The sequence below is a fragment of the Micromonospora sp. GCM10011542 genome, from assembly GCF_042650685.1.
Classification (GTDB): domain Bacteria; phylum Actinomycetota; class Actinomycetes; order Mycobacteriales; family Micromonosporaceae; genus Micromonospora.
The window spans coordinates 1-55,186 of sequence record NZ_JBHSBO010000025.1; the positions used below are offsets into that span (position 1 = coordinate 1).

The window sequence follows — 55,186 nt, forward strand, 5'->3', positions numbered from 1 at the left end:
GGCTACCCCCACGTCTACGCCCGCCAAGTCCAAGCCCACGGCCGAGAAGGCGACATCCTCCTCCTCCTCACCACCAGCGGCACCAGCACCAACCTCCTCACCGCCGCCCACACCGCCCACCACACCGGCCTCACCACCTGGGCCCTCACCGGACCCACACCCAACCCCCTCGCCGACACCTGCCACGACACCCTCGCCATCGACTCCCCCGACCCCCAGGTCGTCCAGGAACTCCACCTCGTCACCAGCCACCTGCTCTGCGAATACGTCGAACAGGCACTGCCCGCCGCGGTGGCCGCGGCGGCCGGTGCGGCGCCGGCCGGCGACCTCCGCCCGCAACCGGTGCGCGCCGGGGTCGAGGTGGTGCTCGATGGTGGGACCGCGGCGCAGGTCGACGCCGGACGATGAGGAGGGAAGCGTGACGGGACCCGTGGTGGTCGTCGGTGACATCCTGCTCGACCGGGACGTGGAAGGGGTGGTGAGCCGGCTCTGTCCGGACTCACCGGTGCCGGTGCTTGACGAGACCGAATCCACCGACCGTCCGGGCGGAGCCGGCCTGGCCGCGGTCTTCGCCGCCGCGCAGGGCGCCGAGGTGGTCCTGGTGACCGCGCTCGCCGACGACGCCGGCGGCGCACGGCTCAGCGCGCTGCTCGCCGCCGCCGGCGTGCAGGTGTACGCCCTCGGCATGTCCGGGGCGACGCCGGAGAAGATCCGGCTGCGGGCCCGGGGCCGGGTGCTGCTGCGCCACGACCGGGGTGGCGTCCCCGCCGCGCCCGGCCAACCCTCCGACGAGGTGCTGCGGGTGATCGCCCGGGCGTCCGCCGTGCTGGTCAGCGACTACGGCCGGGGGGTGGCCCGGCTGCCGGCACTGCGCGCCGCGCTGGCCGCCACCCGCGCGCCGGTGGTGTGGGACCCGCACCCGCGCGGCCCGGCCGCGGTGCCCGGGGTGCACCTGGCCACGCCGAACGAGTCCGAGGTACGCGAACTGATCCCCGCGCTGCCCGGAGCGTCCCGGCTGGCCGCCGCCGCCCGGGGCGCGCAGGGGCTGCGCCGGCGCTGGCGGGCCGGCGCGGTGGCGGTGACCCTGGGCGGGGATGGCGCGCTGCTCTGCCACGCCGGCGCGACGCCGCTGGTGGTGCCCACCCCGGGCAACGCCGAGGGGGACACCTGCGGTGCCGGTGACCGGTTCGCTGCCACCGCCAGCCTCGCGCTGGCCCGTGGCGCGTTGGTCTCCGAGGCCGTGCAGGCGGCGGTGGCCGAGGCGTCCGCGTACGTCGCCAGTGGGGGAGTGGCGGCGGCGCTGCCGCCTCCGGTGCGCCCGGTTCCCACCGGTGTGGCCGGCCCGGGCGGCGAGCGGGTCGGGATCGCGGCGGTCGCGGCGGTGCTGGCCGACGTGCGCGCCGCCGGCGGCACGGTGGTCGCCACCGGCGGCTGCTTCGACCTGCTGCACGCCGGGCACGTGGCGACCCTGCAGGCCGCCCGGCAGCTCGGCGACTGCCTGATCGTGTGCCTCAACTCCGATGCCAGCGTGGCCGGATTGAAGGGCCCGGAACGGCCGGTGGTGTCGCAGAGCGACCGGGGCCGGTTGCTGGCCGCGCTGAGCTGCGTGGACGCGGTCATGATCTTCGACGAGCCGACCCCGCAGGCGGCGCTCTCCTGGCTGCGCCCGGACGTCTGGGTCAAGGGCGGGGACTACGCCACCGGAGGCGGGGACACCGGGGCGCTGCCCGAGGCGGAGATCCTGCGCCGCTGGGGTGGGAACACGGTGGTGGTGCCGTACCTGGACGGGCGGTCCACCACCGACATGATCGCACGCTCCGGGCACGCCACCGGCGCCTGCTGCGCCACCGGCGTGCCCGCAGGGCCCGGCGGGCACGGTGGACCGTCGGCGGCACCGAGCGAGGAGTGGTCCCGGTGACCGGCGTCGCGCCCGAACAGACGGTGCTGGTCACCGGCGGTTCCAGCGGGCTCGGCGCGGCGGTGGTCGCCGCGGTGGCCCGCTCGGGTGGGCGCCCGCTGGTGCTGGACCGGCAGCCGCCGGCCGACGGGGTGTCCTGGACCGAATGCGACCTGGCCGACACCCGGGCCGCCGAGGCGGCCACCCGCCACCTCGCCGAGCAGGCCGGCGGCCTGGACGCGGTGGTCACCGCCGCCGGAATGGACGTGCCGGGCAAACTGGCCGACGTGCCGGGGGAGACCTGGGACCGGATCGTCGCGGTGGACCTGCTGGCCACCGCCGCCGTCGTCCGGGCCGCCCTGCCGTTCCTGCGGACCTCCCGGGGCCGCATCGTCACGGTCGCCTCCACGCTGGGCGTCAAGGCGGTCGGCGACGCCACCGCGTACTGCGCGGCGAAGTTCGGCGTGGTCGGCTTCACCCGCGCCCTCGCCGCCGAACTCGCCGGCCAGGTCGGGGTCACCCTGCTCATCCCGGGCGGGATGCGGACCGCGTTCTTCGACGAGCGCGACCCGCAGTACAAGCCCGGGCCCGACGCCGCCCTCAACGATCCCGCCGACACCGCCGCCGCGATCATGTTCGCGCTGAGCCAGCCGGCCGGCTGCGCCGTACGCGAACTCGTAGTCTGCGCCGAGCAGGAGACCTCGTACCCGTGATCCTCGTGCTGCGCGCCCTCGGCGTGGGTGACCTGCTCACCGCCGTGCCCGCCCTGCGTGGGCTGCGCGCCGCGCAGCCCGACCGGGAGCTGGTGCTCGCCGCGCCGGCCTGGCTGACCCCGCTGGTCGGTCTGGTCGGCGGGGTGGACCGGGTGGTGGACACCCCCGGGCTGGGTCCGACCCGGTGGTCCGGTCCGGCCCCCGACCTGGCGGTCAACCTGCACGGCCAGGGCCCGCAGTCGCACCGGATGCTGGCCGCGCTGCGCCCCGGGCGGCTGCTCGCCTTCGCCAACGCCGACGCCGGGCACACCGACGGGCCGCCGTGGCGGGCCGACGAGCACGAGGTCGACCGCTGGTGCCGGCTGCTGGGCTGGTACGGCATCCGCGCCGACCCCACCGACCTCGCGCTGCGTCGACCCCCGCCGACCGGGCTGCCCACCGGGGCCACCGTGCTGCACCCCGGCACCAAGATCCCCGCCAAGCGGTGGCCCGCCGACCGGTTCGCCGCCCTGGCCCGCGCGCTCACCGAGCGGGGGCACCAGGTGCTGCTCACCGGCTCCGCCGACGAGCGGGCGCTGGCCGTCCAGGTCGCCGACGCGGCCGGGCTGTCCCCGGCCGCGGTCCTGGCCGGCCGGACGGGCCTCGCGGAGCTGGCCGCCCTGGTGGCGTCCGCCCGGCTGGTGGTCAGCGGGGACACCGGCGCGGCTCACCTGGCCACCGGGTACGGCACCGCGTCGGTGGTGCTCTTCGGTCCGGTGCCGCCCGACCGCTGGGGGCCGCCACCGGACCGGCCCCGGCACCGCGTGCTCTGGGCCGGGTCGGGTGATTGGCCCACCTGGGACGGGGTAGGAAGCCACCCGACGTTGGCGGCCCTCGGCCTCGACGAGGTGCTGGCCGCCGTGGACGAGGCGGAACGGGTGGTGCGGGTCTCCGGTGCGGTTGCGGCGTAGTGATCCGGGCAGGCCGGGATATGGACGTCGCCGGCGCGGCAAAGGCTGGCTCTTCGTCGATCCGACCGGTGCCCCCGTGCGGGATCCGGAGCAGCTGGCCCGGCTGAACGAGCTGGTCATCCCGCCGGCCTGGCAGGACGTGTGGATCTCGCCGTACCCGAACGGGCACATCCAGGCGACCGGCGTGGACGCCGCCGGGCGCAAGCAGTACCTGTACCACCCGGTCTGGCGGGAGAAGCGGGACGAGGCGAAGTTCGACCACGTGCTGGAGGTGGCCCGGCGGCTGCCGAAGCTGCGGGAGCGGGTCGAGCAGGATCTCGACGGCCGCGGTCTGGGCCGGGACCGGGTGCTGGCGACGGTGGCCCGGCTGCTGGACATGGGGATGTTCCGGGTCGGCAGCGACCAGTACGCGGCCGGTGACGAGCCGACGTTCGGGGTCTCCACGCTGCGCCCGGAGCATGCCCGCTCCCGGGGCGGCTGCGTGGTCTTTGAGTTCCCGGCGAAGGGCGGCATCGAGCAGGTTCGCCGGATCGAGGACCCGGAGCTGTGCCAGGTGCTGACCAACCTGCGTCGCCGACGCCGCCGAGAGGAACGGCTGTTCGGCTACTGGGACGGCCGGGAGTGGCGCGACGTGCGCAGCGACGAGGTCAACGGCTACCTGCGCGACGCCAGCGGCGGGGAGATGACGGCGAAGGACTTCCGTACCTGGCACGCGACCGTGCTCGCCGCCACCGAGTTGGCCACCCTCGGCCCGGCCCGCTCGGTCACCGCCCGTCGGAAGGCGGTGGCCGCGGTGATGCGCGACGTGGCGGAGCTGCTGGGTAACACGCCGACGGTGGCGCGGACGTCGTACGTGGACCCGAGGGTCGTCGACCTCTACCACGACGGGGTGGTGGCGCCGGTGCAGCCCGAGGCCCCCCGCGAGGAGGCCGAACGCGTCGTCCTGGGGCTGCTCGAGGACGCCTGACCGGCCCCGCCGGTTTTCCTGGGGGGAGAACGACGGAGCCGGAGTCCTCAGCCGGCGGCCGGGCCGCACACCGGGCGGCCGCCCGCCGCGTCCGGCGGCGGGCGCCTCGCCACGGCCCCCGTTGGCAGCCCACCATCAGCCCGGCGGTGCGGGCGGCGGTCGGCCGCGCTGGCTGTCAGTCTGCCAAGGCCGGGTTGACCGTGGACGCCGCCGGGTTGACGATCCGCGACGGATCCGACCGTTCCTCGCGGTACGTCTGCGGGGTCGTCCCGTGCGCCGCCCGGAACACGCGGCTGAAGTGGGCCTTGTCCCCGAACCCCCAGCGGGCGGCGATGACCCGCACCGGCTGGTCGCGCAGCGCCGGGTCGGTCAGGTCGCGCCGGCAGCGCGCCAGCCGCAGATCCCGGATGTACGCCGCCACGGTGAGTTCCTCGGCCGCGAAGAGCCGGTGCAGCGAGCGCAGCGAGACGTGGTGGGCGTCCGCGACGACCTGCGGGCTCAGCGTCGAGTCGCCGAGGTGCTGGTGGATGTACGCCTGCACCTGGGTCAGCAGCGCCCGGCGCCGCACCTCGGTGGGCACCGCGTCCTCGGCGACCAGGTGGCGACCGAGCAGGGTGGTGGCCAGGTCCAGCCCCACGGTGCCGAGCCGGGTGGCGTCGGCGGCGTGGTACTGCTCGGGATGGTCGACCACCTGGATCAGGAACTGCGCCAGCAGCGCCCCGATCCCCTCCTTGCCGGACAGGTGGGCGGCGAACAGCGGGGCCACCCGCTGCGGCGGCAGCGGCAGCGCGGCGTGCGGAATCAGCGTGACGATCGAGGTGGCCAGGCCGTGGTCCGGATCGCTGGCGTGGTGGTTCACCTCGTGTGGGCGCGAGGCGTCGTAGAAGGTGAACTCCCCGGCGCGGATCTCGCTACGCCGATCGCTCTGGCTGGACAACCCGAGCCCGCCGGTGGTGAGGGCGAGGACGTACACCTCCGGGTCGGAGCGGCGGACCAGCTTGCGGGTCCGGGTGGCGTCCATCGAGGGGTAGCGGTAGTTGACCAGCTGGATCGGGCCGAGGTCGATGAAGTCGGCCAGGGCGGTGAAGTCGTGGGCCCGCGGGGACTCGATCCGCAGCGGCGCCGAGGTGCGCGCGACCAGGTCCAGCCACATGCCGAACCGCTCCCCGGGCGGCACGACGGAGGTGTCGATGGTGTTCCGGTGCAGCATCAGCGTCCCGCCCCTGCGGACGCTCGGGCGCGGACCAGGGTCTCGACGCCGTCGAGGATCCGGTCCAGGCCGAAGGTGAACTCGTCGTCGGGGTCGTCGTCCTGGTCGAGTACGCCGGCGGCGAGGACCCGGTGCAGCGCCGGGAAGCGCGCCGGGTCGGCCAGCCGGCTCAGCGTCCGCCGGTAGGCCGGCATCAGCTCGCCGGGCTCGACGCCGGCCGCCCGGCTGCCCTCGGCGACCTGCGCGGTCAGGGTCGCCTCGTTCCGGACGTACCCGGTGACCAGCAGGATCACCGACATCTTCTCGTTCTCGGCCAGGCCGGTGCTCTCCAGGCAGCGCAGCCCATCCTCCAACCAGCCCAGTTGCTGTGGGGTGATCGGCGGACCGGTGATCGGGATGTGCAGCAGCCAGGGCCGCTGCCGCAGCACGTCGTGCTCGGCCCAGGCCCAGCGGGTCAGACCGGCCCGCCAGTCCTGGTCCGACGCCGACGGGCCGGGCGACGGGCCGTAGCCGGCGTCCACCATGAGCGTCAGCAGCTCGTCCTTGGAGCCGACGTGGCGGTAGAGGGCCATTGTGGCGGCGCCCAGCTCCTTGGCGACCCGGCTCATCGAGACGGCCGCCAGCCCGTCGGCGTCGGCCACCCGGACCGCCGCGTCCACGATGGCGTCCACGCTCAACCCGGGACGCGGCCCCCGGGGTGGCCGGCCCCGCAGCCCCCAGACGTGCTCGATGGCCGGGGGGAGCGCCGGTCCGCTGTCGTCCTGCATTGCCGCCACATTTCCTCCTTGCTGGGCATCCTAGTTCTGCGTATGGTGTACGCATAAGCGCGTACGACATACGCAGAAGGAGTTCAGGATGACAGCGACGACCGCACCGGCACCGCGGGCGGGCCGGCGGGAGTGGATCGGGTTCGGGGTGCTGGTGCTCCCCCTGCTCCTGGTCTCCATGGACGTGTCGGTGCTCTACTTCGCCGTCCCGTTCATCAGCGAGGAGCTGCGCCCCACCGGCACCCAGCAGCTCTGGATCTTCGACATCTACGGTTTCGTGCTGGCCGGCCTGCTGATCACCATGGGCGCCCTGGGCGACCGGATCGGCCGGCGCCGGCTGCTGCTGTTCGGTGCCGCCGCGTTCGGTGCGGCGTCCCTGCTCGCCGCGTACGCCGACAGCCCGGCGACGCTGATCGCCGCGCGCGCCGTGCTCGGCGTCGGCGGGGCCACCCTGATGCCCTCCACCCTGGCGCTGGTGCGGAACATGTTTCCCGACGCCCGGCAACGCGGCACCGCGATCGGCATCTGGACCGCAGCGCTCACCGGCGGCATCGCGATCGGCCCGGTGCTCAGCGGCATCCTGCTCGAGCACTTCTGGTGGGGCTCGATCTTCCTGATCAACATCCCGGCCATGGTGCTGCTGCTCCTGCTCGCCCCCGCCTTGGTCCCCGAGTTCCGCAACCCGGCCGCCGGCCGCTTCGACCTGGTCAGCGCCGTGCTGTCGCTGGGCGCGCTGCTGCCGGTGATCTACGGCGTCAAGGAACTGGCCCGCGACGGCCTCACGCCGCCACGGGTGCTGGCCATCCTGGCCGGGCTGCTGGTCGGCGCGCTGTTCCTGCACCGGCAGCGGAACCGGCCGGACCCGATGATCGACCTGACGCTGTTCCACCAACGGGCCTTCGCCGGCTCGCTCGCGGTCAACCTGCTGGCCATGTTCGCCCTGGTCGGCTTCGCCATCTTCACCACCCAGCACCTGCAGTCGGTGCTGGGTCTGAGCCCGCTGCGGGCGGCCCTGTGGAGCCTGGTTCCCTCGCTGGCCGTGGGCGGGATCGCCCCGGCCGCGGCGGCGCTCGCCCAGCGCGTCGAGCGGGCGTACCTGATCGGGACCGGCTTCGCGATCGCCGTGGTGGGCTTCGCGGTGCTGACCCGGGTGACCCCGCAGAGCCCGCTCTGGCTGCTGCTGGTCGGCGCCAGCGTCTACGCCGCCGGACTGGTGATGGTGATGTCGCTGGTCACCGAGCTGGTACTCGGCGCGGCGCCGCCGGAGCGGGCCGGTGTCGCCTCGGCACTGACCGAGTCCAGCAGTGAACTCGGCGGCGCGCTGGGCATGGCGATCCTGGGCAGCGTGGGGGCCGCGGTCTACCGCCGCGAGGTCGTCGACAGCCTCCCCGCCGGCCTGCCGACGGACGCCCGCGACGCGGCCAGCGAGACGCTGGGCGGCGCGCTGGCGGTCGCCGAGGGCCTACCGACCGACGTGGGCGCGGCGGTGCTGCACGCCGCCCGGCTCGCCTTCACCGACGGGCTGCACCTCGCGGCGGTCGCCGCCGCGGTGGTGATGCTGCTGGGCGCGCTGACCGCGCTCGCCGCGCTGCGCGGCGCCCGACCGGGCGACCCGGCACCGCCCGAGGCGCTTCCGGTCGACCCGGCCGCAGCCGGGGTGCTCCCCGCCGCCGCGGCACCCGCCACGGTGTCGACCAAGGCGTAGCGCCAGACATGACCGACTCGGTTTCCCGGAAACCGGGGTGTCCAGGAAGCAGGGATGCCACGGTTTCCAGGAACCCGAGTCGATCAACGCTCCACACCGCATCGCCCACCGCACCCCACCGTCGCGAGCGGCGGTTGCGCCGCCCGCTGCGGCCGGCCGTCGGTCAGTCGTTGAGGACGTGTGCGAGCCGGTCGCGGAAGCGCCTCTCGGAGTCGCTTACCGTCTCGCCGCCGAGGCCGAGCAGCCCGCCGGTGGACGCGGCGCCGACCACCTGCTCGGCGATCTTCACCAGCCAGTGCTTGTACGCGCCGGCCTCACCCTCGTCGACCCGGGCGGCCAGCAGCGCGGCGGCCTCGCCGGCCCGCAGCAGCACGTCGTCGATCATGGCCTGCGGATCGGCGGGAGCGATGACCGGCAGTTCCTCGCCGGTCTCCGGGTCGCCGACCCGGTTGACGATCTCACCGGCCACCGCGGCGACCAGCGGGCTGGCCGACTCCCGGCCGGCCGCGATGGTCTCCAACCCGGCCGCGTTCTCGGCCATGGTGCGGCGCGCGCCGTCGTGCTCGGCGGCGCTCGCCGCGGTCAGCACCGACTGCGGGAGGCCGACCAGCAGCCCCCACTCCCCGTCGGAGAAACCGAAACCGGTGTACGCCGGCTGCTCGATCACGGCAACGCCCCTCTCACCCTGCTCTGCTTCGTCGATCCCGGTGGACCCGTGCCCGTGCCCTGGCGGGCTGCGCCACGGGCCCGGCTCAGGCTAGTCCAGGGCCAGCAGGCCCTGTTCGGACACCACGCGTACGGACAGCGTCTTGTACCCGACCTCATCGAACAGAACCGTCATTTTGTCGTCCTCGTAGCCGAGCACCAGGCCGTGCCCCCACTCCGGGTGCCGGACCTCGCTGTGCACGGGGAACGGCCCGACGGCGCCGTCGTCGGCGACGCTGGTGCCCGCGTGGCAGTTGTCGCAGTGTCCACACACCTCGGTCATCTGCTCACCGAAGTACGCCAGCAGGGTCTGCCCGCGGCAGGCGGTGGTCTCGGCGAAGGCCCGCATCATGTCGGTCCGGGACCGGGTCACGGTCTGCTGCCGCTCGGCCTCGGCCAGCGCCGCCGCGGCGGCGTCCACCGGGGTGGGGGAGTAGCGGGGTGCGCCGATGCGCTGGCGGGCGCGCGGCTCGGCCGCGCCGACCTGCTCCAGCAGGGAGAGGTACTGCCCCAGCTTGCGCGGGCCCAGGCCGGTGACCTCGCGCAGTTCCTTCTTGGTGGCTGCCTTGCGGCGCAGTAGCGCGGCGAGGTCACGCAGCTCGTTCTCGTCCGGCAGGCCGCCGCTGAAGAACCGTTGCAGGCCCACGTCCTCGGCCTGCCACAGCAGCAGCACCCGGGCCGGCTGCCCGTCGCGGCCGGCCCGGCCGATCTCCTGGAAGTAGCTGTCCGGCGAGTCGGGCAGCGCCATGTGCACCACCCAGGCGATGTTGGGCTTGTCGATGCCCATGCCGAACGCCGAGGTGGCCACCATGATCGGCACCTGGTCGGCGAGGAACGCCTCGTGCAGGTCGGAGCGGGCGCCGGCCGGCATCCCACCGTGGTAGTACTGCGCCGGGAAACCGGCGGCGGTGAGTCGGGCGGCCAGTTCCTCGGCGGCACGCCGGGTGGGCACGTAGATGATCCCCGGTCGCTGGTCGTCGCTGAGCAGCGCGACGAGCCGCCGCCACCGGTAGTCCTCGGTGGGGCAGTGCGCGACCTCCAGGAAGAGGTTGGGCCGGTCCAGCCCGGAGACCACGATCTCCGGGTCCCGCAACCGCAGCCGGGCGACGATGTCGTCGCGGACCGGCGGGGACGCCGTGGCGGTCAGCGCGACCACCGGTGGCCGGCCGATGCCGTCGATGAGGTGGCCCAGCGCCAGGTAGTCCGGACGGAAGTCGTGCCCCCAGGCGGAGATGCAGTGCGCCTCGTCGATGGCCACCAGCGCCGGCTTGAGCGACTTCACCTCGGCCATCCGGTCGGGGTTGCTCAGCTGCTCCGGGGTGATGAACAGGAACTCGGCCCGGCCCTCGCGGACCTCCGCGATCGCCTCGGCCTGCTGGGCGGCCGACTCGTTCGAGCTGATCCGCACCGCCCGCAGCTCGGGGCGCTGCCGCTCGTTGAGCGCGGCGATCTGGTCCTGTTGCAGGGCCAGCAGGGGCGAGATCACCACGGTCGGACCGGGGATCAGACTGGCCGGGATCTGGTAGATCGCCGACTTGCCGGCGCCGGTGGGCAACACCACCAGGGCGTCGCGCCGCTTCATCACCGCGCGCATGGCGGCCAGTTGGTTGGGCCGCAGCGCGGTCCAGCCGAAGAGGCTCCGCGCCGCGCGGCGCAACGTCATCGAGTGCGTGGACAGTTTCATCGAGGGCCGGAGGTACCCGGGCCGATCGTCGGCGAAACCGGGCCGGGGGTGACGCTCGTCCGCTCCCACCCCGGCCCGGTGCCGGGTTCAGCGCAGGCGGGGGAGCACCTCGCGCTGATAGAGATCGAACAGGCCCTGGTAGTGCGGGCCGGTGTTGGCCACGTACACCTCGTCGAAGCCGGCCTTGGCGTACTGCTCGATCATCTCCAGGTGCGCGTCGGCGCTGTTGCCGCAGACGAACGCCTCCTTCATCATCCCCGGCTTGACCAGCTCGGCGGCCTGCTCGAAGTGCCGCGGCGAGGGAAGCACCTGGGACAGCTCACCCGGCACGCCGGCGTTGGGCCACTTCTCGTAGGCGATCCGTACGCCCTCTTCCTCGCTGTCGGCGTACGCCGCCTTGAAGCCGGCCTGGCACGGCTTGTCGCCGCCGCCCTTCTCCCGGAACCGGCGGACCATGTCGGCGTCGGGCATGGTGCTGACGTAGCCGTCGCCGATGCGGGCGGCCAGGTCGATCGACTTGGGGCCGAAGCCGGAGACGTAGATCGGCGGGGGAGCGTCGGGCAGGGTGTAGATCCGGGCGTGCTCGACGGTGTAATGCTCGCCGTGGTGGTTGACGAACTCGCCCCGCCACAGCTCGCGCATCACCTCGACCGCCTCCTCCAGCATCTCCAGCCGGACGTCGGTCTGCGGCCAGGCGTCGCCGAAGATGTGCTCGTTGAGCGCCTCGCCGGTGCCGACGCCGAGCACGAAACGCCCGCCGTGCAGGACCGCGCTGGTCGCCGCCGCCTGGGCGATCACCGCCGGGTGGATCCGGACGGTCGGGCAGGTCACCGCGGTGGTCACCGGTAGCGAGCAGACCTGGCTGAGCGCGCCGATCGTCGACCAGACGAACGGGCTCTGCCCCTGCGCGTCCACCCACGGGTGGTAGTGGTCGGAGATCCACAGCGCCTCGAAGCCGGCCTGCTCCGCGCCGCGCGCCTGCTCCAGCAGTTCGGCGGGCGTGTACTCCTCACTGGACAGGAAGTATCCGATCTTCATTTCTTTCCCTCTCGGCGCGGGTGGCTGCTCGATGAGGGAAGCGGTACCCCGGGGCCTGCCCGCCACACCCGGTCAGCGCCGGCCGAACATCGCCCGGATCGCGGCCAGCAGCAGCAGGGCGCCGACCACCAGGCCGAGCAGGCGTACGCCGGGGATGTCGGCCGGGCTCGTCGCGTCGGCCAGGAGCGCGGGTTCCATGCCCGCACTCTCCCGGGAACGGTGCCGTCGGGCAACTGTAAGGTTTATTGACTATTGAATCGCACGGTGTGACCATGGCAGCACCGCCTGCCGGTGGCGGTCCGCCGAGGCGCGGAGGAAAACGGGGTACGGGGGCCGCATGAGCGAGCGCAGCCAGCGGATCGGTGCGCACGGCGCCGTGGCGTCGGGCAACCTGGCGGCACTGGCCGCCGCGGTCCTGCAACCCGGCTTCGTCGGCACCGCACCACCGGCCTGGGTGTGCCGTTGGCTCGGCGAAGGGCTCGGCTCGGTGGTGCTCTTCGCCCGCAACGTGGTCGACCCGGTCCAGTTGTCGGCACTCACCGCGACGCTGCGCGCCGAGCGGCCCGACGTCATCGTGGCGATCGACGAGGAGGCCGGCGACGTCACCCGGATCGAGTCCGCCCGGGGCAGCTCCCGACCCGGCAACTTCGCCCTGGGGGCGGTCGACGACCCGGAGCTGACCGAGGCGGTCGCCCGCGACCTCGGGGTCGAGCTGGCCACGGCCGGTGTCACCCTGAACTACGCCCCGGACGCCGACGTCAACTCCAACCCGGCCAATCCGGTAATCGGCGTCCGCTCGTTCGGCGCCGACCCCGCGCTGGTGGCCCGGCACACGGCCGCGTGGGTCCGCGGGCTCCAGGCCGGCGGTGTCGCCGCCTGCGCCAAGCACTTCCCCGGGCACGGCGACACCCGGGTCGACTCGCACCACGACCTGCCCCTGATCAGCGCCGACCGGGCCCGGTTGGACGCCTGCGAACTCGCGCCGTTCCGGGCCGCCGTGGCCGCCGGCGCGCAGGCCGTGATGACCGGACACCTGCTGGTGCCCGCGTTGGACCCGGAGCTGCCGGCCACCCTCAGCCACCGCATCCTGGGCGGCCTGCTCCGCGACGAGCTGGGGTTCTCCGGCGCGGTGGTGACCGACGCGGTGGAGATGCGCGCGGTCGCCGACCGGTACGGCTTCGCCGGGGCGGCGGTCCGGGCGCTCGCCGCCGGCGCCGACGCGATCTGCGTGGGCGGTGAGCGGGCCGACGAGGGGGCGGCCCGGGAACTGCGCGACGCCATCGTGGCGGCGGTCGTCTCCGGCGAGTTGCCGGAGGAGCGCCTCGCCGAGGCGGCGAAGCGGGTCGGTCAGCTCGCCGCCTGGACCGTCGCGGCCCGCGCCGAGCGAGCGGCCCGGCGGGACATGGCCCCCGAGGCCGTCCCGGCCGCGCTGGTCGCCGCCCGCCGCGCGATCCGGGTCACCGTCCCCGTCTCCGCCGGCTCAGGAGGCAGCAGCGGCGCGGGCACGGCGGCTCTGCCGCTGACCCGACCGGCGCACGTGGTCGAGTTCGCGCCGCCGCACAACATCGCCATCGGTGCCGAGACCCCGTGGGGTATCGCCGACCCGCTGCGCGAGCTGCTGCCCGGCACCACCGCCGCCCGCTACGCCGAAGCCGAGGTGCCCGCCGACCTCACCGCCGCCGCCCACGGACGGCCGGTGGTGCTGGTCGTCCGCGACCTGCACCGGCACGACTGGATGCGGGCCGCGGTGGCCCGGGCGCTGGCCACCCGACCGGACGCGGTCGTGGTCGAGCTGGGCGTGCCGGAGCTGGTCACCGGCGCGGTGCACCTGGCCACCCACGGCGCCACCCGGGTCGGCGCGCGGGCCGCCGCCGAGGTGCTGGTCGGCGTACGCTGACCGGCCGCTACGACTCGTCAACGACCAGGTCGGCGTACTCCGGGTGCTTGTCGATGTAGGCGGACATGAACGAGCAGCGCGTCACCACGCGGCCGCCGCGGGCACGCACCTGATTCAGGGTCTCCCGGATCAAGATGCCGCCCACGCCCATGTTCTGGAAGCTCGGGTCCACCTCCGTGTGGGTGAAGACCAGCACCTCCCCGCGGGGTTGGTACGCCGTGAAGCCGGCGAACGCGTCGTCGACCAGGATCTCGAAGCGGTTCTTGGCGGGGTTGTCCTCGACCAGGCTGCTCACTCGGCCATTCTCCCCGCGCCGTCGGCCAGCGCGTCGAGTTCGGCGAGCAACCGGTCCACCTCGTCCGCCGTGTTGTAGTGGTAGATGCTGGCGCGCACCGCCCCACCGCTGTCCCGCAGGCCCATCGCCTGGAAGTACTCGTAGGCGTAGTAGTCGCCGGCGGAGAGGCAGAACCCGGCCGCGCCCAGCGCCTGCTGGGCCTGCGCCGGGGACATCCCGGCGACCCGGAACGAGACCGTCGGGCACCGTCGCGCGGGGGAGCCGTACACGGTGATCGCCGGTCGCGCCGCCAGCCCGCTGAGCAGCCGGTCCAGCAGCGCCTCCTCGTGCGCCTGGGCGGCGGCCAGCCCGGCCCGCAGCCGGGTCCGCCGGTCGCCGACCGCGTCCGGGTCCAGCCCGGCCAGGTGCTCGACCGCGGCGGCCACCCCGGCGAGCAGGGGGAAGCTCGGGGTGCCGTACTCGAAGCGGTCCGGCGCCGCGTCGGAGGAGGGCAGCAGCTTCGCCGGACGCAGCGCCGCCCAGCGGGCCGGGTCGGCGACCATCGCCGCCAGGTGCGGCCCGGACCACTTGTACGCGCTGGTCACCAGCACGTCCGCGCCGAGCGTGGCCAGGTCGGTCGGGCCGTGCGGCACCGAGTGCACCCCGTCCACGCAGACCAGCGCGCCGACCGCGTGCGCGGCCTTGGCGATCGCCGGCACGTCCGGCACGGTGCCGATGGCGTTGCTGCCCGCGGTCACCGCGACCAGCCGGGTCCGCTCGTTCACCAGGTCGGCGTACTGACCGGCGGGCAGCTCCCCGGTGTCCAGGTCGACCTCGGCCCAGCGCACCGTCGCGCCGGCCGCCTCGGCGGCCTGCACCCAGGGGCGCACGTTCGCGTCGTGGTCGAGCCGCGAGACCACCACCTCGTCGCCAAGGCGCCAGCCGGCACCGAGCGTCCGGGCGAGGGTGTACGTCAGCGCGGTCGCGCTCGGACCGAGCACCACCCCGTCCGGTTCGGCGCCGAGCAGGTCGGCCACCGCCGTGCGGGCCGCGGTGACCAGCTCCAGCGACCGCTGGCCGGGCACGAAGGCGGCGCTGCGGTTGCCGACCGCGGTGCGCATCGCGTCGGTGACCGCGTCGACGACGCCCGCCGCGGTCTGGGTGCCTCCGGCCCCGTCGAAATGGACGAAGCCCTCGGTCAGGGCGGGGTAGGCGGCCCGGGTACGGGCGATGTCGAAGGGCATGACCCGGACCCTAGCCGGTGCCCGGGCGGGCCCGTCCGCCCCGGCCGGCGGCCCTGGACGATCACCGCTTGGCACCCGCCTGGTCGGCGTCTCGTACCCTTGGCCGGGTGACGAACCGAGCCACGACCCTTCCGCTGTCCCCCACCCGCCGCGCCGCCGGTCTCCTCGCCGGCCTGGCCCTCGGCGTGGCCGTGCTCGCCGGCTGCAGCTCGCAGGGCGCCTCCACCGACTGTGGCCTGGACGCCTGCACGGTCACCTTCGAGCGCGGTGTCGACGCCAGTGCCACCATCCTCGGTGTCGAGGCCAAGCTGGTCGGCGCCCAGGGCGACCAGGTGACCGTGGAGGTCGCCGGCGAGCAGTTGACCCTCACCACCGGTCAGCAGGCCACCGAGGCCGGGGGCTTCGCGGTCACCCTGGACAGCGTCACCGACCAGCAGGTCAAGATCCGAGTTTCACGCAATCCGGGCAGCTGACCCGGACCGACGTTTGGCGATCTCCGCATTCGGAGATACCTGGCGCCATGTCACTCACCCGTAGCGCCGAAGCCACCGCCTCCCGCACGGCGAACAGCCGCTGGTTGGAGCTCCTCGCCCGGGCCGGCTTCATCGGCTACGGCATCGTGCACCTGTTGTTCGCCTGGTTGGCGCTGCAGATCGCGTTCGGCACCTCCAAGGACGACGGCGACCAGTCCGGCGCGCTGCGCACCCTGGCGGACCAGCCGCTGGGCAGGTTCCTGGTCATCGCCACCGCCGTGGGGCTGCTCGCGATGGCGATCTGGCAGGCGCTGGAGGCGGCGGTGGGGCACCGCGCGGAGCAGGGCAGGGCACGCGTCTGGGAGCGGCTCGCCTCGGCCGGGCGGACCATCGTCTACCTCTACTTCGCCTGGACGGCGTTCAAGGTGTTCAAGGACGCCGGCTCCAACAGCGCCGACCAGCAGGAGGCGCTGACCGGCAAGCTGATGACCTCCACCGGCGGTCGCTGGCTGGTCGGCCTCGCCGGGCTGGTGCTCGCCGCGATCGGCGTCGGCCTGGTCATCTACGGGCTGGTCAAGCGGTTCGAGAAGCACCTGAAGACCGGCGAGATGAGCCCGGGCACCCGCAAGCTGGCCCGCCGGCTGGGCATCGCCGGGTACGTCGCCAAGGGCATCGCGTACGGCATCTCCGGCGTGCTGATCATCGTCGCGGCGGTGAAGTACGACCCGGAGAAGGCCCGCGGCCTGGACGCCGCGCTGCGTACGCTGCGCGACCAGACCTACGGCACCGTCCTGCTCAGCCTGGTCGCACTCGGCATCGCGGCCTTCGGCGTGTTCTGCCTGCTCCAGTCCCGGTACCGCAAGGTCTGAACTGGTCGATTCCGGAGACGCCGGGCACTATTGGGCTTTTGCCCGAAGAACCGCTGCCCGTCGGAGGGAGCACCACCGGATGCAGAACTACCTGGAGACGACCGTCGCCGCGCTGGTAGCGGCGGCGGTCGCCCTGTTCCTGGTCGAGGTCGTCCACCGGACGATCCGGCGCTTCGGCCGCCGGTCGCTGCTGATGACCGAGCTCACCGACCACTCGCACCGCCCGTTCCAGGTGGCCGCCACCGTGCTCGCGGTGCAGTTCGCCGCCCGGTTCAGCACCGGGTACGCGGTGGGCACGCCCTGGCGGAAGGCGCTGCTGCACCTGCTCGTGCTGTGCGTCATCGCCAGCGCGGCGTGGCTGGTCGCCTCGTTGCTGGTGGTGGTGGAGGACACCGCGCTGGCCCGGTTCCGGGTGGACGTGCCGGACAACCGGCACGCCCGACGGGTGCGTACCCAGGTGGTCATGCTGCGTCGGGTGACCATCGCGGTGATCGTCATCCTGACCGTCGGCGTGATGCTGATGACCTTCCCGAGCGTGCGCGGCATCGGCGCCGGCGTGCTGACCTCCGCCGGTGTGGTCGGTGTGGTGGCCGCGCTGGCCGCCCAGAGTCTGCTCGGCAACGTCTTCGCCGGCCTTCAGCTCGCCTTCAGCGACGCGGTACGACTCGACGACGTGGTGGTCGTCGAGGGGGAGTGGGGCCGGATCGAGGAGCTGACCCTCAGCTACGTGGTGGTGCAGATCTGGGACGACCGGCGGCTGATCCTGCCCACCTCGTACTTCACCAGCAAGCCGTTCCAGAACTGGACCCGGACCGAGGCGGCGGTGCTCGGCACCGCCGAGTTCGACGTCGACTGGGCGGTGCCGGTGCAGGCGATGCGGGAGGAGTTGCGCCGGCTGGTGGAGAGCACCGAGCTGTGGGACGGCCGGGTCTGCGTACTCCAGGTCACCGACGCCACCGGCGGGACGGTCCGGGTCCGCGCGCTGGTCAGCGCCGCCGACGCCGGCAGCCTCTGGGACCTGCGCTGTCTGGTCCGGGAGCACCTGGTCGGCTGGATCCGCGACAACCGCCCGACCGCGATGCCCCGGATGCGCGCGGAGCTGGGCGACGCCGCCAGCAACCTGCCGTGGCAGTGGGTGCAGCCGAGGCGGCCGGTACGCCCCCGCACCGAGACCGACGTCCCCGACGACGCCCGGGTCTTCGGCGGCAGCGACGACGGCGCCGCCCGCAGCGAAGCCTTCGTCGGCCCCGAAGAACCCGCGGAAACCCGCCGCTGACCCCTCACCCCCCGCCCCCCGTCCGACCCGTTGCTCATGACTTGGGCGTCGGCTGCGCCGACGTGTCGTGGCGCCGACTTCATGATCGACCGGGGTGGGACCGGGCGGGCGTGTCCGGACGGTGGGGGTGGGCGTTGGTGGGGCGAGGGGGTTCTGTACCGGTGGGGTTCCTGCGAGGTGTGCGGTCATCCGGGAGGCTCGTCCGATCCGGGAGGTTTGACCGGGCCGAGGCGGGGGACCTGCTGCCGGACGTCTCCGTACCGGTCCGACGGCTCGGCACCGGCGACGGTGATGGGCCGGAGCGCGGCGATCGGGAGCACCGGCCGGCGCGCGGAAGGATTGACGGGTGGCGACTCCGGGCATACAGCGCGGTGATGATGAAAGGAGGACAGCATGGCTGACGTGGCGAAAGCCCGCACATCCCACAACGGGAGCGAGCCGTCCACCGCCGAGTTGGTGCAGCGGGCCACCGAGCAGGTCTCCCGCCTGGTGCGCGACGAACTGGCGCTGGCCCGGGCGGAGTTGACCCAGAAGGGCAAGCACGCCGGCATCGGTATCGGCCTCTTCGGCGGCGGTGGCGCGCTGGCGCTGTACGGCCTCGGCGCGCTGGTCGCCACCGCGATCCTGCTGCTCGACCTGGTGCTGCCCGCGTGGGCCGCCGCGCTCATCGTGGCGGTGGTGCTCTTCCTGCTGGCGGGCATCCTCGCCCTGGTGGGCAAGAAGCAGGTCAGCCAGGCGGTCCCACCGGTTCCGCAAGCGACGGTCCGCAGCCTTCGCGCGGACGTGGACACCGTCACCGCCGCAGTGAAGGACAGGGGGCGGTCATGACGGGCAACGGGCGCGGTGACACCGAGGCGCTGCGCGAGGAGATCCGCCGCACCCGGGTCGAGCTGGGCGAGACGATGGAGGCGCTGGCGGCCAGGGCCGACGTGAAGGCGCGCCTGAAGGAGTCCGCCGGGCAGGCCCGGGAGCGGATGCGCGAGCAGGCGGCGCAGACCGTCGCCCGCCTCCGTGGGCAGGCCGCGCGCCGCGCCGAGGTGGCCCGGGCGCAGGCGTACGAAAAGGGCGAGCTGGTGCGGGCGCAGGCGCACGAGAAGGGCGAACTGGTCCGGCGCAACCCCGCGCCGTGGGCCGCCGTCGCCGCCGGTGCGGTAGCTACCATCGTCGTACTGATGATCGTCCGCGGGAGGCGCAGGTGAAGGGTATCGGCAGGGCGGCGTACAAGCCGGCCGGCGTACTGATGGGCATCGCCGCCGGTACGGTCGCCGGCGCGATCTTCCGGCAGGTCTGGAAGATGACCGCGGGCGACGGCGAGGCGCCCGTCGCGACCGACGAGGACCGCCGCTGGGGCGAGATCCTGGTCGCCGCGGCGTTGCAGGGCGCCATCTTCGCGGTGGTTCGCGCCGCGGTGGACCGGGGTGGGGCCGTCGGCGTACGCCGGCTCACCGGACGCTGGCCAGACTGACCACCAGAGGCTGTCGGCCCCCTTCCCGCATCGACGGGAAGGGGGCCTTTCGCATCGACGCGAGCGCCGCCCGGCGATCACAGGCATCCGTCAGGTCACATGTCGGAGAAATTCGTCGGACAGGTCGTGCGGAGTTTTTGCGTCCGTGATTTGCTGTTGCTCGCTGTTGCGAGATGGCGTGGGTTGAGAGAAGTTCCCTTCGTGGGGGCCGCCTCAGACGCCGCTGCTCGAAAACGGCCAATCGGCCGCACGGCGTGCTCGGCCGCCAGTTTTAGAAGGAGATACACATGGCGCAGGGAACCGTGAAGTGGTTCAACGCTGACAAGGGCTTCGGCTTCATCACCGTCGACGGCGGGGGTGCTGACGTGTTCGTCCACTTCTCGGCCATCCAGACCAGCGGCTACCGCACGCTGGAGGAGAACCAGCGGGTGGAGTTCGAGATCGCCCAGGGCCAGAAGGGCCCGCAGGCTGAGCAGGTCCGTCCGATCTGAGCAGTCTCGGCCGGTAGCTTCCGGCCAGTGGGACGATCCGGCTCCGGGTCGTCGTGAAGCCCCGTATCCCCCGGGATGCGGGGCTTTCCGCGTACTCGGTCGCTCTGCCCGGGCCAGCCCTGGTCGGCGGTCAGGGCCGCCGACGTGCCCGCAGCCCGAACCAGAGCAGCACGAGCCCGGCCAGGGCCACGATCGGCCCGACGACCGCCCAGGCCCGCTCGTCGGTCATCACGCTCCCGCTGACGTACCCGAGGCCCTGCACCGTCCACACCGCACCGATCACGACCGCCAGCAGGCCGATGGTGAGTGGCGGCCACCCTCTCATCGCGCTCCCCCTCCGCCGGATGCGCGCGCGTGCCGTTCCGCACCGGCATGACCGGCCGGAGCGGTCGACGTGGGCAGCCGGGGGGTCACCACCGGTCGTGCACCTGCGGGCGGATCAGCTCGTCGTAGACCTCCCGCACCCCCGCGAGCTGGTCGGCCGTGAGCGGCGGCAGGTCGGCCGCGGCCACGTTGCGCCGGGCCTGCCCGGCGTCGCGGGCACCGGGGATGACCACGGTGACCCCGGGCTGGTCCAGCACCCAGCGCAGCGCGAACTGCGCCATCGTGCGGTCCGCGTCGACCAGCGGCGCCAGCCGGCGTACGGCGGTCAGCCCCAGGTCGAAGTCCACCCCGGAGAACGTCTCGCCGACGTCGAACGCCTCGCCGTGCCGGTTGTAACTGCGGTGGTCGTCGGCGCCGAAGGTGGTGTGCTCGTCGTAGCGGCCGGAGAGCAGGCCGCTGGCCAGCGGCACCCGGGCGATGATGCCGACCCCGGCCGCGGCGGCGGACGGGAGCACCCGCTCCAGCGGCTTGTGCCGCAGCGCGTTGAGGATGATCTGGACGCTGGCCACCCCGGGTCGGGCGATCGCGGTGAGGGCCTGGTCGGTGGTCTCCACGCTGACCCCGTAACCGGCGACGGCCTGCTCGGCGACCAGGGTGTCCAGGGCGTCGAAGACCGCGTCGTCGGCGAAGACGGCGGTGGGCGGGCAGTGCAGCTGGACCAGGTCGAGGGTGTCCACCCCGAGGTTGGCCCGGGACCGGTCGGTCCACTCGCGGAAGTGCGCCAGGGTGTACTCCTCCGGCCGCTGCTCGACCCGGCGTCCCATCTTGGTGGCCACGGTCAGCCCGGCATCCGGCCGGGAGCGCAGGAACCGGCCGATCAGCTGCTCGCTGCGGCCGTCGCCGTACACGTCGGCGGTGTCGAGGAAGGTGACGCCGGCGTCCACGGCGGCGGCCAGGACCGCCATCGCGTCGTCCTCGGTGACCGTGCCCCAGTCGGCGCCGAGCTGCCAGGCGCCCAGGCCGACGACTCCGACGCTGCGCCCGAGGCGGGGGAAGGTGCGCTGTTCCATGCCCCGAGCCTAGTGAGCGGCTTGCCGACCCGCCGCACGGGCCGTACGGTAACAAGACGGACGTACGGTTTGGGAGGCGACGATGTGGGATCCGGCGACGTACCTGCGCTACGGCGACGAGCGGTCCCGGCCGTTCCACGACCTCGTCGCCCGGGTCCCGGCCGAGCGACCCCGGACGGTGGTCGACCTCGGCTGCGGTCCCGGCCAGCTCACCGCGACGCTCGCCGAGCGGTGGCCGACGAGCCGGGTGGTCGGCCTCGACTCCTCCCCGGAGATGATCGACCGGGCCGTCGCGCTGGACACCGGCGTCGAGTTCGCCGTGGCCGACCTGCGGGACTGGCGACCGACCGACGACACCGACGTGCTGGTCAGCAACGCGGCGCTGCAATGGGTCCCCGGCCACCAGGAGCTGCTCCGGCGCTGGGCCGGTGAGCTGGCTCCCGGCGCGTGGCTGGCCATGCAGGTGCCGGGCAACTTCGACGCGCCCTCGCACCGGGCGCTGCGCGAGGTCGCGGGGCGTCCGGCCTGGCGGGCCGCGCTCGCCCCGCTGCTGCGCACCGACCCGGTGGACAACCCGGCCGACTACGCGGCCCTGCTGACCGCTGCCGGCTGCGCCGTGGACGCCTGGGAGACTACCTACGTGCACCTGCTGCCGGCCCGCGCCACCGCCGACCACCCGGTGCTGACCTGGATGGACGGCACCGCGCTGCGCCCGGTCCGAGCGGCCCTCGACGCCGCCGGCTGGGCCGACTTCCGGGCCGAGCTGGGGGTACGGCTCACCGCGGCGTACCCGGTCCGGCAGGGTCAGGTGTACTTCCCGTTCCGTCGCATCTTCGTCGTCGCCCGCACCGGCGCCCGCGCAGAGGAGAACCCGTGACCGACCTGCCCGCCTTCATCGCCGGACTGCCCAAGGTGGAGCTGCACGTGCACCACGTCGGCTCCGCCTCGCCCCGCATCGTCGCCGAGTTGGCGGCCCGCCACGAGGGGCGCACCCCGGTGCCGGCCGACCCGGCCGCGCTGACCGACTACTTCGCGTTCCGCGACTTCGCGCACTTCATCGAGGTGTACCTGAGCGTGGTGGACCTCATCCGCGACCCGGAGGACGTCTGGATCCTCACCCACGAGGTGGCCCGCGAGTTGGCCCGTCAGCAGGTCCGGTACGCGGAGCTGACCATCACCCCGTACTCGCACGTGCACCGGGGGATCCCCGCCCCGGCGTTCTGCGAGGCGATCGAGGACGCCCGCAAGCGCGCCTCGGTCGACTTCGGTCTGGACCTGCGCTGGTGCTTCGACATCCCGGGCGAGGCCGGTCTGCCGGCGGCCGAGGAGACGCTGCGCATCGCGCTGGACCAGCGACCGGACGGGCTGATCAGCTTCGGCCTGGGCGGCCCGGAGATCGGCGTACCCCGGCCGCAGTTCCGGCCCTACTTCGACCAGGCGCGGGCGGCCGGGCTGCGCTCGGTGCCGCACGCCGGGGAGACCACCGGGCCGCAGACCGTCTGGGACGCGCTGCGCGAGCTGGGCGCCGAGCGGATCGGGCACGGCATCTCCGCGGCCCAGGATCCGGAGCTGCTGACCTACCTGGCGGAGCGGCAGATCGGCATGGAGGTCTGCCCGACCTCCAATGTGCGGACGCGGGCGGTGGCGAGCCTCGACGAGCACCCGCTGCCCCGGCTGGTCGAGGCCGGGCTGCTGGTCACCATCAACTCCGACGACCCGCCGATGTTCGGCACCACCCTCAACGACGAGTACGCGGTGGCCGCCCGGCTGCTGGACGTGGGCCCGCAGGGGCTGGCCGGCCTGGCCCGCAACGCGGTGACCGCGTCCTTCCTCGACCCGGCCGGCAAGCAGCGGATCACCGCGGAGATCGACGCCTACCTGGCCGCCAACCCGGGCTGAGCGGCCATACCCCCCGGGTAGGAGGGCGCGCGACGGGAGCTGGTGTGGGGGGACCTGTACTCCCGCCGCGCGCACGGCTCCACCGGCCGGTGGGTGCGCGAGGCGCTGGCCGGTGGAACTGGTGGGTTCCTGCGTCGATCCTGACAGCCCGCCGCCGCTCCGCGGCCGGTGTTAACCGCGATCTAAGGAAGACTTGCGCCGGCCCACAGCCCCGGCCCGCGCGCGGATCAGCCGTCGCTGGGGCGCTGTCGGGGCCAGCGCCGACCACCGGACTTCTGGTCGCGGGCCTCTCGGGCCATCCGCCCGACCAGCCCGAACCGGTTGACCTGCCGGGGCGTGGCCTCCGGGTCGGCGAGCAGCATCACCACGCTGGCCCCGCCGAGCCGGGCCCGGTCGATGCTCACCGACCCGTTGGCCTGCAACGCCACCCGCTTGGCGATGTCCAAACCCAGCCCGGTGGAGCCCTGGTCGCTGGTCCCGCGGCGCAGCGCCCGGTCCGGGTTGGCGATGCCCGGCCCGGCGTCGTCGATCCGGATCGCCACGTAGCCGTCCCGGCGGGAGACGGCGACCTCGAACGCGGTGCCCTGCGGTGTGTAGCGGAAGACGTTGCCGATCACCGCGTCCAGGGCGGCGGCCAACTCGGCGCGTGGCACCGGAGCGGGGATGCGCAACTGCGCGCCGCTCACCCGATGCGGCCGGTTCTGGTCGCCGGCCAGCGCCGCCCAGAACACCATCCGATCCCGGACCACCTCGCTGACGTCGCACATCGCCGGCCCGGCCTCGTGCGCCACGGCCTTGCGGGTGGTCTTGATCAGCACGTCGATCTCGCCCTCCAGGGTGACGATCGCCTGCCGGATCCGCCGGATGCCGCGGCGCCGGTCCAGCTCCGCCTCGCTGAACGAGCCGACGCTGGTGTCGTCGGACTCCAACGCCTCCGCGTCGAGCCGCAGCACGGTCAGCGGGGTACGCAGCCGGTGCGACAGGTCGGCCACCAGCTCCCGCTCATCGGTGCGGAACGCGTCCAGGCGGTCGGCCATCCGGTTGAACGCGTACCCGGCTTCGGCCAGCTCGCGCGGGCCGCTCGGCTCGACGCGTACGCCCAAGTCGCCGTCGCCGATCGAGAGTGCCGCCTTGACCAGGCCCCGGGTCGAGTCCACCGCGCGGGCGGCGACCCGGTCGACCACCAGCACGGCGGCGCCGATCAGGGCGGCGGCCACCGCGATCAGCAGCAGCCAGGTGCCGCGGGAACCCTCGGTCAACGTGGCGTCGGGCACGAACACCTCGACCACGGCGACCCGGTCACCCAGCACCACCGGGTCGAGTCGGACCACGCCGCCGTCGATCTCCGCGACCAGCGAGCGGCGCTCGGCGCGGGCCCGGTCCAGGTCGGCGGCCGTGGCCCGGGCGCCGGACTCGTCCAGCCCGAGGCCGTGCACCACCGGACGGAACGGCACGCCCTCACCGCTGGCCGCCTCCGCCCGCTCGACCACCGCGGGGTCGGTGCTGACGGCGAGGGCCCCGGTCACCAGGGCGCTGCGTCGGGCCGCGTCGGCAATCGCCTCGGCTCGAGTCTGCTCGCGGAGGCTGAGGCCGAGCGGGATCAGGAAGGCGAGGGCGACGAGACTGCACATGCCGGCCGTGAGCAGGGCCAGCGCCGTCCTCAGTCCGGTGCCACCAGCCGGAAGCCGACCCCCCGCACGGTGCGCAGGTAGCGCGGCTTCGCCGCGGACTCGCCCATCTTTCGGCGCAGCCAGTACAGGTGAACGTCGATGGTCTGGTCCTCGCCGACCGATGGCTGCCGCCATACCTCCTCCAAGAGTTCCCGGCGGGACACTACCCGCCCGGGTCGTGCGGCGAGATACGCCAGCAGGTCGAATTCCTTGCGGGTCAGCGCCAGCGGCTCCCCGTCGAGCAGCGCGCTGCGCTCGCCGACGTCCACCCGCAGCCCGCCGACGGTGTGCACCGCCGGCTGCACGGTACGGCTGGCCCGCCCGGCCCGGCGCAGCACGGTGGTGATCCGAGCGTCGAGGTGCGCGCCGGTGAACGGCTTGACCATGTAGTCGTCGGCGCCGGCCCGCAGCAGCTTGACCACGGACTGCTCGTCGTCCCGGGCGGTGGCGATGATGATCGGGACGTCGGTGATGCCGCGCAGCATGCGCAGCGCGTCCGAGCCGTCCAGGTCGGGCAGGCCGAGGTCCAGCACCACCAGGTCGGGTGTCTCGGCGGCGACCCGACGCAACGCGTCCAGCGCCGTACCAACGGCGTGCACGGCGTGCCCCCGGTCGGCGAGGGACCGCAGCATCGCGCCGCGTACGACGTGATCGTCTTCGACCAGGAGCACGGTGGCCACCACAAGACCGTACTTGGCCTGGCAAGTTGATCGCGTTGCGGCGCACCTGCCAACCATGCAAGCTGGTACGACGATGTCCTTCACCCTGTTCGCCGACGCCCGCCTGGCGCTCGCCCGGGACAGTCTCGCCGGCCTCTCGACCGGCGACGCGCTCGGCGCCCAGTACTTCCGACCGGGAGCGCGGCCGGAGGATCTCGCCGCCGGCACGCTGCCGCCAGCCCCGTGGGAGTGGACGGACGACACCGAGATGGCCTGCTCGGTGCTGGCGGAGCTGGCCGAGTCCGGCAGCGTCGACCGGGACCGGCTGGCACTGGCGTTCGCCGAGCGCTGCGCGCCGTCGCGGGGATACGGCGCCGGCGCAATGCTCATCCTGCGGCTCATCCGCACCGGCACCCCCTGGCCGGTGGCCGCCGCGTCCGCCTTCGACGGCGAGGGTTCCTGCGGCAACGGCGCGGCGATGCGGGTGGGCCCGCTGGGCGCGTACTTCGCCGACTCGACCGCCCGGGCCGCCGCGCAGGCCCGCGCCTCGGCGGAGGTGACCCACGCGCACCCGGAGGGGATCGCCGGAGCCGTCGCGGTGGCGGTCGCCGCCGCACTGGCCGCCCGGGCCCGCCTCGACGGGCACCGGCCGGCCCCGGACCGGCTGCTTGCCGGCATCGCCGCCGCGCTCGACCCGGTCACCGAGGTGCACCGGACCGTGAGCCGGGCCGTCGGGCTGCTCGGCCGGCCGCTGCCCCGGGTGGTGGCCGCGCTGGGCAACGGCTCCCGGGTGACCGCCCAGGACACCGTCGCGTTCACCCTCTGGGTGGCCGCCACCCACCTCGACGACTATCCGGCGGCGATCCGGGCCTGCGTCGAGGCCGGCGGGGACGTGGACACCACCGCCGCCATCGCCGGCGCGGTCGTGGCGGCCCACACCGGCGTCGGCACGCCCGGCGGGGTGCCCGAGGAGTGGTTGGCGGCCCGCGAGCCCCTGCCCGCCTGGGCGCCCTGAGAGTGATCGACTCGGCTTCCGGGATGTCGGGTTGTCCCGGTGGCGGGGATGCCCCGAGGTGCAGCAGGCCGAGCTGATCAACTCCGGGGTGCTGACGCGGCGCCGCGTCGATGATCGACTCCGGGCCGCGAGGTAGGGGTGTCCCGGTTGAGGGGATGCCGCGATATCGGCGAGCCGGAGTCGATGACGGTCATGGTTCTGCCGCCTTTGCTCTGCTTCAACCCGCGCACCGTTTCCGGGCCGCGAGTGTCGCGTCGGTTGAAGCAGAGCAAAGGCGGCGCGGCGGTACCCGACGGCCCGCGTCTCCTGCCCGCTGCGGCGGGCGCCAGGGGTCAGGCGCCAGGCGGCGGGCGGCGGGCGGCGGCGGTGAATTAGGCGGTGTGCACGGCGGTACCGACGGACACCGGCGCGGTACCGACGGGCGCCGACGTGTGAGACGCCGCCCGCGCCGGATTCGCCAGCGTTGAAGTGGCCAGCGTCGGATCCTCCGGCGCCGATCCAGTCGGCGCCGGTTCGGTCGGCGCCGGTTCCGTCGGCCTTGGTTCGATCGGCGTTGAACTGGTCGGTGTTGAACTGGTCGCCGTCGTTTCGGTCGGCGTTGAACCGGTCGCTGTCGTTTCGTTCGGCGTTGAACCGGTCGGTGTCGGTTCGGTCGGCGCCGGGAGCTCGTCCGCGCCGCCGGTCACCTCGGCCAGCGCGGCGCGCTCGGCCGGATCGCGCCGGCGCCACCGGCTGACCAGCCAGCCGATCGCCGCGCCGCCGCCCAACCCGGCCAGAAGTCCGGCGGCGAGCATCCCGTCGGCGTTGCCGACCCCGTCATTGGGGCTGCCCGTGCCGCCCGGGGCATCGGCGGCGTCCCCCGGTGCCGCAGCGGAATCGTTCGCCGCGTCGGCCCCCGGAGCGCCGTGCCCGGAATGTCCGGCAGCACCGGCAGCACCGGCCGCGCCCGGGGCTGCCGGCAGCAGGGTGAGCACCGGTGCCCGGTGCGCGCCGGTGGCGTCCGCCCAGCGCACCACCGTGCCGTCGGAGTACGTTTGGAGCACCTCGAAGGTGAGCCGGTCGGCCTGCGGCAGCGGCCCCATGGACAGGGCCAGTCGAGCCGGACCGGGTGCCGCGTCCCTGACCCGGATCCAGGTCACCGCGGTGGTCACCGTGCTCACGCCGCTGGAGTGGATACCGGTCACCGGACGGTCCAGCGTGCGTGAACTGATCCGGGGCGCCCAGCCGGTGACCGACATCGGGTAGACCTCGGCCACCGGCGCGTCGGCTGGCAGCCGTACCTCGATCTGCCGGGTCGTGGCGCCGGCGCGCTCCTCAGGCACGGTGAACTCCAGCCGCACCGCGTCGCCCTGCCGGGCCTGCGTCGGGTTGGTCGTCACGTCCGCCGCGTACGCCGTGCCGGGCCAGGCCAGCATCCCGGCGGCGGCCAGGGCGGCCACGGCCCCGACCCGGCGCCGGCGGTCACCGCCGTGCGTCTTCGTCATCTCGTGTCCCCATCCGTGTCGACGCGGCCGGCACCGACTCCGGCCCCACCCGGTAGTTCGGCTCCGAGCGCCGAAAGGTTCAACTCGAGCTGTTGGTAGGGGGCCCTTGCTCTACCTCAGGCGTTAAGAAGGTGCCCTTCCTTTCCTCAGGTGGGGGGACCGATAGCATCGGCAGGAGCCGAGGATCGGCGTCGCTTTCCGTACTGCCTTGAGGAGTCACCGTGTCCGCACCCCGTACCCCCGCCGTGGCCGACCCCGTTGTCGTCGCCGCCGGGACCACGGCGGCCGACGCGGTGGCCGCGGCCGGACTGCCCGCGAACGGCCCCAAGGCGATCGTGGTGGTCCGCGACCCGCAGGGTCAGCTGCGCGACCTGGACTGGGCGCCGGCCGAGGAAACCGTCGTCGAGCCGGTCAGCCTGGACTCCCCGGACGGGTTGAACGTGCTGCGCCACTCCACCGCGCACGTCCTCGCCCAGGCGGTGCAGGACATCTTTCCCGAGGCCAAGCTGGGCATCGGCCCGCCGATCGAGAACGGCTTCTACTACGACTTCGACGTCGACAAGCCGTTCCAGCCCGACGACCTGAGCAAGCTCGAGAAGCGAATGCAGGAGATCGTCAAGTCCGGGCAGCGGTTCCGTCGCCGCCGCTTCGGCAGCCTGGACGAGGCCCGGGCCGAGCTGGCCGACGAGCCGTTCAAGCTGGAGCTGATCGAGGTCAAGGGCGAGGGCCTGGACACCGACGAGGTGATGGAGGTGGGCGGCGGCGAGCTGACCATCTACGACAACCTCGACGCAAAGGAGGACAAGGTCTGCTGGTCGGACCTGTGTCGTGGCCCGCACCTGCCGAACACCCGGCTGATCGGCGCGTTCAAGCTGATGCGTTCGGCCGCCGCGTACTGGCGCGGATCGGAGAGGAACCCGCAACTGCAGCGGGTGTACGGCACCGCCTGGCCGACCCGCGACGAGCTCAAGGCGTACCTCAAGCTGTTGGAGGAGGCCGCCCGGCGCGACCACCGCAAGCTCGGCGCGGACCTCGACCTGTTCAGCTTCCCCGACGAGATCGGCTCCGGCCTGGCGGTCTTCCACCCCAAGGGCGGCATCATCCGCCGGGAGATGGAGAACTACTCCCGCCAGCGCCACGAAGCCGCCGGGTACGAGTTCGTCAACACCCCGCACATCACCAAGGCGCAGCTCTTCCAGACCTCCGGGCACCTGCCGTACTACGCCGACACCATGTTCCCGCCCATGCAGCTCGAGGGCGCGGACTACTACCTCAAGGCGATGAACTGCCCGATGCACAACCTGATCTTCAGGGCGCGCGGGCGGTCGTACCGGGAGCTGCCGCTGCGGATGTTCGAGTTCGGCACGGTCTACCGCTACGAGAAGTCCGGCGTGGTGCACGGCCTGACCCGGGTGCGCGGGCTGACCCAGGACGACTCGCACATCTACTGCACCCGGGAGCAGATGGCCGGCGAGCTGTCCACGCTGCTCAGCTTCGTGCTGGACCTGCTGCGGGACTACGGACTGGACGACTTCTACCTGGAGCTGTCCACCCGCGACGACTCGCCGAAGTTCATCGGCGCGGACGAGGACTGGGCCGAGGCGACCGAGGCGCTGCGGACCGCCGCCGCGACCTCCGGGCTGGAGCTGGTGCCGGATCCGGGCGGCGCGGCGTTCTACGGGCCGAAGATCTCGGTGCAGGCCCGCGACGCGATCGGCCGGACCTGGCAGATGTCCACCATCCAGGTCGACTTCAACCAGCCGGAGCGGTTCGGGCTGGAGTACCAGGCGGCCGACGGCAGCCGGCAGCGACCCGTGATGATCCACCGGGCGCTGTTCGGCTCGATCGAGCGGTTCTTCGGGGTGCTCACCGAGCACTACGCGGGCGCCTTCCCGGCCTGGCTGGCCCCGGTGCAGGTGGTCGGCATCCCGATCCGCGAGGACCACACCGACTACCTGCACGGCTTCGTCGCGGCGCTGCGTGCCGAGGGGATCCGCGCCCAGGTGGACGCGGGTGACGACCGGATGCAGAAGAAGATTCGTACCGCGCAGCAGCAGAAAATCCCGTTCATGGTGATCGCGGGCGACGACGACGTGGCCGCCGGCACGGTGTCGTTCCGCTACCGGGACGGCTCCCAGCGCAACGGGGTGCCGATCGCCGAGGCCGTGACCCACGTCCTGGACGTGGTGTCCTCCCGCAGCAACATCGGCCCGTCCGCCCAGTCGTGACGTAGGTGCCCCCGCCGTGGTGCGGCGGGGGCACCGTGCGTCAGATCCCGCAGTTCGGCGCCGACCAGGTCCGGGTGGACTTGTGGGCGACGTGGGTGTGGTCGTTGTGCCCCGGGTAGCCGGGGCCGAGGATCTCGTTGAAGCCGTGGTTGCGGGCCTGCTGGGCGAGGCGGCACAGAGAGTGCGGTCCGGCGCCCAGGTCGGCGGCGTCGCCGTAGAGGTGCCGACTGGTCGACGACCCGCCGACGGCGTTGTTGCAGGCGTAGCTGCGGAACGCGCTGGTCACGATGATCTGCTGGTCGCCGAGCGCGTGTCGCATGGCCTGGAGCTTCCACATGGAGACCCGGGCGTTGAACTTGGCGGTGCTGGCCGACACCGCGCCGCCGGACCAGTCGCTGTTGCAGTCGTTGAACTCGGCGTAGCCGAAGTTGACCGGCGTGCAGTCGTCGTCCTGCAGGGCGTAGATCTTGTTGAAAGTCTGCGGGCCGGCGATGCCGTCGGCGGGCAGCCCGTACGCCTGCTGGAAGCGGGTCACCGCGGACCGGGTGCCGGGGCCGTACGCCCCGTCGATGGTGAGGACGGCGCCGTAGCCGGGGTAGCCGGCGACCCGGATCTGGAGCTGTCGGACGTCCTCGCCGGACATCCCCTCGGACAGCATGCGGCCCCAGGTGTAGCAGCCGTCGGCGTGTGCCGCCCCGGCGGTGAGGGTGACGCCGGTCATCGTGGTGGCGGCGGTCAGCGCGATCGCCGCGAAGAACCTGCCGAGCCGTCGGATCATCGAGCCTCCATCGTCAAATGGAAGTACATTAATGTATAGAATCTTCAGACCTGGGCCTCGATTCGTCAATAACCTCCAGTAACGCGATTCCCGGCGGCGGGCGTCGCGACCCGCCCCGGACGGGTCCGTAGGATCGGCCTGTGACAGGGGAGGCGCGGCACACGGACAGCGGCATGGCCGACGGTCTGGAGCGGCTCTGGACGCCGCACCGGATGACCTACATCTCCGGCGAGGACCGGCCCGAGGGGGGGTACGAGAAGCCCACGGGATGCCCGTTCTGCCTGGCTCCCGGGCTGCCACCCGAGCAGAGCCTGGTGGTGGCCCGCGGCGAGCACGTCTTCGCCGTGCTCAACCTCTACCCGTACAACCCCGGGCACCTGCTGGTCTGCCCGTACCGGCACGTCGCCGACTACACCGACCTGGACGGGCCGGAGACCGCCGAGCTGGCGGCGTACACCCAGACCGCCATGCGGGTGATCCGCAAGGTCAGCAACGCGCACGGCTTCAACCTGGGCATGAACCAGGGCGGCGTGGCCGGCGCGGGCATCGCCGCCCACCTGCACCAGCACGTGGTGCCGCGCTGGGGCGGCGACGCCAACTTCATGCCGGTGATCGGCCGTACCAAGGTGCTGCCGCAACTGCTCGGTGACACCCGCGACCTGCTCGCCCGCGCCTGGCCGTCCTGACCCCGGGAATCGTTGCGTTCCCGCCCGCCCGAGGTGGCACGATCGTTCGATGGCAGTCACGACACGATCGTTGGGTCGCAGCGGCATCGAGGTCAGCGCACTCGGCATGGGGTGCTGGGCGATCGGCGGTCCCTGGGCCGAGGGCGCGCAGCCGCTGGGCTGGGGCGCGGTCGACGACGGGGAGTCGGTGCGGGCCGTACGCCGGGCGCTCGACCTCGGTGTCACCCTCTTCGACACCGCCGACACCTACGGTGCCGGGCACTCCGAGCGGGTGCTCGGCCGGGCGCTCGCCGGCCGGCGCGACGAGGTCGTGATCGCCACCAAGTGGGGGTACACGTTCGACGAGGCCACTCGGCAGGCGACCGGCGAGGACTCGTCGCCGGCGTACCTGCGGCGGGCCGTGACCGCCTCGCTGCGCCGGCTGGACACCGACCGGATCGACCTCTACCAGCTGCACCTGGCCGATCTGCCGGTGCCCCGGGCCGAGGCCCTGATCGGCGCCTGCGAGGACCTGGTCACCGAGGGGCTGATCCGGGCGTACGGCTGGAGCACCGACCGCCCCGACCGGGCCGCCGCGTTCGGGCACGCCGCCGGCGGCGCCACCGCCGTGCAGCACACCCTGTCGGTGCTGCGCGACGCGCCGGATCTGCTCGCCGTCTGCGACAAGTACGACCTGGCCAGCGTCAACCGGGGGCCGCTGGCGATGGGCCTGCTCACCGGCAAGTACTCGGCCAGCTCGACGCTGCCCCGCGACGACGTACGGGGGCTCGCCCCGGGCTGGCTGGAGTGGTTCCGTGGCGGCCGGCCGGCCCCGGAGTGGCTGCGCCGCGTCGGGGCGGTGCGTGCCGCGCTCACCGCCGACGGGCGCACCCTCGCCCAGGGCGCGCTGGGCTGGATCTGGGCGCGCAGCGGCCGGACCATCCCGATTCCCGGCTGCCGCACTGTCGCCCAGGTGGAGGAGAACGCCGCCGCGCTGCACCGGGGCCCGCTCGCCCCGGACCAGTTCGCCGAGGTGGAACGCCAGCTCGCGGCACTGCGTACCGCCGCCCTGCGCGACGCCGACCGCCCCCACTGGCCCCGCCCCACGCACCCTCTCACCCACCCCTGACCCCGCTGCGCGCGACGCGGCGCGGGGCCGGGGGCGGGCGGGATCAGGGGGTCTGCTCCTTGCGGGCCTGGTCGGCCAGGTGGGCGGGCATGGGGTCGTGGCGGACGAACTGGCGGCGGAAGGTGCCGGTGCCGGCGGTCATCGAGCGCAGCTCGACGGCGTAACGCAGCAGCTCGGTGGCCGGCACCTCGGCGCGGACCAGGGTGCGCCCCTCCGCGTCCGGGTCCGCCTCGGTGCCAAGCACCCGGCCACGCCGGCTGGACAGGTCACCCATCACCGCGCCCACCGAGCCGTCCGGCACCCGGATGGTCACCTCGTCGATCGGCTCAAGCAGGGCCGGCTGGCCCCGCTCGGCGGCGTCGCGCAGGGCGAGGGCGCCGGCGGTCTGGAACGCCGCGTCGGAGGAGTCGACGCTGTGCGCCTTTCCGTCGACGAGCGTCACCCGCAGGTCCACCACCGGATGACCGGCGACCAGCCCGCGCTCCATCTGGGCGCGGACCCCCTTCTCCACCGACGGGATGTAGTTGTGCGGCACCGCGCCGCCGACCACCCGGTCGACGAACTCGAAGCCGGTGCCCCGGGGCAGCGGCTCCACCTCGATGTCGCAGACCGCGTACTGGCCGTGGCCGCCGGACTGCTTCACGTGGCGGCCGTGCCCCCGCGCCGGCACGGTCAGCGTCTCCCGCAGCGACACCCGGACCGGTTCGGTCTCCAGCTCGACCCCGCCGGCGCGCAGCCGGTCCAGCACCACGTCCGCGTGCGCCTCGCCCATGCACCAGAGCACCAGTTGGTGGGTCTCCGGGTTGCGCTCGAGCCGCAGGGTCGGGTCGCCGGCGACCAGCCGGCTCAGGTTGCGGGCCAGCGCGTCCTCGTCGGCCCGGCTCTTGGCCACGATCGCGACCGGCAGCAGCGGCTCGGGCATCTCCCACGGCGCGATGAGCAGGGGGTCGTCCTTGGCCGAGATGGTGTCACCGGTCTCCGCGCTGCCCGACTTGGTGATCGCGCAGATGTCGCCGGCCACGCAGTGCGTCACCTCCCGCAGGGTGGCGCCCAGCGGGGTGTAGATGTGCCCGACCCGCTCGTCGGCGTCGTGGTCGGGGTGCCCGCGCTCGGCCATGCCGTGCCCAGAGACGTGGATGGTCTGCTCGGGGCGCAGCGTGCCGGAGAAGACCCGGACCAGCGAGACCCGCCCGACGTGGCGGTCGACGGTGGTCTTGACGACCTCGGCGACCAGCGGCCCGTCCGGGTCGCAGCTCAGCGGCGGGCGCGGCGAGCCGTCCACCCCGGCCACCGCCGGCAGCTCGTGCTCCAGCGGAGACGGGAAGGCGGCGGTCAGCACCTCCAGCAGCGTGTCCAGCCCGACGCCGGTCTCGGCGCAGACCGGCACCACCGGGTAGAAGTGGCCCCGGGCGACGGCCTTCTCCAGGTCGTCGATCAGCACCTCGGTGCCGATCTCCTCGCCGTCGACGTAGCGGTCCATGAGCGACTCGTCCTCGCTCTCGGCGATGATCCCCTCGATCAGCTCGTTGCGGGACTCGGCGATGGCGGGCAGGTGCTCCGGGTCGGGCTCGCGCACGTCGGCGGGGAGCCCGGCGGTGTAGTCGAAGACCCGGCGGGTGATCAGGCCGAGCAGGCCGACGGTGGACACCCCGTCGTCGCCGAGCATCGGCAGGTAGAGCGGCATCACGTTGTCGCCGAAGACCCGCTGGCAGAGGGCCACCGCCTCGTCGAAGTCGGCGCGCGGCTGGTCCAGCCGGGTCACGGCGACCGCCCGGGGCATGTCGACGGCGGCGCACTCCTCCCACAGCGCGACGGTGGCGGCGTCCATCCCGCCGGCCGCGGAGACGACGAAGAGCGCCGCGTCGGCCGCCCGCAGGCCGGCGCGCAGCTCACCGACGAAGTCCGCGTAGCCGGGGGTGTCGAGCAGGTTGACCTTGATGCCGTCGTGCAGCAGTGGCGCGCAGGACAGGCTCACCGAGCGCTGCTGGCGTACGGCGGCGGGGTCGTGGTCGCAGACGGTGGTGCCGTCGGTGACGCTGCCCGCCCGGCCGATCGTGCCGGTGGCAGCGAGCAACGCCTCGACCAGCGTGGTCTTGCCCGCGCCGGAGTGCCCGACGAGCACCACGTTGCGAACCCGCTCGGGCTCGGTCACCACCGGCACGCCGCCGGTGACACCCTTCTCCTGACTCTTCTGCGCCATGGGGCGCACCTCCCTCAGCCGGTGGTTGGTGGCGGACCGCCGCGCGACGGGGTGCGGCCCGGGGCGAGTGCGCGGCGATATCCTCCGGTGGTCTGCTGCACAGCGGGAACGGGACGGGCTGGCGGGTGAGCTGGCTCACCTCCCCGGCTCGATCTCACACCCGTAACCCGGTAGGCACAAGCCTGCCCCGGGCGGGTCGGCGGACCGGCCGTATCGCCGGACCTGGGCGGACCGTTATCGTGGGACCGCCATGGCGAAGATCTTCCAAGTGTCGGTCCGAGCGGGGATGACCCGTGTCGTTGAGCCGATCGCGCGCGGCCTGCTCCGCGCCGGCGTGACCCCCAATGCCGTCACCGTCACCGGGACCCTCGGGGTGCTGGTCGGTGCGCTCGGCTTCGGTGCCCGCGGCCATCTGGTCGCGGGCGCGATAATCGTGACCTTCTTCGCGCTCACCGACCTGCTCGACGGGACGATGGCCCGGATGAGCGGCGGTTCCACCCGGTTCGGTGCCTTCCTCGACTCGAGCATGGACCGGGTCGCCGACAGCGCCGTCTTCGGCGCGGTCGCGTACTGGCTGGCCACGCGGGGCGACCACAGCGGGGTGGCCGCCGCGGTGCTCTGCCTGGCCGCCGGCGGGCTGGTCTCCTACGTGAAGGCCCGCGCCGAGGGGCTGGGCATGACCGCCAACGTGGGCATCGCCGAGCGCACCGAGCGGCTGCTCATCGTCGGGGTCGGCGGCGTGCTGACCGGCCTCGGTGTCCGACCGGCACTGGAGATCGCGCTGTGGCTGCTCGCCGCGGTGTCGATCTTCACGGTGGGGCAGCGGATGCTCCACGTGTACCGGCAGGCCCGCCAGCTCCAGCCGGACGGCCAGGCGTGAGCGACGCGCCGCACCGTCGGCACCGGGCGACGGACGGCCAGGCCCGGTGAACCTCACCGAGCTGGGCTTCGTCGCCGGCTGGCGGGTGCTCCGCGCGCTGCCCCGACCGGTGGTCGCGGCCGCGTTCCAGGCCGGCGCGGACCGCGCGCACCGGCGCGGCGGCGGGGGTACGGCCCGACTGCGCGCGAACCTGCGCCGGGTGGTCGGCCCCGAGCTGCCCGAGCCCGAGCTGGACGAGCTGGTGCGGCGCGGGCTGCGCTCGTACGCCCGGTACTGGATGGAGGTGTTCCGGCTGCCGGGGCTGAGCCGGGAGCAGATCCTGGCCGGGTTCCGGCTGGACGGCGCGGAGCTGCTCGCCGCCGACGTGGCCGCCGGTCGGGGCGCGGTGGTGGCGTTGCCGCACGCCGGCAACTGGGACGCCGCGGGCGCCTGGGTGGCGGCGACCGGCTGGCCGATCACCACGGTGGCCGAGCGGCTCACGGAGGGCGTCTACGAACGGTTCCTGGCCTTCCGTCAGGAGTTGGGCATGGAGATCCTGCCCAACCGCGGCGGGCCGCGGCCGGCGTTCGACGTGCTGGTGGACCGGCTGCGCGCCGGGGCGGTGGTGCCGCTGCTGGCCGACCGGGACCTCTCCGCCCGTGGTGTGGAGGTCGACTTCTTCGGCGCGAAGACCCGGATGCCGGCCGGGCCGGCGCTGCTCGCGCTGCACACCGGCGCGCCGCTCTACGTGGCCTCGATGTGGTACGAACCGGACGCGGCGTGCGCCGCGCTCGAAGGCCCGCTGCCGGTCCCCGGGCCCGAGGAGGGCCCACTGGACCAGCGGGTCCGGGCGCTGGCCCAGCGGATCGCCGACGGTCTGGCGGCGGGCATCGCCCGGCATCCGGAAGACTGGCACATGTTGCAGCGGATGTGGCTGGACCAGCGGGGCCCGGGGGGCGGCGGCACAGCGCCGCGTTCGCCGGCCGCCGGGCAGGCCTGAGGGGGAGGGCATCGGTGAGCGCGAGGAGTGCAGCGCAGCGGAGCCCCGCAGTCGCGAACAGAGGACGTTGACGTGCGCATCGGCATCGTGTGCCCGTACTCCTTCGACGTCCCCGGCGGCGTGCAGAACCACGTGATGGACCTGGCCGAGGCGCTGATCACCCTCGGCCATCAGGTCAGCGTGCTCGCCCCGGCCGACGAGGACTCCCCGTTGCCGGAGTACGTGGTGTCGGCGGGTCGGGCGGTGCCGCTGCCGTACAACGGCTCGGTGGCCCGGATCGCGTTCGGTCCGGTCTCCACCGCCCGGGTGCGGCGGTGGCTCACCAACGGCGAGTTCGACGTGCTGCACGTGCACGAACCGCTCACGCTGAGCCTGTCGCTGCTGGCGGTGCTCTCCGCCCGGGGCCCGGTGGTGGCCACCTTCCACACCGCGATGACCCGCTCCCGGGTGCTGGCCGCCGCGCAGGGCGTGCTGCAGATCGTGCTCGAGCGGATCACCGCCCGGATCGCGGTCAGCGCGCTGGCCCGCAAGGTGCAGGTCGAGCACATGGACGGCGGCGCGGTGGAGATCCCCAACGGGGTGGCGGTCGCCAAGTTCTCCGACGCCGAGCCGCTGCCCGGCTGGCCGGGGGAGTGCGGGCAGGGCACGGGCGGCACGCTGGGCTTCCTGGGCCGGTTCACCGAGGCGCGCAAGGGCTTCCCGGTGCTGCGCGACGCCTTCGTCGAACTGGCCGCCACCCGCCCCGGCCTGCGGCTGCTGGTCGCCGGCCCGGGTGACCCCGACGACCTGTACGACCAGTTTCCGCCCGCCCTTCGCGAGCAGGTGACCTTCCTGGGCCTGGTCAGCGAGGCGGACAAGGCGCGGATGCTGCGCAGCGTGCACCTGTACGTCGCGCCCAACACCGGCGGCGAGTCGTTCGGCATGATCCTGACCGAGGCGCTGGCGGCCGGCACCACCGTGGTGGCCAGCGACCTGGACGCGTTCCGCCGGGTGCTCGACGGCGGGCGGGCCGGGCGGCTGTTCCCCAACGGCGACCCGGTCGCGCTGCGCGCGGCGCTGGCCGACCTGCTCGACGACCCGGCCGGTCGGGCGTCGCTGAGCGCCTGCGGCGACCAGGTGGTGGCGAATTTCGACTGGCCCGTCGTTGCCCGCCGCGTCCTGGAGGTGTACGCAGCCGCCATCGAGGCGACGGACGGGCGGGTCATCGACCAGGAATGGGTGGGGCTGAGCTGAGCCGGGTGTGACGGATGGTGCGACCGTGACCTGGGTGACCAGCGCGGCCGTGCCCGGACGGACGGGAACGGAGCAGCACTACGATGCCGCACATGTGGTGGGTGGTGGTTGCGAGCGTGGTCGTGGGCCTGGTCACGGCGTACCTCATCTGGACCGCCGGCCGGGTCGAGCGGCTGCAGGCCCGCGCGGAGCTGGCCGCCCGCGCCCTCGACGCCCACCTGTTGCGCCGGGCCGCGGCGGCCGCGGTGCTGGCCGAGCGGCGCTTCGGCGTCGAGCTGTACGCGGCGGCCCGGATCGCTCTGGACGCCCACCCGGACGAGCGCGAGGCGGCCGAGAACGACCTGACGCGGCAGCTGCGCAGCGTGCGGCTGGACCCGGCCGACCCGGAGTGTGAGGCGGTCATCGCGGCGAGCCGTCGGCTGGCGCTGTCCCGGCAGGTGCACACCGATCTGGTTCGCGACGCCCGCTCGGCGCGTGGCCGGCCACTCGTGCGGCTGTTACGGATGGGACGGGGCCGGGAGTGGCCGCGCTACTTCGACATCGACGACCCCACCCTGAGCGCACCGGCGGACGTGCCGGCCGGCTGATCCGGGGCGCCCTCCGGTGCCGGTGACGGCGGCCACAACGCAGGCCACCGGGGGTCTGATTGGCTGTCGGTACGGCGCTGGACCCGCCGTAGCATCTCTGGTGCCACCCCCCCGCAGCACGTCCGAGGAGCGCTGACCCGTGTCCGAAACCACCGCCCCGAACACCGGTACCACCCCCGTCGTCGGCACCGCCCGTGTGAAGCGGGGCATGGCCGAGATGCTCAAGGGTGGCGTGATCATGGATGTGGTCAACGCCGAGCAGGCGAAGATCGCTGAGGACGCCGGCGCGGTCGCGGTGATGGCCCTGGAGCGGGTGCCCGCCGACATCCGCGCGCAGGGCGGGGTGTCCCGGATGAGCGACCCCGACATGATCGACGGGATCATCGACGCGGTCTCCATCCCGGTGATGGCCAAGGCGCGCATCGGCCACTTCGTGGAGGCGCAGATCCTGCAGTCCCTCGGTGTGGACTACGTCGACGAGTCCGAGGTGCTTACCCCGGCGGACTACGCCAACCACATCGACAAGTGGGCCTTCACGGTCCCCTTCGTCTGCGGTGCCACCAACCTGGGCGAGGCGCTGCGCCGGATCACCGAGGGCGCGGCCATGATCCGCTCCAAGGGCGAGGCCGGCACCGGTGACGTCTCCAACGCCACCACCCACATGCGCAAGATCCGCCAGGAGATCCGCCGGCTCTCGTCGCTGCCGGAGGATGAGCTGTACGTCGCCGCCAAGGAGCTGCAGGCGCCGTACGAGCTGGTCAAGGAGGTCGCGGTCAACGGCAAGCTGCCCGTGGTGCTGTTCACCGCCGGCGGCATCGCCACCCCGGCCGACGCCGCGATGATGATGCAGCTCGGCGCCGAGGGCGTCTTCGTCGGCTCCGGCATCTTCAAGGCCGGCAACCCGGCACAGCGCGCCGCCGCGATCGTCAAGGCCACCACCTTCCACGACGACCCGGACGTGCTGGCGAAGGTCTCCCGGGGGCTCGGCGAGGCGATGGTCGGCATCAACGTCGACGAGATCCCGCAGCCGCACCGCCTGGCCGAGCGCGGCTGGTGAGCGGAAGGAAGGGCACCTTGTTAACGCTTCCGGTAGAGCAGGGGCCCCCTGTTAACGTCGAGGCGCTGCGGTGACGGCGCCCGTGATCGGTGTGCTCGCGTTGCAGGGGGACGTCCGTGAGCACGTCGCGGCGCTGGCTGAGGCGGGCGCGGACGCCCGCCCGGTCCGCCGCCCCGAGGAGCTGGACGCGGTCGACGGGCTGGTCATCCCCGGCGGCGAGTCCACCACGATCAGCAAGCTGGCGGACATCTTCGAGCTGCGCGACCCGATCGACAAGCGGATCGCCGGCGGCATGCCCGTCTACGGATCCTGCGCCGGCATGATCATGCTGGCCACCGAGGTGCTGGACGGCCGACCCGACCAGCGGGGCTTCGCCGGCATCGAGATGACCGTGCGGCGCAACGCCTTTGGCCGTCAGGTCGACTCGTTCGAGGCGCCGGTGGAGATCACCGGGGTCGACGGTGGGCCGTTCCACGCGGTGTTCATCCGGGCTCCCTGGGTGGAGCGGGTCGGCCCGGGCGTTGAGGTGCTCGGCAGGGTGACCGAGGGCGCGGCGGCCGGGCGGATCGTGGCGGTGCGGCAGGGCAACCTGCTGGCCACCTCGTTCCATCCGGAGCTGACCGGTGACGCCCGGTTGCACGCGTACTTCGTGGAGCTGGTCCGCGCCGCCCGCTGAGGGCTCGAACCACAGTCGTCGCGCGTCTCTTCGACGGCGGACGCGCGACGCGACCGCCTCAGCCGGCGACCGCGCGCAGCTGCCCCGGGCGGCGGCCGGCCAGCCGGTCCAGCGCGGCGGCCGTGGCGGCGTCGGAACCGCTGCGGATCGGCGTGGTCGTCGGCAGCACGCGCCCGGGCCGGCGCGGCGCGGCGGTCGCCCACTGGGTCACGGAGGTCGCCGGAGCGGCACGAGGCGGTCCGCGCCGGGAACGCCGTCGTCGAGGTGGTCGACCTCGCGGAGCACGCGTTGCCGCTGCTCGACGAGCCGGTGCCGGCGATGTTCGGCGACTACCGACAGCCGCACACCCGCCGCTGGTCCGCGGTGGTGGACGCCTGCGACGCGTTCGTCTTCGTCACCCCGGAGTACAACCACTCCATCCCGGCGGCGCTGAAGAACGGCATCGACTACCTGTACGCCGAGTGGGGCGGCAAGGTGGCCGGCGTGTTGAGCTACGGGATGGGCGGCGGCGGCCGGGCGGCGGACCACCTGCGGGTGATCCTCGCCGAGGTACGGACGGCGGTGGTGCCGACCGGGGTGTCCCTCGCGGTCTTCGCCGACTTCGACTTCACGGGGGAGGAGCCGGGCGATCCCACCGCGGCGGGCCGGCTCGCGCCGGGCGCGGGACGGGTCGAGGCGCTGTCGACGATGCTGACGGAAATCGTGACGTGGTCCCGGACGTTGCCTCCGGGGGACCGGGCGCTGGTGGGATCGTACGGGGACTGACCGGCCGCGCTTTCGTCCCGTCTGCCCGGTTCCGGGTGGGCGGGGCGGAGCCGCCACGCGCGGTGCATGACAGCGGCCCCGTGGACGTCGGTAGGATTGCCGAGATTCGGCAGGGCCATCTGCCCGCCACGGCTTCCACCAGAGCTGACCGGCACCTCCGCGTGCGCCGGCGGGAGCGGGGCGTGCGCGGTGCGGTCGATGCAGACGGCGGGTAGCAACGGAGGTAACAGATGTCCGGCCACTCAAAGTGGGCGACGACCAAGCACAAGAAGGCGGTCATCGACGCCAAGCGCGGCAAGATGTTCGCCAAGCTGATCAAGAACGTCGAGGTGGCCGCCCGGACCGGCGGCGGTGACCCGGCCGGTAACCCGACGCTCTACGACGCCATCCAGAAGGCCAAGAAGAGCTCGGTCCCCAACGACAACATCGACCGGGCGGTCAAGCGCGGCTCCGGCCTGGAGGCCGGCGGCGCCGACTGGCAGACGATCATGTACGAGGGGTACGGCCCGAACGGCGTGGCCATGCTCATCGAGTGCCTCACCGACAACCGCAACCGGGCGGCGACCGAGGTGCGCACCGCGCTGACCCGCAACGGCGGCTCGCTCGCCGACGCCGGTTCGGTGTCGTACCTGTTCACCCGCAAGGGCGTGGTGATCGTCCCCAAGGCTGGCACCAGCGAGGACGACGTGATGCTGGCCGTCCTCGACGCCGGCGCCGAGGAGGTCAACGACCTCGGTGAGGCGTACGAGGTGGTCTCCGAGCCGACCGACCTGGTCGCGGTCCGCACCGCGCTGCAGGACGCCGGCATCGAGTACGAGTCGGCCGAGTCCTCCCTCATCCCCAGCATGAACATCCCGCTGGACGAGGAGGGCGCGCGCAAGATCTTCAAGCTGATCGACGTCCTGGAGGACTGCGACGACGTGCAGAACGTCTACGCGAACTTCGACGTCTCCGACGACGTGATGGCCGCGGTCGACGCCTGACGACCCCAGTGCCGGTCCAGCGGTTCGCGCCGGGCGACGTCGTCGTCCGGCGCGAGGTCCTGCGTGGCGAGGTCTGGTTCGGCTGTCCGACGGTCTGGTGGGACCCGGAATGGGCGTCCTGGCAGCCGGACCCGGCCTGGCCGGTGCCCCGCCTGCCCGCCGACTGGGACGCGGTGCCGTCCGCGCGCTGACCTTGCCACGCCGGACGGCGGCGGGCGCCGGGCCCCGGGTGGGGCCACCGGCGCCCGCGCGGGCCGGGCCGCCGCTCAGCCGATCGTCTCGCGCTCGCGCCAGGCGGTACGCACCGAGGTGCGCCCGTTCGTGCGCAGCAGCGACCCCTCGTAGACCCGCGCGCCGCCCACCAGGAACGCCACGGCGGTGACCAGCAGCAGGGCCAGCGACACCAGGGGCTCCCAGCCGGCGGCGTCGCCGGTGAACAGCCGCAGCGGCATCGCCGTCGGCGCGGAGAACGGCAGGTAGGACAGCACCCGCATGGCTTCGGCGTTGTCGTTGAGGAAGATGACCGCGAAGAACGGCAGCATGACCGTGAGCTGCACCGGCATCGACACGCCCGCGATGTCCTCCTGCCGGTTGACCAGCGCGCCGGCCGCCGCCCACAGGGCCGCGACGAGGAGGAAGCCGAGCAGGAAGAACGGCAGGAACCAGCCGATCGCCGGCGCGAGCAGGGTGAGCAGATCTCCGGTGTCACCGAACCGCATGCCGACCACGGTCACCGCCGCGATCAGCGCGATCTGCCCGAGCGCCAGGATCGCCCCGGCCAGCACCTTGCCGGCCAGCAGCGCCCGGACCGGCACGGCGGCGACCAGGATCTCCACGATCCGGGTCTGCTTCTCCTCGGTCACGCTCTGCGCGATCTGCACACCGAAGGTCTGCGACGTCACGAAGAACACGAACGCGAAGGCGAACGGCACCAGGAAAGCCACCACCGGGTCGACCGCGTCCGGGTTGAGCAACCGCACCGCGGGCTGGCTGCTCAACGCCCGCACCACGTCGTCGGGGGCCTCGTCCATGGCCAGCACCGCTGGCCCGGCGACCACCGCGGCATCCACGTCGCCGTCGCGTACGGCCCGCTCGGCGGCGCCGTCGTCGGGTACCTCGCGTACCTCCAGGCCCGCCGCGCGCAGGGGGGCGGCGGCGTCGGCGGTCGCGGCCACGGTGGACGGCCCGCCGCTGAGCAGCGGCGGCAGGATGGTGCCGGCCGCGGCGATCAGCAGGAAGAACAGGGTGCCCACCAGGAACGTGCGGTCGCGCAGTTTGACCCGGATCTCGCGGGCTGCGACCAGCCGGGTGGCCTGAGTGGTGGTCACTGGGTCACCTCTCGGAAGATCTCGGTCAGCGAGGGGCTGACCGGGCGGAAGGAGCGCACCAGGCCGCGGGCCAGCGCGGCGTGCAGGATGGGCTGCTCGTCGGTGCCGGGCGGCAGGTCGAACACCGCCCGGGCGCCGTCGAGATCGACCAGGGTCACGTCGGGCTCGTCGCGCAGCCAGCCCGCGTCGGTCGCCACCACCAGCTCGAAGCGGGGCACGGTGTAGCTGGCGCGCAGCTGTTGGCGGCTGCCGGCGGCCCGGACCACGCCGTCGGCGATGATCACCAAGTCGTCGCAGAGCCGTTCCACCACGTCCAGCTGGTGGCTGGAGAAGAGCACCGGCACGCCGGCGGCGGCGCGCTCGCGGAGCACGGCGACGACGGTGTCCACGGCCAGCGGGTCCAGGCCGGAGAACGGCTCGTCGAGCACCAGCACCTCCGGGTCGTGCACCAGCGCGGCGGCGATCTGGGCCCGTTGCTGGTTGCCCAGCGACAGCGTCTCCAGCAGGTCGTCGCCGCGTTCGCCGAGACCGACCCGCTCCAGCAGTGTGTCGGTGGCGCGCCGGGCGGCCGCGGCGTCCATGCCGTGCAGCCGGCCCAGGTAGACCACCTGCTCCCGCGTGGTCATCTTGGGATAGAGCCCGCGCTCCTCCGGCATGTAGCCGAACCGCTGCCGGTGCTGCCGGGTCAGGGGTGCGCCGTCCCAGCTCACCGTGCCGGCGTCCGGGGCGAGCACACCGAGGATGATCCGCATGGTGGTGGTCTTGCCGGCGCCGTTGGCGCCCACGAAGCCGGTCATCCGCCCGGCGGCCACCTCGAAGGACACGTTCTTGAGCACCTGCCGGTCGCCGAAGCTGCGATCGACCCCGTCCAGGCGGAGCGTTCTGGTCACGGCGCACACGCTAGATCGAATTCGCCGGCCCGCCGTCCGCCCCGAGGATGAGCCGGCGGTCCTCCCCGCGACGGACGCGGTCACCCGCCCGGGCGAACCACCCCGTTCTCGTACGCGAAGACCACTGCCTGCACCCGGTCGCGCAGGCCGAGCTTCGCCAGTACCCGGCTGACGTGTGTCTTCACCGTCGCCTCGCCCAACCGCATGGTGGCGGCGATCTCGGCGTTGCTCGCCCCGCCGGCCAGCAGCACCAGCGTCTCGCATTCGCGGGGGGTCAGCTCGCGCAGCGCGGCGGCGGCGTCCGGGCCGCCGCCGGCGGCGCCGCCCGGGTTGCCGGGCCGGGCGAACGTGGCGATGACCCGTCGGGTGATCTCCGGCGCCAGCAGTGCGTCACCGCGCGCCAGCACCCGGATCGCCTCCCCCAGTTCCTCCGGGGTGCCATTCTTGAGCAGGAAGCCGCTGGCCCCGGCGCGCAGCGCGGCGAACAGGTAGTCGTCGCGGTCGAAGGTGGTGAGGATCAGCACCGCCGGTGCGTCCGGGCCCGCGCCGACGATCCGGCGGGTGGCCTCCAGCCCGTCCATGCCGGGCATCTCGACGTCCATCAGCACCACCTCGGGCCGGATGGCCCGGGTCATCTCGACCGCCCGCGCGCCGTCGGCGGCCTCGCCGACCACCTCGATGTCGTCCTCCACCTCGAGGATGACCCGGAAACCGGTCCGCACCAGATGCTGGTCGTCGGCGAGCAGTACCCGGATGGACCGCCCGGAGCCCACCACCGTGGACCCGACTGGCGCGGCGCTCATGCCGACCGCTCCCCGCCGGCCACGACCGCCACCGGCGCCACGTCCGGGGCGGGCAGCGGCAGCCGGGCCCGGACCCGCCAGCCGCCATCCGGGCGCGGGCCGGCCTGCAGCACGCCGTCGTGGGCGGCGACCCGCTCTCGCATGCCGATCAGGCCGAGGCCGTCGGCATTGGGCGGACCGGCGCCGCGTCCGTCGTCGCTCACGTCCAGCTCGACCTCCCGTGCCAGGTAGCGGATCCGCACGTCCAGTAGGTCGGCCCCGGCGTGCTTGAGCGTGTTGGTCACCGCCTCCTGCACCACCCGGTACGCGGTCTGCGAGAGCGAACCGGGCAGCGGGGCCGGATCGCCGTACACCCCGAGGGTGGCTCTGATCCCGGCGGCCCGCGCGCGCTCGACGAGCTCGTCGATGTGTTCGACCGCCCCGGGGGCGGGCGGCGCGGCCTCGGCGTCGTCGCCACCGGAGGTGCGTAGCACGCCGAGCATCCGGCGCAGCTCGTCGATGGCGCTGCGGGCGGTCTGCTCGATGGCGGCCAGCGCGGTGCGGGCCTTGACCGGGTCGCGGTCCCAGACCCGGCGGCAGGCGGCCGCCTGCACCCCCATCACCGACACGTGGTGGGCGACCACGTCGTGCAGCTCCCGGGCGATCCGGACCCGTTCCCCGACCACCGCCCGCTGCCGGGCCTCGGCCTGCGACCGGCGCAGCTCCGCGGCCTGGGCGCGCAGCTCGTGCTCGCGCCGGGCGGCCACCCAGGCGGTCTCCCCGAAGAAGTACGCGAACCCGAAGAACAGCCCGTTGACCAGCACGCCGCTGATCAGCGTGGCGAGCACCGGCGGCACCGGCCCCACCGCGGCGGCGAAGGCGTCGGCCGGGGTGTGGTCGATGGTCCACGCGTAGTAGATCCCCATCCAGGTGAACATGGTGGTGATCACGCCAAGCCGCAGCCGCCGTGCCGATCGGCGGTCCGGCCCCCACGCGCCGACCGTGTAGAGGGCGCAGAACAGGGCCCCGGAGGAGAGCTGCGTCTCCGGGGCCGAGCGGGCCTGGGCGGCGATGAACGCCACCGAGACGACCAGCAGGGTGGCGGCCGGCCAGCGGCGCCGCCAGACCAGCGGCAGGGTCACCGCGACGGTCCAGAGCAGCTGCTCCGGCCCAGACGGTGGGGGACCGAGCAGAAATGCCCCGGTGCTGCGGGCCAGGGTGAGGCTGACCAGCGCCAGGGCGGTCACCGCGAGCCCGGTCCAGACGTCGATCCGGCGCTGCTCCGGCGTCGGATCGGGGCGGCGCCATCCTTCCCGCTGGGCCATCGTCATCCCGGGAACGATGCCACGCCGCCCGTGGCGGTGGCTCGCCAGGCGGCCGGTCGGCGACCACCACGGCGGACGGCGGCCCGGCGCGGGGTACGCGCCGGGCCGCCGTGTCGCGGTGCCGCTCAGGCCGTCTGGCGGCGGGTCTTGACGAGGGTGTCGATCAGGTCCCAGACGAGCACCACGACGGCGCTGACCGCGATGATGGCGCCGACGGTGTCCCTGTTGCCCGTGTCGCGCAGCCAGGTCAGCGGCTCGGCCAGGGCGGGGTTGAGCAGCCGGTCGGTGGTGGCCAGCCAGATCAGCGGCACCGCGAATGCCGCGTTGAGCAGGGCCTTCCCCGCGAACAACGGCCAGGTCCAGTGCCCGACGCGGTACTTGACCAGCTCGAACACCACTCCGGCGAGGAGCACCGCGATGAGCACGGGCAGCCAGGACGACCAGAGCGCCGGGTCGATCAGCGGCAGGTGGTCGCCGGCGTCGTCGCGGATCCAGGACCGGTAGTGCTGGAAGGGCAGGTACGCGATGGTCAGCAGCAGCATCGCCACCGACGCGATGGTGTCGGCGAGCGAGACGTCGCGGTGCACGGGGGCGTCGGGCAGTTGCTCGACGGTCCAGTCGGGCACGTCGACGTGGGGTTGGACGCGCTCGATGATGGCGAAGACCAGGGTGACCCAGAAGGCGATCTGCACGGCCACCTGGAGAGCCGTGGCGATCCCCGTGCCGATGGCACCGAAGCCCTTGCCGCCGGCGGCGTCGATCACGGCGACCACCGTGCCGACGATCGCCGGTACGAAGCTGAGCAGCAGGATGAGCAGTCGCTGCCAGATCAGGTAGTAGGTGGGGCCGATGAGGTGCAGTTGGCGGTCGGCGTACCGGGCGGCCAGGCGTGCCGGGTCGCCCAGCTCGGTGAGCACGTCGCGTTCGGCCGCGCTGGCATCCTGGCCGCCGCCGGTCCGGTCGTCGATCATGTCCTCGATGGAGGCGCGCAGCTCGGTGGCGAGCTCCTCGCGGCGTTGCGTCGGCACCGAGCGCAGGGTCGCGGCGAGATAGCGGTCGGTCAGGGTGTTCATCGGTCCACTCCTTCGATCAGCCCGGTGACGGAGGTCTGCACGGCGGCGAGGTCGTCGAGCAGTAGATCCAGCACCGACTCGCCCTCGTCGCTGGTCCGGTAGAACTTGCGGGGCCGGCTCTCCTCGGTGTTCCACTCGCTGGTCAGCAGGCCCTGGTCCTCTAGGCGGCGCAGCAGCGGGTAGAGCGTGTTGGCGTCCACCGGGAAGCCGTGGCCGGTGAGCCGTTGCAGCAGGGCGTAGCCGTAGTCGGGTCGGCGCAGCGCGACGAGGCTGGCCACCACGACGGTGCCCCGCCGCAGCTCCTGCAGGTGCGTCCGTAGAACGTCCTCGCTAACCATGTGTCACACCATAGTGTGTGGCACACAGCATTGTCTAGCGGTACATCATCGTGTCCGCCCGGGCGGTGCGGTCGGTTTCCGGACGACGTGCGGGGCGCCCGGTGGACACCGGACGCCCCGCACGGTCGGACGAGGGTCAGCAGGACGGGCGCTGGCGGAAGTTCCGCTCCACGAAGTCGGCCGGCCCGACCTGGAAGTAGCCCACGCCGGCGCGGATCGGGTGCCCGGTGAACAGCTCGACCCGCGACCCCACGCGCACCAGGTACGCCTCGGCGTCCCCCGCGTCGTTGCGGATCAGGGCACCCCGGGGGCCGTAGATCTCCTCCAGCTCGGCGAAAGACATGCCGACCGAGGCCCCGGCGGGGGAGCGGGGCGGCACCGTCGCCGTACCGACCTCCACGAGCAGTCCGTCCCGGAAGGCCAGCAGAATCACGCCGGCCCACGAACCGGTGGCGCCGGCGTGCACCACACCACCGCAGCCCGGGGCGACCCAGTCGATGCGCCCGGCCGCGGAGAGCGCCGCCAGGCTGGTGCCGATTCGGTACGCGCCGGCGCCGCCGACGCTGAGCACCGACGGGTGACGGTGCCCGGCGGCGGGTTCGGCCCCGGTGATCGACCCGGAGGACGCCGGGGCGGGGGCGGTCACGGCGGCCGCGACCGGGCTGGCGACGGTGACCGGGGCGAGCGCGCTGAGCGCCAGCGCCGCGGTGGTGATCAGGATGGCGGGACGGTTCATGGTGGGCTCCTTCGTGAGTGGTCCTGCCCTGTTGGTCGCCGGGATGGTGCCCGTGGTTCGTCGGGATTCCGACCCGCCCGGCGGGCGGTCTACTGTCGAGTCGTACGGCAACCGACGGGGTTGGCCGGGGGTGACGCGGTGACCGCTCCCGTACGCATCGGGCCCTACCGCATCGAGCGGCTGCTGGGCGTCGGTTCGTTCGCCATGGTGTGGCTGGGCCACGACAGCACGCTCGACGCACACGTCGCGATCAAGGTGCTGGCCGAGAACTGGAGTCACGACCTGCGGGTGCGGGAACGCTTCCGTGACGAGGCGCGGTTGCTACGCCGGTTGGACCACGAGCGGCTGGTCCGGGTGCACGCCGTCGGTGAGCTGCCCGACGGCCGGCCGTACGCCGTGCTGGCCTGGGCGGACGGGGGCAGCCTGCGGGACCGCCTGGCCGCCGGTCCGATCGCCGTGCCGACCGCGCTGCGCCTGCTCGGTGAGATCTGCGCCGGCGTCGCCGTGCTGCACCGGCACGGCGTTGTGCACCGCGATCTCACTCCGGGCAACATCCTGTTCCGCTCCGCCGGCGCGGACACCGGCGCCGAACGGGTGCTGATCGCCGATCTCGGTCTGGCCAAGGCGCTCGCGGCGGCCTCCGGGCTGACCGCCCGGGCGGGCACGCCCGGTTACATGGCGCCGGAGCAGGACGACCCCGGCGCCGTCGTCGACACCCGCGCCGACGTGTTCGGGCTGGGACGGCTCGGCATCCGACTGCTGGCCACCGATCCCGTCCGCCCCCGGTCCGCCGGCGTCGACCCGAAGCGTCTCGACACCGCGGTCCGGTTGCGCGACGGCGTGCCGCCGGGGGTGGCGGCGGTGCTCGCTCGGGCCACCGCGCGCCGCCCGGCCGACCGTTATCCAGACGCCGCGGCCTTCCACGCCGCGCTGGGCCGGGCCGTCAGCCCGGCCCAGCATCCGCGTCCTCCCCGCCCGGCGACCCGCCGCCCACACCGGGCCCGGGTGGCCGGGGTGGCCGTGGTGGCGCTCACCGCGCTCACCGCGCTCGGTGCGGCCGGTGCCGAGACCGGCGGCACCGGAGCCGGGTGGCTGGCCGGCGGCGGAACACACGCCAGCGGCCCGCTCACCGTGGCGTTGCCGGCCGGCTGGTCGGCGACCGGAGCGACCTGGGCCGGTCAGTACGGCGTCGACGGCGCAGCCGAACCGGCGCTGGTGATGTCGCCGCAGCCCCGCCAGTGGGCCGCGGACCCCCGGCTGCCCGGTGCGTTCGTCGGCCTCTCCGCCAGTACGGCGGCGCGCACCACCCCGGCCGGGTTCCTCGCCGAGCGCCCGCACGCGGACTGCGCGTCGGCGCCGGCGCGCAGCACGCGGCAGGCGGGCGTGGAGTGGACGGTGGTGGCGTACCGCTGCGACCGGGGCCGGCCGTTGATCGTCGAGTCGGCCGGGTTGGTGCCGGGCCGCGCCGCCCTGGTGTACGTCCAGATCGCCCCACCGGCGGACGGCGGACCCGACTTCGTCGACACGCTGCTCGCCGGGGTGCGGGTTCGCTAGCGGACCACCACCGTGATGGCGTGCCTCCGGTCCTCCTGCGGAATCGTGACGACGACGGTGCCGGCACGGACGAAACGGATGTCCACCACTCCGGCCTCGTACTGCTGGGAGACCAGCTCCGGGCGGTCGACGGTGACCAGGCCGGGCCCGATGCCCTGGATCCGCAGTACCGCTCCGGTGGCGAAGCAGAGCGATGTGAGCAGCTCCAGTTCGGTCTCGGCGAGGGGCAGGTCGTAACGGACGGCACCCTGGCAGGCCGTGGTCGGCCCGGTCGGCGATGGGGTCGGTCGAGGCGGCGTACCCCGGGTCCTGCTCGGTGCGGGCGGCACGGGGACCGGACGCCCGGTGGTCGGCGGCACGCGGGACGGCGCGGCGGTGGCGGTGGCGCTGGGGGTCGCGGCCGGGGTCGAGGTCGAGCCGGACGGGCCCGGGGGCTGGACGGGCAACGGCGACACCGCGTCGGCGCCGCAGGCGGCGACCGCGACGGTCAGGGTCACGGCGGCGGCCATCCTGGTGACGAACCGGCGGGCTGAGGTGTGGTGCATGGCGGGCTCCTTCTCGGGATTGTGGTGTTGTCCCGTTGGTCACCACCGCCGCCGGTCCGGTTCGCGGTCGGCGTTCGTTCAGCCCGAATCGTCACCGAGTCGTTGTCGGACCTGCTTGCGGGCCAGGTGCAGCCGGGACTTCACCGTGCCCTCGGGCACGTCGAGCAGCGCGGCGATCTCGGGGTAGCTCAACCCGAGCACGTCGCGGAGGGCCACCACCTCGGCCAGGTCGGGGCGGACCGCGTCGAAGGCGTCGAGCAGGTCGAGGCGGGTGCCGGCGACCACGCTGGTCCGTCGCGGATCGGGCCGGTCGGGCAGCGGCACGCCGCCGGCCTCCAGCCGCCAGCGGCGCCGCAGGGTGCGGTACGTCGACCGGGCGCGGTTGGCGGTCAGCCGGTACAGCCAGGTGCGGAACGCGGCCCGCCCCTCGAACCGGGTGATTCCCCGGGCCAGCGCCAGTAGCGCGTCCTGGCAGGCCTCCTCGGCGTCCTCCCGGTTGGGCAGGAAGCGGGCGCACAGCCGTAGCACCTCCGGGCGCACCGTGACGAGCAGAGCGTCCAGCGCCCCCGGCTCGCCGTGTGCGGCGGACCGGGCCAGGGCGTCGAGGTCGTCTGCGGAAGGCATGCCGGTGTCCAATGCTCGCCGGTGCCGATGTGGGGAGCCTACGGCCGGCGTCGGTCGAGCGGCGTGGTCCAGTCCGGCACCCGACTCGCACCGTTCGGCGAGACGTCGGACACCCGGCACGAGGTCGGTCCGCGCGGCTCTCGCGGCCCCTGATCGAATCTCGGTAGGGTAGGCCGTCTGACCTGAACCAACCCATGATCCGACCCGGGGGGGCGCTCTGCATGGGCGATTCGTTCGCGCATCTGCACGTGCACACGGAGTACTCGATGCTCGACGGGGCGGCCCGGCTCAAGGACCTGTTCGCCGAGGCCAACCGGCTCGGCATGCCGGCGGTGGCGATCACCGACCACGGCAACATGCACGGCGCGAACGACTTTTACAAGCAGGCGATGGCCGCCGGGATCACCCCGATCCTGGGCGTCGAGGCGTACGTGGCGCCGGAGTCGCGCTACCACAAGGCCCGGGTCAAGTGGGGCCGGCCGGAGCAGAAGAGCGACGACGTCTCGGGTAACGGCGCGATCACCCACAAGACCATGTGGGCGAAGAACGCCACCGGTCTGAAGAACCTGTTCACGCTGAACTCGCGCGCCTCCATGGAGGGCCACTACGTCAAGTGGCCCCGGATGGACATGGAGCTGATCGCCGAGCACGCCGAGGGCATCATGGCCACCACTGGCTGCCCGTCCGGCGCGGTGCAGACCCGGCTGCGGCTGGGCCAGTTCGACGAGGCCCTCAAGGTCGCCGCCAGCTACCAGGACATCTTCGGCAAGGACAACTACTTCCTGGAGATCATGGACCACGGCCTCTCCATCGAGCGCCGGGTCCGCGACGGGCTGACCGAGATCGCCCGCAAGCTCGACATCCCGCCGGTGGTCACCAACGACTCGCACTACACCCACGAGGCCCAGGCCACGGCGCACGACGTGCTGCTCTGCGTACAGACCGGCAGCAACATCGACGACCCCAACCGGTTCCGGTTCGAGGGTGGCGGCTACTTCATCAAGTCCGCCGACCAGATGCGCGCCGTCGACTCCTCCGAGCTGTGGCAGCAGGGCTGCCGCAACACCCTGCTGGTGGCCGAGAAGGTCGACCCGACCGGGATGTTCGAGTTCCACAACCTGATGCCGCGCTTCCCGGTCCCGGAGGGGGAGACCGAGGAGTCCTGGTTCCGCAAGGAGACCTTCGCCGGGCTGGCCCGCCGCTACCCGAACGGCATCCCGGAGGGGCACGTCGTCCAGGCGGAGTACGAGCTGGGCGTCATCAACCAGATGGGCTTCCCGTCGTACTTCCTCGTGGTCGCCGACTTCATCCAGTGGGCCAAGAGTCAGGGCATCGCGGTGGGTCCGGGCCGGGGCTCGGCCGCCGGCTCGCTGGTGGCGTACGCGCTGGGCATCACCGACCTGGACCCGATCCCGCACGGTCTGATCTTCGAGCGGTTCCTCAACCCCGAGCGGGTCTCGATGCCGGATGTCGACATCGACTTCGACGAGCGTCGGCGCGGCGAGGTGATCAAGTACGTCACCGACAAGTGGGGTGAGGACAAGGTCGCCCAGATCGCCACCTTCGGCACGATCAAGGCGAAGGCCGCGATCAAGGACTCGGCCCGGGTGCTCGGTTACCCGTACGCGGTGGGCGACCGGATCACCAAGGCCATGCCGCCGGCCGTGATGGGCAAGGACATCCCGCTCACCGGCATCTTCGACTCTAAGCACCCGCGCTACGCCGAGGCCGGTGAGATCCGTGGCCTCTACGAGTCGGACCCGGACGTCCGCAAGGTCATCGACACCGCCAAGGGCATCGAGGGGCTGATCCGGCAGACCGGTGTGCACGCCGCCGGCGTCATCATGTCCGCCGAGCCGATCATTGAGCACATCCCGCTCATGCGCCGGGACGCCGACGGGGCGATCATCACCCAGTTCGACTACCCGACGTGCGAGTCGCTCGGGCTGTTGAAGATGGACTTCCTCGGCCTGCGCAACCTCACGATCATCGATGATGCGGTCAAGAACATCGAGCTCAACCACGGCATGAAGCTCGACCTGCTGGCCCTACCGCTGGACGATCCGGCCGCGTACGAGCTGCTCGCCCGGGGTGACACCCTCGGCGTGTTCCAGCTCGACGGTGGGCCGATGCGCTCGCTGCTGCGGATGATGAAGCCGGACAACTTCGAGGACATCTCCGCCGTCCTGGCGCTGTACCGGCCCGGCCCGATGGGTGTCGACTCGCACACCAACTACGCGCTGCGCAAGAACGGCCTCCAGGAGATCACCCCGATCCACCCGGAGCTGGAGGAGCCGCTGCGGGAGATCCTGGAGCCGACCTACGGCCTGATCGTCTACCAGGAGCAGGTGCAGCGCGCCGCGCAGATCCTCGCCGGTTACACCCTCGGCCAGGCGGACCTGCTGCGCCGGGCGATGGGCAAGAAGAAGAAGGAGATCCTCGACAAGGAGTTCATCCCGTTCCGGGACGGCTGCCGCGAGCGCGGCTACTCCGACGAGGCGATCCAGGCGGTGTGGGACGTCCTCGTCCCGTTCGCCGGCTACGCCTTCAACAAGGCGCACTCAGCCGCGTACGGGCTGGTCTCCTACTGGACGGCGTACCTCAAGGCGCACTACCCGGCCGAGTACATGGCGGGGCTGCTCACCTCGGTCGGTGACGACAAGGACAAGATGGCGCTCTACCTGTCCGAGTGCCGCCGGATGCGGATCCAGGTGCTGCCCCCGGACGTGAACACCTCGGCCGGGCCGTTCACCCCCGTCGGCAGGGACATCCGGTTCGGCCTGGCCGCGGTGCGCAACGTCGGCGCGAACGTGGTCGCCTCGATCATGCGGTGCCGCGAGGAGAAGGGCGACTACGTCGACTTCTACGACTTCCTGTCCAAGGTGGACGCGGTGGTCTGCAACAAGAAGACCATCGAATCGCTGATCAAGGCGGGGGCCTTCGACTCGCTCGGGCACCCGCGCAAGGGCCTGCTCGCGGTGCACGCCGACGCCATCGACGCGTACGCCGACGTCAAGCGCAAGGAGGCCGTCGGCCAGTACGACCTCTTCGGTGCCGGCTTCGGCGACGCCGACACCGGCAGCACCACGGTGATGCCGGTGATCGGCGACAGCGAGTGGGAGAAGCGCGACAAGCTGGCCTTCGAGCGCGAGATGCTCGGCCTGTACGTCTCCGACCACCCGCTGTTCGGCCTGGAACACGTTCTGGGCGCGGCGGCGGACACCACCATCGCCTCGCTCGCCGAGGAGGGCGCGGTGTCCGACGGTGCCGTGGTCACACTCGCCGGCATCCTCTCCGGTGTGCAGCGCCGGGTCACCAAGCAGGGCCGGGCCTGGGCCTCGGCCACGCTGGAGGACCTGGCCGGCGGGGTGGAGACGCTCTTCTTCCCCAACACCTACGAGGTGATCGGTCAGTACATCGCCGAGGACGCCATCGTGGTGGTCAAGGGGCGGGTGGACCGCCGCGACGACACCCCGCGGATCATGGCGATGGACATGTCCATGCCGGACGTCAGCACCAGCGCCACCAACAAGCCGGTGACCCTCACCATCCCGGTGCACCGGTGCACGCCGCCGCTGGTGGAACGGCTCAAGGAGACCCTGGTCCTGCACCCCGGCGACACCGAGGTGCACGTCAAGCTGCTCAACGGCGGCAAGACCACCACCCTGCGGCTGGGTCCGTTCCGGGTGGCGGCCACCACCGCGCTGATGGGCGACCTGAAAAGCGTCCTCGGCCCGGCCAACGTGAGCTGACCGGGCCGGGGCCCGGCCGGAGTGCGTCCCGGCCGGGCCACGGACGGCCGTGGGCTCAGTCCCGGTCCGGTGCCGCGATCTCCCGCAGCCGGCCGTCGGCCAGCCGCAGCCAGCGCCGCACCCCGATCTCGGCGAGGAACCGTTCGTCGTGGCTGACCACCACGAACGCGCCCTGGTACGCCGCCAGCGCGCTCTCCAACTGGGCGACGCTGACCAGGTCCAGGTTGTTGGTCGGCTCGTCGAGCAGCAGCAGTTGCGGCGCCGGTTCGGCGCAGAGCACGCAGGCCAGGGTGGCGCGCAGCCGCTCGCCGCCGGAGAGCACACGCACCGGCA

The 55,186-nt window shown here is 73.3% G+C and carries 57 protein-coding genes (1 of these 57 cut by a window edge); 31 read left to right on the forward strand and 26 right to left on the reverse strand.

Annotated features, from left to right (window positions below):
- The 5 genes from ACFOW4_RS07605 to ACFOW4_RS07625 all read left to right on the forward strand — a co-directional run.
- The coding region (locus ACFOW4_RS07605) for an SIS domain-containing protein (protein WP_377525776.1) at positions 1–408 on the forward strand (408 nt) is incomplete at its 5' end.
- 10 nt (positions 409–418) lie between these two features.
- A complete protein-coding gene (locus tag ACFOW4_RS07610) occupies positions 419–1,918 on the forward strand; it encodes a PfkB family carbohydrate kinase (protein ID WP_377525777.1) in 1,500 nt (499 codons plus the stop codon).
- Complete coding sequence (locus ACFOW4_RS07615; RefSeq protein WP_377525779.1) at positions 1,915–2,610, forward strand: SDR family oxidoreductase; 696 nt, start codon at positions 1,915–1,917, stop codon at positions 2,608–2,610. The genes ACFOW4_RS07610 and ACFOW4_RS07615 overlap by 4 nt, the downstream gene beginning before the upstream one ends.
- On the forward strand, positions 2,607–3,560 hold the full coding sequence (locus ACFOW4_RS07620; RefSeq protein WP_377525782.1) for a glycosyltransferase family 9 protein: 954 nt from the start codon (positions 2,607–2,609) through the stop codon (positions 3,558–3,560). Before ACFOW4_RS07615 ends, ACFOW4_RS07620 begins: the two co-directional genes overlap by 4 nt.
- On the forward strand, positions 3,544–4,527 hold the full coding sequence (locus ACFOW4_RS07625) for a DNA topoisomerase IB (RefSeq protein ID WP_377525783.1): 984 nt from the start codon (positions 3,544–3,546) through the stop codon (positions 4,525–4,527). The genes ACFOW4_RS07620 and ACFOW4_RS07625 overlap by 17 nt, the downstream gene beginning before the upstream one ends.
- Positions 4,528–4,702: 175 nt before the next feature.
- On the opposite strand, the gene ACFOW4_RS07630 is transcribed toward ACFOW4_RS07625, so the two are convergent.
- Both ACFOW4_RS07630 and ACFOW4_RS07635 read right to left on the reverse strand, forming a co-directional pair.
- A complete protein-coding gene (locus ACFOW4_RS07630; protein ID WP_377525785.1) occupies positions 4,703–5,737 on the reverse strand; it encodes a helix-turn-helix domain-containing protein in 1,035 nt (344 codons plus the stop codon).
- The gene (locus tag ACFOW4_RS07635) at positions 5,737–6,504 is read right to left on the reverse strand and encodes a TetR/AcrR family transcriptional regulator (protein ID WP_377526111.1); all 768 of its coding nucleotides are present in this window, start codon (positions 6,502–6,504) and stop codon (positions 5,737–5,739) included. The genes ACFOW4_RS07630 and ACFOW4_RS07635 overlap by 1 nt, the downstream gene beginning before the upstream one ends.
- 88 nt (positions 6,505–6,592) lie before the next feature.
- Here ACFOW4_RS07635 and ACFOW4_RS07640 point away from each other — a divergent pair, with 88 nt between their 5' ends.
- Entirely contained in the window at positions 6,593–8,209 is a 1,617-nt protein-coding gene (locus tag ACFOW4_RS07640; RefSeq protein WP_377525786.1) for an MFS transporter, read from the forward strand.
- Positions 8,210–8,372: 163 nt separating this feature from the next.
- Here ACFOW4_RS07640 and ACFOW4_RS07645 read toward each other — a convergent pair whose 3' ends face one another.
- The 4 genes from ACFOW4_RS07645 to ACFOW4_RS07660 form a co-directional block, all read right to left on the reverse strand.
- On the reverse strand, positions 8,373–8,876 hold the full coding sequence (locus tag ACFOW4_RS07645; RefSeq protein WP_377525788.1) for a hypothetical protein: 504 nt from the start codon (positions 8,874–8,876) through the stop codon (positions 8,373–8,375).
- Between the two features lie 90 nt (positions 8,877–8,966).
- Positions 8,967–10,598: a RecQ family ATP-dependent DNA helicase gene (locus tag ACFOW4_RS07650; protein WP_377525789.1), complete on the reverse strand. Its 1,632-nt coding sequence runs from the start codon at positions 10,596–10,598 to the stop codon at positions 8,967–8,969.
- A gap of 87 nt (positions 10,599–10,685) precedes the next feature.
- Positions 10,686–11,636 carry a TIGR03557 family F420-dependent LLM class oxidoreductase gene (locus ACFOW4_RS07655; protein WP_377525791.1) on the reverse strand — a complete coding sequence of 317 codons (951 nt, stop codon included), beginning with the start codon at positions 11,634–11,636 and terminating at the stop codon, positions 10,686–10,688.
- A 72-nt stretch (positions 11,637–11,708) separates the two neighbouring features.
- Positions 11,709–11,834, reverse strand: coding sequence for a hypothetical protein (locus tag ACFOW4_RS07660; protein WP_357006270.1), 126 nt, complete (start codon positions 11,832–11,834; stop codon positions 11,709–11,711).
- A gap of 139 nt (positions 11,835–11,973) precedes the next feature.
- On the opposite strand from ACFOW4_RS07660, the gene ACFOW4_RS07665 reads away from it, so the two are divergent.
- On the forward strand, positions 11,974–13,533 hold the full coding sequence (locus ACFOW4_RS07665) for a glycoside hydrolase family 3 protein (protein ID WP_377525792.1): 1,560 nt from the start codon (positions 11,974–11,976) through the stop codon (positions 13,531–13,533).
- A gap of 7 nt (positions 13,534–13,540) precedes the next feature.
- Here the strand turns inward: ACFOW4_RS07665 and ACFOW4_RS07670 are convergent, their stop codons facing one another.
- Positions 13,541–13,828 carry a GNAT family N-acetyltransferase gene (locus tag ACFOW4_RS07670; protein WP_377525794.1) on the reverse strand — a complete coding sequence of 96 codons (288 nt, stop codon included), beginning with the start codon at positions 13,826–13,828 and terminating at the stop codon, positions 13,541–13,543.
- Positions 13,825–15,051: a cysteine desulfurase-like protein gene (locus ACFOW4_RS07675; RefSeq protein WP_377525795.1), complete on the reverse strand. Its 1,227-nt coding sequence runs from the start codon at positions 15,049–15,051 to the stop codon at positions 13,825–13,827. The genes ACFOW4_RS07670 and ACFOW4_RS07675 overlap by 4 nt, the downstream gene beginning before the upstream one ends.
- Before the next feature lie 107 nt (positions 15,052–15,158).
- Between ACFOW4_RS07675 and ACFOW4_RS07680 the strand changes: the two genes are divergently transcribed.
- From ACFOW4_RS07680 to ACFOW4_RS07710, 7 genes are all read left to right on the forward strand, one after another.
- Positions 15,159–15,524 carry a hypothetical protein gene (locus ACFOW4_RS07680; protein WP_377525797.1) on the forward strand — a complete coding sequence of 122 codons (366 nt, stop codon included), beginning with the start codon at positions 15,159–15,161 and terminating at the stop codon, positions 15,522–15,524.
- A gap of 47 nt (positions 15,525–15,571) precedes the next feature.
- Complete coding sequence (locus tag ACFOW4_RS07685) at positions 15,572–16,393, forward strand: DUF1206 domain-containing protein (RefSeq protein WP_377525798.1); 822 nt, start codon at positions 15,572–15,574, stop codon at positions 16,391–16,393.
- Positions 16,394–16,472: 79 nt separating this feature from the next.
- Positions 16,473–17,669, forward strand: a complete 1,197-nt coding sequence (locus ACFOW4_RS07690; protein WP_377525800.1) for a mechanosensitive ion channel family protein — start codon at positions 16,473–16,475, stop codon at positions 17,667–17,669.
- Between the two features lie 393 nt (positions 17,670–18,062).
- Positions 18,063–18,497 (forward strand): phage holin family protein, encoded by a 435-nt coding sequence (locus tag ACFOW4_RS07695; RefSeq protein WP_377525801.1) that lies wholly within the window; start codon positions 18,063–18,065, stop codon positions 18,495–18,497.
- On the forward strand, positions 18,494–18,868 hold the full coding sequence (locus tag ACFOW4_RS07700; protein WP_377525803.1) for a DUF3618 domain-containing protein: 375 nt from the start codon (positions 18,494–18,496) through the stop codon (positions 18,866–18,868). The genes ACFOW4_RS07695 and ACFOW4_RS07700 overlap by 4 nt, the downstream gene beginning before the upstream one ends.
- A 5-nt stretch (positions 18,869–18,873) precedes the next feature.
- Positions 18,874–19,134, forward strand: a complete 261-nt coding sequence (locus ACFOW4_RS07705; RefSeq protein WP_377526113.1) for a DUF4235 domain-containing protein — start codon at positions 18,874–18,876, stop codon at positions 19,132–19,134.
- 287 nt (positions 19,135–19,421) lie between these two features.
- A complete protein-coding gene (locus ACFOW4_RS07710; protein ID WP_007075740.1) occupies positions 19,422–19,625 on the forward strand; it encodes a cold-shock protein in 204 nt (67 codons plus the stop codon).
- A 130-nt stretch (positions 19,626–19,755) separates the two neighbouring features.
- Here ACFOW4_RS07710 and ACFOW4_RS07715 read toward each other — a convergent pair whose 3' ends face one another.
- Together ACFOW4_RS07715 and ACFOW4_RS07720 are read right to left on the reverse strand one after the other, a co-directional pair.
- Complete coding sequence (locus ACFOW4_RS07715; RefSeq protein WP_377525804.1) at positions 19,756–19,950, reverse strand: hypothetical protein; 195 nt, start codon at positions 19,948–19,950, stop codon at positions 19,756–19,758.
- Between the two features lie 85 nt (positions 19,951–20,035).
- Entirely contained in the window at positions 20,036–21,019 is a 984-nt protein-coding gene (locus tag ACFOW4_RS07720) for an aldo/keto reductase (RefSeq protein WP_377525806.1), read from the reverse strand.
- Positions 21,020–21,101: 82 nt separating this feature from the next.
- Between ACFOW4_RS07720 and ACFOW4_RS07725 the strand changes: the two genes are divergently transcribed.
- Together ACFOW4_RS07725 and ACFOW4_RS07730 are read left to right on the forward strand one after the other, a co-directional pair.
- Positions 21,102–21,896: a trans-aconitate 2-methyltransferase gene (locus tag ACFOW4_RS07725; RefSeq protein WP_377525807.1), complete on the forward strand. Its 795-nt coding sequence runs from the start codon at positions 21,102–21,104 to the stop codon at positions 21,894–21,896.
- Positions 21,893–22,918 (forward strand): adenosine deaminase, encoded by a 1,026-nt coding sequence (locus ACFOW4_RS07730; RefSeq protein ID WP_377525809.1) that lies wholly within the window; start codon positions 21,893–21,895, stop codon positions 22,916–22,918. The genes ACFOW4_RS07725 and ACFOW4_RS07730 overlap by 4 nt, the downstream gene beginning before the upstream one ends.
- Before the next feature lie 227 nt (positions 22,919–23,145).
- Here ACFOW4_RS07730 and ACFOW4_RS07735 read toward each other — a convergent pair whose 3' ends face one another.
- Both ACFOW4_RS07735 and ACFOW4_RS07740 read right to left on the reverse strand, forming a co-directional pair.
- The gene (locus ACFOW4_RS07735; RefSeq protein ID WP_377525810.1) at positions 23,146–24,549 is read right to left on the reverse strand and encodes an ATP-binding protein; all 1,404 of its coding nucleotides are present in this window, start codon (positions 24,547–24,549) and stop codon (positions 23,146–23,148) included.
- A gap of 29 nt (positions 24,550–24,578) precedes the next feature.
- Complete coding sequence (locus tag ACFOW4_RS07740; protein ID WP_377525812.1) at positions 24,579–25,268, reverse strand: response regulator transcription factor; 690 nt, start codon at positions 25,266–25,268, stop codon at positions 24,579–24,581.
- Positions 25,269–25,341: 73 nt separating this feature from the next.
- Between ACFOW4_RS07740 and ACFOW4_RS07745 the strand changes: the two genes are divergently transcribed.
- Positions 25,342–26,262 carry an ADP-ribosylglycohydrolase family protein gene (locus tag ACFOW4_RS07745; protein WP_377525813.1) on the forward strand — a complete coding sequence of 307 codons (921 nt, stop codon included), beginning with the start codon at positions 25,342–25,344 and terminating at the stop codon, positions 26,260–26,262.
- Between the two features lie 371 nt (positions 26,263–26,633).
- Here ACFOW4_RS07745 and ACFOW4_RS07750 read toward each other — a convergent pair whose 3' ends face one another.
- A complete protein-coding gene (locus tag ACFOW4_RS07750; protein ID WP_377525815.1) occupies positions 26,634–27,746 on the reverse strand; it encodes a DUF1775 domain-containing protein in 1,113 nt (370 codons plus the stop codon).
- Positions 27,747–27,967: 221 nt separating this feature from the next.
- Here ACFOW4_RS07750 and thrS point away from each other — a divergent pair, with 221 nt between their 5' ends.
- Positions 27,968–29,974 carry a threonine--tRNA ligase gene (gene thrS / locus ACFOW4_RS07755; RefSeq protein WP_377525816.1) on the forward strand — a complete coding sequence of 669 codons (2,007 nt, stop codon included), beginning with the start codon at positions 27,968–27,970 and terminating at the stop codon, positions 29,972–29,974.
- A 40-nt stretch (positions 29,975–30,014) separates the two neighbouring features.
- Here thrS and ACFOW4_RS07760 read toward each other — a convergent pair whose 3' ends face one another.
- Positions 30,015–30,752: a D-Ala-D-Ala carboxypeptidase family metallohydrolase gene (locus tag ACFOW4_RS07760; RefSeq protein ID WP_377525818.1), complete on the reverse strand. Its 738-nt coding sequence runs from the start codon at positions 30,750–30,752 to the stop codon at positions 30,015–30,017.
- A gap of 173 nt (positions 30,753–30,925) precedes the next feature.
- Here ACFOW4_RS07760 and ACFOW4_RS07765 point away from each other — a divergent pair, with 173 nt between their 5' ends.
- Together ACFOW4_RS07765 and ACFOW4_RS07770 are read left to right on the forward strand one after the other, a co-directional pair.
- A complete protein-coding gene (locus ACFOW4_RS07765; protein WP_377526114.1) occupies positions 30,926–31,438 on the forward strand; it encodes an HIT family protein in 513 nt (170 codons plus the stop codon).
- Between the two features lie 49 nt (positions 31,439–31,487).
- Complete coding sequence (locus ACFOW4_RS07770; protein ID WP_377525819.1) at positions 31,488–32,546, forward strand: aldo/keto reductase; 1,059 nt, start codon at positions 31,488–31,490, stop codon at positions 32,544–32,546.
- Positions 32,547–32,589: 43 nt separating this feature from the next.
- Here the strand turns inward: ACFOW4_RS07770 and ACFOW4_RS07775 are convergent, their stop codons facing one another.
- On the reverse strand, positions 32,590–34,746 hold the full coding sequence (locus ACFOW4_RS07775; RefSeq protein ID WP_377525821.1) for an elongation factor G-like protein EF-G2: 2,157 nt from the start codon (positions 34,744–34,746) through the stop codon (positions 32,590–32,592).
- Between the two features lie 250 nt (positions 34,747–34,996).
- On the opposite strand from ACFOW4_RS07775, the gene pgsA reads away from it, so the two are divergent.
- From pgsA to pdxT, 6 genes are all read left to right on the forward strand, one after another.
- Positions 34,997–35,626 carry a phosphatidylinositol phosphate synthase gene (pgsA, locus tag ACFOW4_RS07780; protein ID WP_377525823.1) on the forward strand — a complete coding sequence of 210 codons (630 nt, stop codon included), beginning with the start codon at positions 34,997–34,999 and terminating at the stop codon, positions 35,624–35,626.
- Between the two features lie 46 nt (positions 35,627–35,672).
- Positions 35,673–36,605, forward strand: coding sequence for a phosphatidylinositol mannoside acyltransferase (locus ACFOW4_RS07785; protein ID WP_377525825.1), 933 nt, complete (start codon positions 35,673–35,675; stop codon positions 36,603–36,605).
- 72 nt (positions 36,606–36,677) lie between these two features.
- Positions 36,678–37,838: a glycosyltransferase family 4 protein gene (locus ACFOW4_RS07790; RefSeq protein WP_377525826.1), complete on the forward strand. Its 1,161-nt coding sequence runs from the start codon at positions 36,678–36,680 to the stop codon at positions 37,836–37,838.
- Positions 37,839–37,921: 83 nt separating this feature from the next.
- Positions 37,922–38,425 (forward strand): hypothetical protein, encoded by a 504-nt coding sequence (locus tag ACFOW4_RS07795; RefSeq protein ID WP_377525828.1) that lies wholly within the window; start codon positions 37,922–37,924, stop codon positions 38,423–38,425.
- A gap of 139 nt (positions 38,426–38,564) precedes the next feature.
- The gene (gene pdxS / locus ACFOW4_RS07800; RefSeq protein WP_377525829.1) at positions 38,565–39,482 is read left to right on the forward strand and encodes a pyridoxal 5'-phosphate synthase lyase subunit PdxS; all 918 of its coding nucleotides are present in this window, start codon (positions 38,565–38,567) and stop codon (positions 39,480–39,482) included.
- Positions 39,483–39,552: 70 nt separating this feature from the next.
- Positions 39,553–40,158 carry a pyridoxal 5'-phosphate synthase glutaminase subunit PdxT gene (gene pdxT / locus ACFOW4_RS07805; protein ID WP_377525831.1) on the forward strand — a complete coding sequence of 202 codons (606 nt, stop codon included), beginning with the start codon at positions 39,553–39,555 and terminating at the stop codon, positions 40,156–40,158.
- A gap of 58 nt (positions 40,159–40,216) precedes the next feature.
- Here the strand turns inward: pdxT and ACFOW4_RS07810 are convergent, their stop codons facing one another.
- Complete coding sequence (locus ACFOW4_RS07810; RefSeq protein ID WP_377525832.1) at positions 40,217–40,369, reverse strand: hypothetical protein; 153 nt, start codon at positions 40,367–40,369, stop codon at positions 40,217–40,219.
- A gap of 53 nt (positions 40,370–40,422) precedes the next feature.
- Here ACFOW4_RS07810 and ACFOW4_RS07815 point away from each other — a divergent pair, with 53 nt between their 5' ends.
- From ACFOW4_RS07815 to ACFOW4_RS07825, 3 genes are all read left to right on the forward strand, one after another.
- Positions 40,423–40,923 (forward strand): NADPH-dependent FMN reductase, encoded by a 501-nt coding sequence (locus ACFOW4_RS07815; RefSeq protein ID WP_377525833.1) that lies wholly within the window; start codon positions 40,423–40,425, stop codon positions 40,921–40,923.
- A 230-nt stretch (positions 40,924–41,153) separates the two neighbouring features.
- Complete coding sequence (locus ACFOW4_RS07820; RefSeq protein WP_377525835.1) at positions 41,154–41,906, forward strand: YebC/PmpR family DNA-binding transcriptional regulator; 753 nt, start codon at positions 41,154–41,156, stop codon at positions 41,904–41,906.
- Between the two features lie 8 nt (positions 41,907–41,914).
- Positions 41,915–42,097: a hypothetical protein gene (locus tag ACFOW4_RS07825; RefSeq protein WP_377525836.1), complete on the forward strand. Its 183-nt coding sequence runs from the start codon at positions 41,915–41,917 to the stop codon at positions 42,095–42,097.
- 75 nt (positions 42,098–42,172) lie between these two features.
- Here the strand turns inward: ACFOW4_RS07825 and ACFOW4_RS07830 are convergent, their stop codons facing one another.
- The 7 genes from ACFOW4_RS07830 to ACFOW4_RS07860 all read right to left on the reverse strand — a co-directional run bounded on the left by ACFOW4_RS07830 (position 42,173) and on the right by ACFOW4_RS07860 (position 48,378).
- Positions 42,173–43,234, reverse strand: coding sequence for an ABC transporter permease (locus tag ACFOW4_RS07830; protein WP_377525838.1), 1,062 nt, complete (start codon positions 43,232–43,234; stop codon positions 42,173–42,175).
- Positions 43,231–44,124 carry an ABC transporter ATP-binding protein gene (locus tag ACFOW4_RS07835; protein WP_377525839.1) on the reverse strand — a complete coding sequence of 298 codons (894 nt, stop codon included), beginning with the start codon at positions 44,122–44,124 and terminating at the stop codon, positions 43,231–43,233. The genes ACFOW4_RS07830 and ACFOW4_RS07835 overlap by 4 nt, the downstream gene beginning before the upstream one ends.
- A gap of 80 nt (positions 44,125–44,204) precedes the next feature.
- On the reverse strand, positions 44,205–44,927 hold the full coding sequence (locus tag ACFOW4_RS07840) for a response regulator (RefSeq protein ID WP_377525841.1): 723 nt from the start codon (positions 44,925–44,927) through the stop codon (positions 44,205–44,207).
- Positions 44,924–46,237, reverse strand: coding sequence for a sensor histidine kinase (locus ACFOW4_RS07845; protein ID WP_377525843.1), 1,314 nt, complete (start codon positions 46,235–46,237; stop codon positions 44,924–44,926). Before ACFOW4_RS07845 ends, ACFOW4_RS07840 begins: the two co-directional genes overlap by 4 nt.
- A 119-nt stretch (positions 46,238–46,356) precedes the next feature.
- The gene (locus ACFOW4_RS07850) at positions 46,357–47,304 is read right to left on the reverse strand and encodes a permease prefix domain 1-containing protein (RefSeq protein WP_377525845.1); all 948 of its coding nucleotides are present in this window, start codon (positions 47,302–47,304) and stop codon (positions 46,357–46,359) included.
- Positions 47,301–47,642, reverse strand: a complete 342-nt coding sequence (locus ACFOW4_RS07855; protein WP_377525847.1) for a PadR family transcriptional regulator — start codon at positions 47,640–47,642, stop codon at positions 47,301–47,303. The genes ACFOW4_RS07850 and ACFOW4_RS07855 overlap by 4 nt, the downstream gene beginning before the upstream one ends.
- 136 nt (positions 47,643–47,778) lie before the next feature.
- Positions 47,779–48,378, reverse strand: coding sequence for a hypothetical protein (locus ACFOW4_RS07860; RefSeq protein WP_377525848.1), 600 nt, complete (start codon positions 48,376–48,378; stop codon positions 47,779–47,781).
- Positions 48,379–48,516: 138 nt separating this feature from the next.
- On the opposite strand from ACFOW4_RS07860, the gene ACFOW4_RS07865 reads away from it, so the two are divergent.
- Entirely contained in the window at positions 48,517–49,932 is a 1,416-nt protein-coding gene (locus ACFOW4_RS07865) for a serine/threonine-protein kinase (RefSeq protein ID WP_377525850.1), read from the forward strand.
- On the opposite strand, the gene ACFOW4_RS07870 is transcribed toward ACFOW4_RS07865, so the two are convergent.
- Together ACFOW4_RS07870 and ACFOW4_RS07875 are read right to left on the reverse strand one after the other, a co-directional pair.
- The gene (locus ACFOW4_RS07870) at positions 49,929–50,477 is read right to left on the reverse strand and encodes a hypothetical protein (RefSeq protein ID WP_377525852.1); all 549 of its coding nucleotides are present in this window, start codon (positions 50,475–50,477) and stop codon (positions 49,929–49,931) included. The two genes, ACFOW4_RS07865 and ACFOW4_RS07870, sit on opposite strands and share 4 nt — an antisense overlap.
- A gap of 78 nt (positions 50,478–50,555) precedes the next feature.
- Entirely contained in the window at positions 50,556–51,101 is a 546-nt protein-coding gene (locus tag ACFOW4_RS07875; RefSeq protein WP_377525854.1) for an RNA polymerase sigma factor, read from the reverse strand.
- Positions 51,102–51,322: 221 nt separating this feature from the next.
- On the opposite strand from ACFOW4_RS07875, the gene dnaE reads away from it, so the two are divergent.
- Complete coding sequence (gene dnaE / locus ACFOW4_RS07880) at positions 51,323–54,853, forward strand: DNA polymerase III subunit alpha (protein ID WP_377525856.1); 3,531 nt, start codon at positions 51,323–51,325, stop codon at positions 54,851–54,853.
- A gap of 55 nt (positions 54,854–54,908) precedes the next feature.
- On the opposite strand, the gene abc-f is transcribed toward dnaE, so the two are convergent.
- Positions 54,909–55,186: the final stretch of a ribosomal protection-like ABC-F family protein gene (abc-f, locus tag ACFOW4_RS07885; protein WP_377525858.1), read on the reverse strand. Its footprint extends 1,360 nt past the window's final position; only the last 278 of its 1,638 coding nucleotides appear in the window; the start codon falls outside the window, past its right edge; its stop codon occupies positions 54,909–54,911.

Bases quoted from the DNA above. Each gene is read 5' to 3' on its own strand.
- ACFOW4_RS07630 (WP_377525785.1), bottom strand. From the start codon at position 5,737: ATGCTGCACCGGAACACCATCGACACCTCCGTCGTGCCGCCCGGGGAG.
- ACFOW4_RS07635 (WP_377526111.1), bottom strand. From the start codon at position 6,504: ATGCAGGACGACAGCGGACCGGCGCTCCCCCCGGCCATCGAGCACGTC.
- ACFOW4_RS07640 (WP_377525786.1), top strand. From the start codon at position 6,593: ATGACAGCGACGACCGCACCGGCACCGCGGGCGGGCCGGCGGGAGTGG.
- ACFOW4_RS07650 (WP_377525789.1), bottom strand. From the start codon at position 10,598: ATGAAACTGTCCACGCACTCGATGACGTTGCGCCGCGCGGCGCGGAGC.
- ACFOW4_RS07655 (WP_377525791.1), bottom strand. From the start codon at position 11,636: ATGAAGATCGGATACTTCCTGTCCAGTGAGGAGTACACGCCCGCCGAA.
- ACFOW4_RS07660 (WP_357006270.1), bottom strand. From the start codon at position 11,834: ATGGAACCCGCGCTCCTGGCCGACGCGACGAGCCCGGCCGACATCCCC.
- ACFOW4_RS07665 (WP_377525792.1), top strand. From the start codon at position 11,974: ATGAGCGAGCGCAGCCAGCGGATCGGTGCGCACGGCGCCGTGGCGTCG.
- ACFOW4_RS07675 (WP_377525795.1), bottom strand. From the start codon at position 15,051: ATGCCCTTCGACATCGCCCGTACCCGGGCCGCCTACCCCGCCCTGACC.
- ACFOW4_RS07685 (WP_377525798.1), top strand. From the start codon at position 15,572: ATGTCACTCACCCGTAGCGCCGAAGCCACCGCCTCCCGCACGGCGAAC.
- ACFOW4_RS07690 (WP_377525800.1), top strand. From the start codon at position 16,473: ATGCAGAACTACCTGGAGACGACCGTCGCCGCGCTGGTAGCGGCGGCG.
- ACFOW4_RS07695 (WP_377525801.1), top strand. From the start codon at position 18,063: ATGGCTGACGTGGCGAAAGCCCGCACATCCCACAACGGGAGCGAGCCG.
- ACFOW4_RS07700 (WP_377525803.1), top strand. From the start codon at position 18,494: ATGACGGGCAACGGGCGCGGTGACACCGAGGCGCTGCGCGAGGAGATC.
- ACFOW4_RS07710 (WP_007075740.1), top strand. From the start codon at position 19,422: ATGGCGCAGGGAACCGTGAAGTGGTTCAACGCTGACAAGGGCTTCGGC.
- ACFOW4_RS07715 (WP_377525804.1), bottom strand. From the start codon at position 19,950: ATGAGAGGGTGGCCGCCACTCACCATCGGCCTGCTGGCGGTCGTGATC.
- ACFOW4_RS07720 (WP_377525806.1), bottom strand. From the start codon at position 21,019: ATGGAACAGCGCACCTTCCCCCGCCTCGGGCGCAGCGTCGGAGTCGTC.
- ACFOW4_RS07725 (WP_377525807.1), top strand. From the start codon at position 21,102: ATGTGGGATCCGGCGACGTACCTGCGCTACGGCGACGAGCGGTCCCGG.
- ACFOW4_RS07735 (WP_377525810.1), bottom strand. From the start codon at position 24,549: ATGTGCAGTCTCGTCGCCCTCGCCTTCCTGATCCCGCTCGGCCTCAGC.
- ACFOW4_RS07745 (WP_377525813.1), top strand. From the start codon at position 25,342: ATGTCCTTCACCCTGTTCGCCGACGCCCGCCTGGCGCTCGCCCGGGAC.
- ACFOW4_RS07750 (WP_377525815.1), bottom strand. From the start codon at position 27,746: ATGACGAAGACGCACGGCGGTGACCGCCGGCGCCGGGTCGGGGCCGTG.
- ACFOW4_RS07760 (WP_377525818.1), bottom strand. From the start codon at position 30,752: ATGATCCGACGGCTCGGCAGGTTCTTCGCGGCGATCGCGCTGACCGCC.
- ACFOW4_RS07765 (WP_377526114.1), top strand. From the start codon at position 30,926: ATGGCCGACGGTCTGGAGCGGCTCTGGACGCCGCACCGGATGACCTAC.
- ACFOW4_RS07770 (WP_377525819.1), top strand. From the start codon at position 31,488: ATGGCAGTCACGACACGATCGTTGGGTCGCAGCGGCATCGAGGTCAGC.
- ACFOW4_RS07775 (WP_377525821.1), bottom strand. From the start codon at position 34,746: ATGGCGCAGAAGAGTCAGGAGAAGGGTGTCACCGGCGGCGTGCCGGTG.
- pgsA (WP_377525823.1), top strand. From the start codon at position 34,997: ATGGCGAAGATCTTCCAAGTGTCGGTCCGAGCGGGGATGACCCGTGTC.
- ACFOW4_RS07795 (WP_377525828.1), top strand. From the start codon at position 37,922: ATGCCGCACATGTGGTGGGTGGTGGTTGCGAGCGTGGTCGTGGGCCTG.
- ACFOW4_RS07820 (WP_377525835.1), top strand. From the start codon at position 41,154: ATGTCCGGCCACTCAAAGTGGGCGACGACCAAGCACAAGAAGGCGGTC.
- ACFOW4_RS07840 (WP_377525841.1), bottom strand. From the start codon at position 44,927: ATGAGCGCCGCGCCAGTCGGGTCCACGGTGGTGGGCTCCGGGCGGTCC.
- ACFOW4_RS07845 (WP_377525843.1), bottom strand. From the start codon at position 46,237: ATGACGATGGCCCAGCGGGAAGGATGGCGCCGCCCCGATCCGACGCCG.
- ACFOW4_RS07850 (WP_377525845.1), bottom strand. From the start codon at position 47,304: ATGAACACCCTGACCGACCGCTATCTCGCCGCGACCCTGCGCTCGGTG.
- ACFOW4_RS07855 (WP_377525847.1), bottom strand. From the start codon at position 47,642: ATGGTTAGCGAGGACGTTCTACGGACGCACCTGCAGGAGCTGCGGCGG.
- ACFOW4_RS07860 (WP_377525848.1), bottom strand. From the start codon at position 48,378: ATGAACCGTCCCGCCATCCTGATCACCACCGCGGCGCTGGCGCTCAGC.
- ACFOW4_RS07870 (WP_377525852.1), bottom strand. From the start codon at position 50,477: ATGCACCACACCTCAGCCCGCCGGTTCGTCACCAGGATGGCCGCCGCC.
- ACFOW4_RS07875 (WP_377525854.1), bottom strand. From the start codon at position 51,101: ATGCCTTCCGCAGACGACCTCGACGCCCTGGCCCGGTCCGCCGCACAC.
- dnaE (WP_377525856.1), top strand. From the start codon at position 51,323: ATGGGCGATTCGTTCGCGCATCTGCACGTGCACACGGAGTACTCGATG.